General features: G+C 62.5%; 55 protein-coding genes (2 of these 55 only partly in view). 20 read left to right on the top strand and 35 right to left on the bottom strand.

The window, feature by feature from the left end:
* Window positions 1-531, top strand: partial view of a methyl-accepting chemotaxis protein gene (locus C7A17_RS22840; RefSeq protein ID WP_106740897.1) — the 3' end only. The gene continues 939 nt to the left of window position 1, outside the view; 531 of the gene's 1,470 nt are visible here — the last part of the coding sequence; its start codon lies off the left edge, out of view; its stop codon occupies window positions 529-531.
* A 97-nt stretch (window positions 532-628) separates the two neighbouring features.
* On the top strand, window positions 629-799 hold the full coding sequence (locus C7A17_RS22835) for a hypothetical protein (protein WP_234035839.1): 171 nt from the start codon (window positions 629-631) through the stop codon (window positions 797-799).
* 133 nt (window positions 800-932) lie between these two features.
* On the opposite strand, the gene C7A17_RS22830 is transcribed toward C7A17_RS22835, so the two are convergent.
* From C7A17_RS22830 to C7A17_RS22795, 8 genes are all read right to left on the bottom strand, one after another.
* Window positions 933-1,730, bottom strand: coding sequence for an acyl-CoA thioesterase (locus C7A17_RS22830; RefSeq protein ID WP_106740895.1), 798 nt, complete (start codon window positions 1,728-1,730; stop codon window positions 933-935).
* A 106-nt stretch (window positions 1,731-1,836) separates the two neighbouring features.
* A complete protein-coding gene (locus C7A17_RS22825; protein ID WP_106740892.1) occupies window positions 1,837-2,607 on the bottom strand; it encodes a CHAD domain-containing protein in 771 nt (256 codons plus the stop codon).
* 73 nt (window positions 2,608-2,680) lie between these two features.
* A complete protein-coding gene (locus C7A17_RS22820) occupies window positions 2,681-4,666 on the bottom strand; it encodes a transglutaminase TgpA family protein (protein ID WP_106740890.1) in 1,986 nt (661 codons plus the stop codon).
* A complete protein-coding gene (locus tag C7A17_RS22815; RefSeq protein ID WP_106740888.1) occupies window positions 4,663-5,619 on the bottom strand; it encodes a DUF58 domain-containing protein in 957 nt (318 codons plus the stop codon). The genes C7A17_RS22820 and C7A17_RS22815 overlap by 4 nt, the downstream gene beginning before the upstream one ends.
* Window positions 5,619-6,536: an AAA family ATPase gene (locus tag C7A17_RS22810; protein ID WP_106740885.1), complete on the bottom strand. Its 918-nt coding sequence runs from the start codon at window positions 6,534-6,536 to the stop codon at window positions 5,619-5,621. The genes C7A17_RS22815 and C7A17_RS22810 overlap by 1 nt, the downstream gene beginning before the upstream one ends.
* Before the next feature lie 202 nt (window positions 6,537-6,738).
* Window positions 6,739-8,703 (bottom strand): methyl-accepting chemotaxis protein, encoded by a 1,965-nt coding sequence (locus tag C7A17_RS22805; RefSeq protein ID WP_106740883.1) that lies wholly within the window; start codon window positions 8,701-8,703, stop codon window positions 6,739-6,741.
* Between the two features lie 116 nt (window positions 8,704-8,819).
* Complete coding sequence (locus C7A17_RS22800) at window positions 8,820-9,437, bottom strand: flavin reductase family protein (protein WP_106740881.1); 618 nt, start codon at window positions 9,435-9,437, stop codon at window positions 8,820-8,822.
* The gene (locus tag C7A17_RS22795; protein ID WP_106740879.1) at window positions 9,437-9,715 is read right to left on the bottom strand and encodes a hypothetical protein; all 279 of its coding nucleotides are present in this window, start codon (window positions 9,713-9,715) and stop codon (window positions 9,437-9,439) included. The genes C7A17_RS22800 and C7A17_RS22795 overlap by 1 nt, the downstream gene beginning before the upstream one ends.
* Before the next feature lie 308 nt (window positions 9,716-10,023).
* Here C7A17_RS22795 and C7A17_RS22790 point away from each other — a divergent pair, with 308 nt between their 5' ends.
* Entirely contained in the window at window positions 10,024-11,037 is a 1,014-nt protein-coding gene (locus tag C7A17_RS22790) for a patatin-like phospholipase family protein (RefSeq protein WP_106740877.1), read from the top strand.
* On the opposite strand, the gene C7A17_RS22785 is transcribed toward C7A17_RS22790, so the two are convergent.
* The 11 genes from C7A17_RS22785 to C7A17_RS22735 form a co-directional block, all read right to left on the bottom strand.
* Window positions 11,038-12,123: an AI-2E family transporter gene (locus tag C7A17_RS22785; protein WP_106740875.1), complete on the bottom strand. Its 1,086-nt coding sequence runs from the start codon at window positions 12,121-12,123 to the stop codon at window positions 11,038-11,040.
* 76 nt (window positions 12,124-12,199) lie between these two features.
* A complete protein-coding gene (locus C7A17_RS22780) occupies window positions 12,200-13,003 on the bottom strand; it encodes a DUF4892 domain-containing protein (protein ID WP_106740872.1) in 804 nt (267 codons plus the stop codon).
* Window positions 13,004-13,142: 139 nt separating this feature from the next.
* Window positions 13,143-14,006: an alpha/beta hydrolase gene (locus C7A17_RS22775; RefSeq protein ID WP_106740870.1), complete on the bottom strand. Its 864-nt coding sequence runs from the start codon at window positions 14,004-14,006 to the stop codon at window positions 13,143-13,145.
* Window positions 14,003-14,806 (bottom strand): alpha/beta fold hydrolase, encoded by an 804-nt coding sequence (locus tag C7A17_RS22770; protein ID WP_106740867.1) that lies wholly within the window; start codon window positions 14,804-14,806, stop codon window positions 14,003-14,005. Before C7A17_RS22770 ends, C7A17_RS22775 begins: the two co-directional genes overlap by 4 nt.
* A gap of 99 nt (window positions 14,807-14,905) precedes the next feature.
* Window positions 14,906-15,538, bottom strand: a complete 633-nt coding sequence (locus tag C7A17_RS22765; protein WP_106740864.1) for a LysE family translocator — start codon at window positions 15,536-15,538, stop codon at window positions 14,906-14,908.
* A 46-nt stretch (window positions 15,539-15,584) separates the two neighbouring features.
* Window positions 15,585-16,388 (bottom strand): AraC family transcriptional regulator, encoded by an 804-nt coding sequence (locus C7A17_RS22760; RefSeq protein WP_106740862.1) that lies wholly within the window; start codon window positions 16,386-16,388, stop codon window positions 15,585-15,587.
* A gap of 252 nt (window positions 16,389-16,640) precedes the next feature.
* On the bottom strand, window positions 16,641-17,084 hold the full coding sequence (locus C7A17_RS22755; protein WP_106740859.1) for a hotdog fold thioesterase: 444 nt from the start codon (window positions 17,082-17,084) through the stop codon (window positions 16,641-16,643).
* A gap of 55 nt (window positions 17,085-17,139) precedes the next feature.
* Window positions 17,140-18,807, bottom strand: a complete 1,668-nt coding sequence (locus C7A17_RS22750) for an AMP-binding protein (RefSeq protein WP_106740857.1) — start codon at window positions 18,805-18,807, stop codon at window positions 17,140-17,142.
* A 123-nt stretch (window positions 18,808-18,930) separates the two neighbouring features.
* Window positions 18,931-19,389, bottom strand: a complete 459-nt coding sequence (gene sixA / locus C7A17_RS22745) for a phosphohistidine phosphatase SixA (RefSeq protein WP_106740855.1) — start codon at window positions 19,387-19,389, stop codon at window positions 18,931-18,933.
* Entirely contained in the window at window positions 19,386-19,733 is a 348-nt protein-coding gene (locus tag C7A17_RS22740; protein ID WP_106740852.1) for a DUF4389 domain-containing protein, read from the bottom strand. Before C7A17_RS22740 ends, sixA begins: the two co-directional genes overlap by 4 nt.
* 29 nt (window positions 19,734-19,762) lie before the next feature.
* On the bottom strand, window positions 19,763-20,785 hold the full coding sequence (locus tag C7A17_RS22735) for an NAD(P)H-dependent glycerol-3-phosphate dehydrogenase (RefSeq protein ID WP_106740850.1): 1,023 nt from the start codon (window positions 20,783-20,785) through the stop codon (window positions 19,763-19,765).
* 287 nt (window positions 20,786-21,072) lie between these two features.
* Here C7A17_RS22735 and C7A17_RS22730 point away from each other — a divergent pair, with 287 nt between their 5' ends.
* The 3 genes from C7A17_RS22730 (at window position 21,073) to fabB (ending at window position 25,192) form a co-directional block, all read left to right on the top strand.
* A complete protein-coding gene (locus C7A17_RS22730; protein WP_199796361.1) occupies window positions 21,073-22,971 on the top strand; it encodes a response regulator in 1,899 nt (632 codons plus the stop codon).
* 473 nt (window positions 22,972-23,444) lie between these two features.
* Window positions 23,445-23,960: a 3-hydroxyacyl-[acyl-carrier-protein] dehydratase FabA gene (gene fabA / locus C7A17_RS22725; protein WP_106740845.1), complete on the top strand. Its 516-nt coding sequence runs from the start codon at window positions 23,445-23,447 to the stop codon at window positions 23,958-23,960.
* A gap of 11 nt (window positions 23,961-23,971) precedes the next feature.
* Window positions 23,972-25,192 (top strand): beta-ketoacyl-ACP synthase I, encoded by a 1,221-nt coding sequence (gene fabB, locus C7A17_RS22720; protein ID WP_106740842.1) that lies wholly within the window; start codon window positions 23,972-23,974, stop codon window positions 25,190-25,192.
* A gap of 64 nt (window positions 25,193-25,256) precedes the next feature.
* Here fabB and C7A17_RS22715 read toward each other — a convergent pair whose 3' ends face one another.
* The 5 genes from C7A17_RS22715 to C7A17_RS22695 all read right to left on the bottom strand — a co-directional run bounded on the left by C7A17_RS22715 (window position 25,257) and on the right by C7A17_RS22695 (window position 30,743).
* On the bottom strand, window positions 25,257-26,882 hold the full coding sequence (locus C7A17_RS22715) for a methyl-accepting chemotaxis protein (protein ID WP_106740839.1): 1,626 nt from the start codon (window positions 26,880-26,882) through the stop codon (window positions 25,257-25,259).
* Between the two features lie 135 nt (window positions 26,883-27,017).
* Window positions 27,018-27,368 (bottom strand): hypothetical protein, encoded by a 351-nt coding sequence (locus C7A17_RS22710; protein ID WP_106740837.1) that lies wholly within the window; start codon window positions 27,366-27,368, stop codon window positions 27,018-27,020.
* Window positions 27,369-27,372: 4 nt separating this feature from the next.
* Window positions 27,373-28,053, bottom strand: a complete 681-nt coding sequence (locus C7A17_RS22705; RefSeq protein WP_106740834.1) for a phosphatase domain-containing protein — start codon at window positions 28,051-28,053, stop codon at window positions 27,373-27,375.
* Entirely contained in the window at window positions 28,050-28,775 is a 726-nt protein-coding gene (locus C7A17_RS22700; protein ID WP_106740832.1) for a phosphatase PAP2 family protein, read from the bottom strand. The genes C7A17_RS22705 and C7A17_RS22700 overlap by 4 nt, the downstream gene beginning before the upstream one ends.
* Window positions 28,776-28,784: 9 nt before the next feature.
* Complete coding sequence (locus tag C7A17_RS22695) at window positions 28,785-30,743, bottom strand: LTA synthase family protein (protein WP_106740829.1); 1,959 nt, start codon at window positions 30,741-30,743, stop codon at window positions 28,785-28,787.
* 103 nt (window positions 30,744-30,846) lie between these two features.
* On the opposite strand from C7A17_RS22695, the gene C7A17_RS22690 reads away from it, so the two are divergent.
* The 5 genes from C7A17_RS22690 to C7A17_RS22670 all read left to right on the top strand — a co-directional run bounded on the left by C7A17_RS22690 (window position 30,847) and on the right by C7A17_RS22670 (window position 34,648).
* Window positions 30,847-31,530 carry a response regulator transcription factor gene (locus C7A17_RS22690; protein ID WP_106740826.1) on the top strand — a complete coding sequence of 228 codons (684 nt, stop codon included), beginning with the start codon at window positions 30,847-30,849 and terminating at the stop codon, window positions 31,528-31,530.
* Window positions 31,520-32,788: a sensor histidine kinase gene (locus tag C7A17_RS22685; protein ID WP_106740823.1), complete on the top strand. Its 1,269-nt coding sequence runs from the start codon at window positions 31,520-31,522 to the stop codon at window positions 32,786-32,788. The genes C7A17_RS22690 and C7A17_RS22685 overlap by 11 nt, the downstream gene beginning before the upstream one ends.
* A gap of 81 nt (window positions 32,789-32,869) precedes the next feature.
* Window positions 32,870-33,559, top strand: a complete 690-nt coding sequence (locus C7A17_RS22680; protein ID WP_106740821.1) for a class I SAM-dependent methyltransferase — start codon at window positions 32,870-32,872, stop codon at window positions 33,557-33,559.
* Window position 33,560: 1 nt separating this feature from the next.
* Entirely contained in the window at window positions 33,561-34,265 is a 705-nt protein-coding gene (locus C7A17_RS22675; protein ID WP_106740818.1) for a lipopolysaccharide kinase InaA family protein, read from the top strand.
* Window positions 34,262-34,648 carry a diacylglycerol kinase gene (locus C7A17_RS22670; protein ID WP_100547087.1) on the top strand — a complete coding sequence of 129 codons (387 nt, stop codon included), beginning with the start codon at window positions 34,262-34,264 and terminating at the stop codon, window positions 34,646-34,648. The genes C7A17_RS22675 and C7A17_RS22670 overlap by 4 nt, the downstream gene beginning before the upstream one ends.
* Here C7A17_RS22670 and C7A17_RS22665 read toward each other — a convergent pair whose 3' ends face one another.
* Window positions 34,649-35,113, bottom strand: a complete 465-nt coding sequence (locus tag C7A17_RS22665) for a DUF3859 domain-containing protein (RefSeq protein WP_106740816.1) — start codon at window positions 35,111-35,113, stop codon at window positions 34,649-34,651.
* Between the two features lie 66 nt (window positions 35,114-35,179).
* Complete coding sequence (locus C7A17_RS22660; RefSeq protein ID WP_106740813.1) at window positions 35,180-36,190, bottom strand: amidohydrolase family protein; 1,011 nt, start codon at window positions 36,188-36,190, stop codon at window positions 35,180-35,182.
* Between the two features lie 249 nt (window positions 36,191-36,439).
* Between C7A17_RS22660 and C7A17_RS22655 the strand changes: the two genes are divergently transcribed.
* The 7 genes from C7A17_RS22655 (at window position 36,440) to C7A17_RS22625 (ending at window position 42,825) form a co-directional block, all read left to right on the top strand.
* A complete protein-coding gene (locus tag C7A17_RS22655; RefSeq protein WP_106740810.1) occupies window positions 36,440-37,834 on the top strand; it encodes a methyl-accepting chemotaxis protein in 1,395 nt (464 codons plus the stop codon).
* A gap of 57 nt (window positions 37,835-37,891) precedes the next feature.
* Window positions 37,892-38,293 carry an OsmC family protein gene (locus C7A17_RS22650; RefSeq protein WP_106740807.1) on the top strand — a complete coding sequence of 134 codons (402 nt, stop codon included), beginning with the start codon at window positions 37,892-37,894 and terminating at the stop codon, window positions 38,291-38,293.
* Entirely contained in the window at window positions 38,290-39,150 is an 861-nt protein-coding gene (locus C7A17_RS22645) for a pirin family protein (RefSeq protein ID WP_106740805.1), read from the top strand. Before C7A17_RS22650 ends, C7A17_RS22645 begins: the two co-directional genes overlap by 4 nt.
* A gap of 59 nt (window positions 39,151-39,209) precedes the next feature.
* Window positions 39,210-40,466, top strand: a complete 1,257-nt coding sequence (locus C7A17_RS27135) for an XAC2610-related protein (protein ID WP_234035838.1) — start codon at window positions 39,210-39,212, stop codon at window positions 40,464-40,466.
* A 136-nt stretch (window positions 40,467-40,602) separates the two neighbouring features.
* The gene (locus C7A17_RS22635; RefSeq protein ID WP_106740802.1) at window positions 40,603-41,151 is read left to right on the top strand and encodes a sigma-70 family RNA polymerase sigma factor; all 549 of its coding nucleotides are present in this window, start codon (window positions 40,603-40,605) and stop codon (window positions 41,149-41,151) included.
* Window positions 41,148-41,861: an anti-sigma factor gene (locus tag C7A17_RS22630; protein ID WP_106740799.1), complete on the top strand. Its 714-nt coding sequence runs from the start codon at window positions 41,148-41,150 to the stop codon at window positions 41,859-41,861. The genes C7A17_RS22635 and C7A17_RS22630 overlap by 4 nt, the downstream gene beginning before the upstream one ends.
* 184 nt (window positions 41,862-42,045) lie before the next feature.
* On the top strand, window positions 42,046-42,825 hold the full coding sequence (locus C7A17_RS22625; RefSeq protein WP_106740796.1) for a DUF4394 domain-containing protein: 780 nt from the start codon (window positions 42,046-42,048) through the stop codon (window positions 42,823-42,825).
* A 62-nt stretch (window positions 42,826-42,887) separates the two neighbouring features.
* Here C7A17_RS22625 and C7A17_RS22620 read toward each other — a convergent pair whose 3' ends face one another.
* The 7 genes from C7A17_RS22620 to C7A17_RS22590 all read right to left on the bottom strand — a co-directional run bounded on the left by C7A17_RS22620 (window position 42,888) and on the right by C7A17_RS22590 (window position 52,867).
* Window positions 42,888-43,676, bottom strand: coding sequence for a dienelactone hydrolase family protein (locus C7A17_RS22620; RefSeq protein WP_106740794.1), 789 nt, complete (start codon window positions 43,674-43,676; stop codon window positions 42,888-42,890).
* A gap of 95 nt (window positions 43,677-43,771) precedes the next feature.
* Window positions 43,772-44,776 (bottom strand): HD-GYP domain-containing protein, encoded by a 1,005-nt coding sequence (locus C7A17_RS22615; protein ID WP_106740791.1) that lies wholly within the window; start codon window positions 44,774-44,776, stop codon window positions 43,772-43,774.
* Entirely contained in the window at window positions 44,773-48,495 is a 3,723-nt protein-coding gene (locus C7A17_RS22610) for a PAS domain S-box protein (protein WP_234035837.1), read from the bottom strand. Before C7A17_RS22610 ends, C7A17_RS22615 begins: the two co-directional genes overlap by 4 nt.
* A 103-nt stretch (window positions 48,496-48,598) precedes the next feature.
* The gene (gene htpG, locus C7A17_RS22605) at window positions 48,599-50,497 is read right to left on the bottom strand and encodes a molecular chaperone HtpG (protein ID WP_106740786.1); all 1,899 of its coding nucleotides are present in this window, start codon (window positions 50,495-50,497) and stop codon (window positions 48,599-48,601) included.
* A 144-nt stretch (window positions 50,498-50,641) separates the two neighbouring features.
* Window positions 50,642-51,889, bottom strand: a complete 1,248-nt coding sequence (locus C7A17_RS22600; protein WP_106740784.1) for an MFS transporter — start codon at window positions 51,887-51,889, stop codon at window positions 50,642-50,644.
* A 67-nt stretch (window positions 51,890-51,956) separates the two neighbouring features.
* On the bottom strand, window positions 51,957-52,403 hold the full coding sequence (locus C7A17_RS22595) for a PaaI family thioesterase (RefSeq protein ID WP_106740781.1): 447 nt from the start codon (window positions 52,401-52,403) through the stop codon (window positions 51,957-51,959).
* Window positions 52,400-52,867: a PaaI family thioesterase gene (locus C7A17_RS22590; protein ID WP_106740779.1), complete on the bottom strand. Its 468-nt coding sequence runs from the start codon at window positions 52,865-52,867 to the stop codon at window positions 52,400-52,402. The genes C7A17_RS22595 and C7A17_RS22590 overlap by 4 nt, the downstream gene beginning before the upstream one ends.
* A gap of 173 nt (window positions 52,868-53,040) precedes the next feature.
* Here C7A17_RS22590 and C7A17_RS22585 point away from each other — a divergent pair, with 173 nt between their 5' ends.
* Window positions 53,041-53,337: a hypothetical protein gene (locus C7A17_RS22585; RefSeq protein ID WP_106740776.1), complete on the top strand. Its 297-nt coding sequence runs from the start codon at window positions 53,041-53,043 to the stop codon at window positions 53,335-53,337.
* Window positions 53,338-53,478: 141 nt separating this feature from the next.
* Here the strand turns inward: C7A17_RS22585 and C7A17_RS22580 are convergent, their stop codons facing one another.
* Both C7A17_RS22580 and C7A17_RS22575 read right to left on the bottom strand, forming a co-directional pair.
* On the bottom strand, window positions 53,479-55,170 hold the full coding sequence (locus C7A17_RS22580; RefSeq protein WP_106740774.1) for a DEAD/DEAH box helicase: 1,692 nt from the start codon (window positions 55,168-55,170) through the stop codon (window positions 53,479-53,481).
* A 330-nt stretch (window positions 55,171-55,500) separates the two neighbouring features.
* Window positions 55,501-56,280: a spermidine synthase gene (locus C7A17_RS22575; RefSeq protein WP_106740772.1), complete on the bottom strand. Its 780-nt coding sequence runs from the start codon at window positions 56,278-56,280 to the stop codon at window positions 55,501-55,503.
* Between the two features lie 136 nt (window positions 56,281-56,416).
* Between C7A17_RS22575 and C7A17_RS22570 the strand changes: the two genes are divergently transcribed.
* Window positions 56,417-56,900 carry the beginning of a flavin-containing monooxygenase gene (locus C7A17_RS22570; protein WP_106740770.1) on the top strand. The gene runs 845 nt beyond the window's last position, so 484 of the gene's 1,329 nt are visible here — the first part of the coding sequence; its start codon is at window positions 56,417-56,419; the stop codon falls past the right edge of the window.

Below are 56,900 nucleotides of genomic sequence, written 5' to 3'. Positions count from 1 at the left end.
GAGGACAGCCAGCACATCAGCCGTGTGGTCGGTGTGATCCATGGCATCGCCGAACAGACCAACCTGCTCGCCCTCAACGCCGCCATCGAAGCGGCGCGTGCCGGTGAAATGGGCCGTGGCTTCGCCGTGGTCGCCGACGAGGTACGCAACCTGGCCAAGCGCGTGCAGGACTCCACCGACGAAATCACCCAGATGATCGGCAACCTGCAGGGCGGCACCCGTGACGCCGTGGAGTTCATGCGTGAGAGCTCGGAGAACGCCAACCACTGCGTACAACTGGCACAAGAGGCAGGCGAGTCGCTGGCGGCAATCACTGCGGCAGTGGCGCTGATGCGGGACAGCAATACGCAGATCGCCGTGGCAGCCAACCAGCAGAGCCAGGTCGCCGAGGAGATGACCCGCTCGGTGGTCGGAATCCGCGATGTCACCGAGCAAACGGTCGGCCAGACCCTCGAGTCGGCAGCCACCAGCCAGCAGTTGGCCGAACTGGCCGCAGAGCTGAGCAAAGCCATTCGCCAGCTACGCCTGTAAGCAGGCGTCCCAGGCTATCTGGCCCATAGCCAGGAGCAATTCGTCACAGCCGCATGGGCAGTCCTAGACTTCATTTCATCAAGTCGAGGATTGCCCCATGGACACTCATCCCAACCTGCCGCCCCTGCTGGCGGTGCTGCTGTTTCTGCTATCGCTGACCCTGCTGCTGATCGGCGCCTGGCACCTCAGTTTGGTGCCGCTGGCACTCGGCCTCATTGGGCTGTACGCCGCCCTGGCACTACGGCCTCATGGTATCTCTCCGAGGTGACAAGCCATGCAAGCATTTCTGTAATGGACGCAGCACCAGCAAGCCGCCGCTGAGCATCGGCCTGGCCAGCCGCACCATCTGAATCATGAACTGAAATCCTTGGCGCCTAGAGCAAGACGCCAAAGACGCTGAATCAGCCGAACACCGTCACCGTCTGCCGACTCAACGCGATCAACTCGCCGCTAGGGCTCCACATCGCCGCAGCCACGTGGCCATAACCATCACGCGCATGTTCGATCTCCGCCCGGTACAGGCACCAGTCTTCGGTACTCAGCGTCTGCAGCGGCTGGACGAACTCGATGGTCCAGGTCAGCGAGCTGCCTGGGGCTGGGCTCTTCAAGTGAGGCAACACCGCTGGCGGCCAGGCATCGACCAATGCCAGCAGGTACGCCTCGCTCAATGCTTGTGGTTCGGCCTCGCCTCGCAGGCGCACCCAACCACCCATCTGGCGCGATTGATTGTTGGAGAAAGGCATACCGCCTATACCCCAACGCATGGCCAGAAAGCGGGTGAACTCCGGAGTGACGTTACGCACGTACGGCAGCTCCTGGCACTGTTCGACCGCAGCGATCTGCGGTGCAGGCAATGCCTGCACCGCGATGGCAGAGGCACGCGAGGCACCGAAGCTCCCCTGCACCATGGTCACCACCTGGCCGTCTTGTACGGCACGCAGACACAACTGGCTGACCGCCTTGCCTTCACGCAGCACCTCGGCCTGAAAACTCACCGGCACCTCTGCCGCAACCGGGCCAACGAAGGTGATGGCCAGCGAGCGAACCGGACGCCCTTCCGGCACTTTGGCGCGCATCGCCTCGAACGCCAGTGCCGCCACCAGGCCGCCAAAACTGGCGCGCCCCTGCCCCCATTCGGCGGGGATCACCACGGCATCGGGATTGCGACGCACCGCATCGAGCAACTCGGAAAAGATCATACGCACCTCATGCTTCATCAATGGCGATGATCTTAGGGGATGCAGGAGGCCGAACGATAGACCGGCAATACGCCCGTTAGGTCATATTGCCGGCGAGAATGGCACCCTATCCCTGAAAGGGAAAATCACCATAGAGCGCCAGCAAGGCATCATCGGCGCGCTGCTCGGCAAGCTGCAGAGCCTGTTGCCAGATGGCTCGACAAGGCGCCAGGGCCGGAAGTGACTCGCCTTGCGCGAGCCATTGCAGGCGGTCATGCCAGTCGCCAAGTTGGCTCTGCGCACGCTTGAGTCTCAGCTGCACGGCTTTGCTCAAGCCGCTTTGCACCGGGTAGGTTTCCGCGGCATAGCGCACTCGCTTGATCAGCAGGCGCAGGCGATGACGATCATGCGCCGGGTCGCGTAAAGCCTGCGCCAGCTTGTCTTGCTGACGCCGCAAACGACGCCGGATGCGCTTTTCCACCGATATTAGCTGGCCTTGCCTGGCGGCCTCGCGCCAGCTCGCCGGCCAGACATCGAGCAGCAGCATCAGTTCGGCAAGCTCGCGGCTGCTGGCAATCGCGGCATAACCCGCGGCACGCTGCCCGGCATCGACCGCTGCCAATTGCGGAAAACCCAGTCGCTCCAGTTCGGTCACCAACACCTCGCGATCACGCAGCGGGCCACTGAGGCGCCCCAACACTGCGGCGCCCTGCTCCAGCGCATCCACTGCCGGAAGCCCGCGCAATGGGCGCAGCAGGCTGCGTAACTGTCGCAAGGCGATGCGCAGATCGTGCAACGCCTCGGTATCGGTACAACTGGCCAATCGCGCCTGACAGGCATACAGGCGCACCTGCAATGCCAATACACGATTGAGACAATGTTCGATGAAATTGCTCATATTCGTTCCTCCAGAACGACGGTGCACCAAGCTAACAACACCGAGCCTATCGCATACACGTGACCATTGGTCGCTAACGCGAAAAACGCCAGGGTAGCGCCCGGCGCAAATCCCCCAGCGCCTGGAGCAGGGCCGCGCGCGAAGACGGCTGGCCCGCATAGCGTTGCTGTTCGAAACAACGGGCAAACGCCTCGATCTGCGCCGCCTGCGCCGGCAACTCACGAGCGGCACGCAGAGCGAAGGAGCGTGCGCCCTCACCTGCCTGACGTTGTACTCCGTGACGCGCCAGCAAGCGTTCGAACTTGCGGAAAATCTGGCGCTGCGGATCCGCTCGCTGCTGCCAGGGTTTGAGCAGCCAGAGCGCCAGAAGGCCAAGCAGTAGCCCACCCGTGCCGACCAGAGCCAGCGCCAGGCGCTGCCAGTCGAGGCTACCGAACCAGTTCTGCAGCAGCTTCAATTGCTGCTCGCCCTGGTAGCCCAGTACCCAGCGCTGCCAGCCGTAATTGAGGTTCTCCCAGCTCAGACGCAATTGATTGAGCCAGGCCAGCTCGCGGTAGCGCAGCGGCGAGAACGGCTGGTCGTCGAGAAAGCCGTCCTCGTCGGCCAGTGCCTCTTCCAGTCCCTGCTCGATACGCTGCGGCGCGACTTGAAAGGTCGGATCGATACTGCGCCAGCCCTGCCCCGGCTGCCAGTATTCGACCCAGGCATGGGCGTCGAACTGACGAACCTGAATGTAGTTGCCGTTAGGGTTGAGTTCGCCACCCTGGTAGCCCGCCACCACCCGTGCCGGGATACCGGCTGCACGCAGGACGAAAGTCATCGCGCCGGCATAGTGAGCGCAGAAGCCGCGGCGAGTGTTGAACAGGAAGTCGTCGATGCTGTCACGCCCCAGCGGCTGCGGGCGCAAGGTATAGACGTAAGGTTCACGATTGAAGTGCTGCAACAGCGCAGCCACCAACGCGTCGGCCTGTGGATACTGCGCCTTCAATTCGGCAGCCCAGGCGCGGCTGCGCGGGTCACCCTGTGCAGGTAATTGCAGAGCGCGCTGCAAGGCCGGTGAAGCGATATCCGTCTCACGCAGTGCCTGGGGCCAGGAACGCACCTGATAGAGCAAGGGCCGATCCACCGGGCGCCGTCGCTGCCAGCGGAAATCCGTCATCATTCGCGCGTCGTTCTGCGCCATCTCGCCGACATCCAGTGCAAACAACCAGGGTTTGCCGCTGGGCTGCATGATGATGCTGTAATCGAGCGCCTCACCTGCCTTGCTCCACTGCGGCGATGCCGGCAACTCGGCGTAGCTGGACTGCGACCAGCGTCGGCCATCGAAACGCTCCAGCGTCAGGGCGCGCCAGTACAGTTGCTCGCGAGGCGGTACAACGCCTTCGAAACTGGCACGGAACGCCAGCGCCGAGGATCGGCCGAGTTCGGCGATATCGGCCGGTTCCATGCTGTCCGATAAGCCGGTGACACCCTTGTCACTGGGCACCGGCAGCGACCACAGCGGCCCCATGCGCGGGAAGAACACGAACAACAGCAGCATCAAAGGCAAGGCCTGCAACAGCAGGCTGCTGGCCAGTCGCAGGGTCGGCCAGGGGCGCTCGGCGAAACCGCTGTGCTGCAGCCCCACCAGCGCAGCCAGCAGCGCAGTAACCGGCAGCAAGCTGTAGAGCGCAGCAAGAATGCCGTCCTCGAACAGGTAGGCCGTGACCACGCAGAAGAAACCGAGAAAGATCAGCACCAACGCATCGCGTCGGCTGCGCATCTCCAGCAGCTTGAGGATGAAGGTGGCGATCAGCAGCACCACGGCCGCATCCAACCCTACCAGCGTGCCGCGCGACAACAGGATGCCGGCCAGCACCAGCACCATCAGCCCGCCCTTGGCCCAGCCATTGGGGTAACGCGCACGCATGCGAAATATCTGCACACGCCACCCCGCGGCGACCAGCCAAAGGGCGATCGTCCACAGCGGCAAGTGCACCAGATGCGGCAGGATCACCAGTACCTGCGCCACCAGCAACCAGGTCAGGGCGATGCGCGGAATGCCCGGCAGAACGCTCATGCCCGCTCTCCGAACAGGGCCAGAGCGCGTAGGCAGGCATCGCGATGGCCTTCGCCATAATCCGGCGCGATCACCTGTCCCGGCAGTTGCAGGCCGAATGCCTGCTGGCGTTCGGAAAATTGCAGCACCCAATGGCAGAGCAGTGACAAACGCATTTCGCTGTCACCGCTCAGGCTGTCGAAGTCCAACCACAGATCGCGGCCGCTGAGCATGGCGAAGTCCTTCACCAGCAGGCCCTGGCCACGTGAGTAAGCCTTCCAGTCCAGGCGACGCTTGGAATCGCCTGGCTGATAGTCGCGCAAGCCCTGGAAATCATCGGCGCCCTGACCACGGGCACGCATGCCCTCTTCTTCCTCTTCATCACCAAGACCGGCCGACAGCGGCAGGTCGCCCTCCAGTGGACGTGGATAGACCAGTACCGCCTGATCCAGGTCGACCCAGCTCCAGGCCACCAGCAAGCCCAGGGGAAAACGGCTTTCCACCCGCAGGCGCTCAGGCCGCAGCCAGCCACGGCGCAAGGCTGGCAGACCGAGATCCACCTCGGTCTGACCATCACGTGGCACATCGCGCACTAGCAGATCGCTCGGCGGCCACCCCAGCGCCACAGCCTGATGTTCACGTTCGCGGCTTTCCAGACGTACGCGAAAACGCGCCTGCTCGCCGACGAACACGGCCCCGCCGCCGCCAGCCTTGAGCACCAACCCGGCCAGATTTCGATAGGTGTGCAGGATGGCGATGACGAACACCGACATCAGCAGGAAGGTCAGCCCGTAGGCCAGGCTGTTCTGGTAGTTGATCCCCACCAGCAGCATCAGCAGCAACGCCACGGCAAAGGCAGCACCCACCCGGCTGGGCAAGATGAAGATGCGCCGCTGGTTGAGACGAACGCTGGCCGCTGGCGGAATCCGCCTGGCCAACCAGCGGCGCCACAGTGGTTTCAGCGCTGCACGCATCAGAGCGCTGGTACTTCGCGCAACAACCACTGCACCAGGCTGCCACCACCATGGCCGGTGGGGTCGGCGCGTTCACGCAGGCGATGCCCGACGACCGACGGCAGCACCGCTTGTACGTCCTCGGGAATCACATAGTCGCGCTCGGCCAGTAACGCCCAGGCCCGTGCAGCGGCCAGTAGTGCCAGGCTGGCGCGCGGCGACAGGCCCCAGGCGAACTGCGGTTGGCTGCGGGTCGCCTCGACCAGGCGCAGCACGTAATCGACCAGCGCATCACTGGCGCGCACCTTGGGCACCTCGGCCTGCAGGCGCGCCAACTCGGCATGATCGAGAATCGGCTGCAAGCGCGGCAACAGATCGCGCCGCGCATCGCCGAGCAACAGTGCCCGCTCTGCGGCCTGTGCCGGATAGCCAAGTGACAAGCGCATGAGGAAGCGGTCGAGTTGAGATTCAGGCAGCGCGAAGGTGCCGCCACTGCTGACCGGGTTCTGCGTGGCAATGACGAAGAATGGCTCAGGCAGCGGCCGCGTCGCACCCTCGATGGTCACCTGCCCCTCTTCCATGGCCTCGAGCAACGCACTCTGGCTTTTCGGCGTAGCGCGGTTGATCTCATCGGCCAGTACCAGCTCGGCAAAGATCGGCCCCGGGTGAAAGACGAACTGCCCGCTGTCCTTGTCGAACACGGAAGTGCCGAGAATGTCGCCTGGCAACAGATCCGAGGTGAACTGGATACGCTGAAAGCTCAGACCCAGCACGCGTGCCAGGGCATGGCTGAGCGTGGTCTTGCCCATGCCGGGCAGGTCTTCGATCAGCAGGTGACCGCGCGCCAGCAGGCAGGTCAGCGCCAGGCGTACCTGTGCCTCTTTGCCCAGCACCACTTCATTGACCGCATCGAGACAGGCATCCAGTTTGCTTCGCATCGTTCGCTCCTTATGCAGAACGCCGATGCTACTGGGCCGCGGGTGTACGGCAAAGCGCCATGACATTTTTGCTCACGAAACTGTGAGAGCCCGTACAAAGTCTGCTACGCATCGGCCCTGCTGCATTGAAAACCGGCAGAGCAACCATCGATGTTGCATGGCTTTGGCTCACAAGCCGCAGAACAGCCTCCGCGCGGCTCGCTCACAGCCGGAAATGCCCGGCCAGCCCCTGCAGCTCGCGCCCCAACTCGGCCAACTGGATGCTCGAAGCAGCCGTCTCGTCCATCGCTGTGGCCGACTGGTCGGCGATATCCCGGATCGAAGTCACGCTGCGGTTGATTTCCTCGGCCACTGCCGTCTGCTGCTCGGCCGCGGCAGCGATCTGCTGGTTCATCTCGAAAATCAGCGCCACCGCTTCGGCGATGGCGGCCAACGCGCCTTCGGTCTGGTTCGCATCGGTCACCGTCAGGCTTACCAGGCTAGCGCTCTCCTGCATGTCCGCCACCGCTCGGCGACTTCCTTCACGTAGCGCGGCGATCAGCGATTCGATCTCGGCAGTGGATTGCTGGGTGCGTCTGGCCAGCGCCCGCACCTCGTCAGCGACCACCGCAAAACCGCGCCCCTGTTCACCAGCGCGCGCGGCTTCGATGGCTGCATTCAACGCCAACAGATTGGTCTGCTCGGCGACGCTCTTGATCACATCCAGCACTGCATCGATGCGCTGCGTATCCTGACTCAGGCGTTGGATACTCGCCGTGGTGGCGTCCATGGCGCTGGCCAGTTGCTCGATACGCTGCAAGGTCTGGCGCACCACCTGATTGCCATTGCCAACACGCCGGTCGGCCTGCTCGGTCGAGGCAGCCGCGGCTTCGGCATTGCGCGCCACTTCATGCACGGTGGCGGTCATCTCGCTCATGGCAGTGGCGACCTGATCGGTCTCCAGCTTCTGCCCGTTGACACCCTGCCGAGTCTGTTCAGCGGTTGCCGAAAGCGATTGAGCCGAACTGGAAATCTGCGCGACACCACCTTGCAGGCGACCGACCATCTCCCGCAGGTTTGCAGCCATGCTTTGCATGGCTGCGAGCAACTGGCCGATCTCATCACGGCGCTCCCGCTCGATGTGTACGCTGAGGTCGCCGCCAGCGATGGCTTCGGCAAGACCGATCACACGCTTGAGCGGCCGCACGATGGCCAAACTGATGGTGACTGCCGCGCCCAGCCCGAACAGAAGAGCCAGCGCCGCAGCGAGTACGATCAGCCCACTGCTGGACTGCTGGTCGGCCTGCATGACCTGACGCTGCGCCGCCAACGCCTGGTCGACCTTGCCGAGCAACTGCTCGACCTGCGCAACCAGCTGAAGATAGACCTGCTTCTGCTGCTGCAATTGCGTGGCGTATTCCTTGAGGCGCTCGTTGAATGAGTCGACATTGACCACCACCTCACCGAGCACGGCGGCGTATCCCGGATCGTCCAGCGCGTCACGCAACTGCGCAGCCAACGCCTGGGCATCGCCAGCCTGGGCGATCTCGGCCTGCTCGCTCGCATCGCTGCGCCGGCTGGCCTCCAGGCGTTGCCGAGCCTGATCCAGCGCCTGCAGCAGCAGTTGATGGATCTTGCCGACCTGGCCGGCCTGCACAACCGAATCGCCACCCTGCTCGCCCTGGGTGCGCTTGAGCAGGTCAACGCCATCTTCGGCCAACCCTTCCTGCAGCAGATCGAGACTGTTGGCGGCACTGATCACCAACCAATCCGCGGCCTGCAGGGACAGTTGCATGCTGTCGGTCAACTCAACGTAACGGGCAAAGGCGCTGCGGTAATCGCCCAAGGCGGGTTCGACCTGCGCCAGAATCGATGCCGTGTCACTGTCCAGATCACCTTGCAAAGTTGTACTGGCCTGCACAATGGCATCGGCCTGCTCGGCCAGGCGCTGGGCATGCTGGCTGTCTCCAGTCAGTGCGAACGCCTGCTCGCTATGACGCATACGCAGCACCTGCTCGCCCAGAGCGCTCATGCGCTGCTGCAATTCGGCGCCCGCGCTCACCTCGCGCAGCGCCAACAAACCGGTGCCAGCCACCAACGCAGTGAGGCCAAGCACCAGTGCAAAGCCGAGCATCAGTTTGCTGGCCGTACTCAGACTGGCCAGCCGATTCGCCAATGAGCCACCCATGACATCCCCCTGCCTACTGCAGCCAGCCCCGGAATTCTGGAACATAGAAGCGCAGCCTTGCTGGCGACAAGCCAGCAAGTGCCAGGATGGCCGGAACAGTTAACTGGACGTCGTTTTCAGAACGGGTTCAGAGGACGTTGCATCTGAAACAGATCACGCGTGCGGCAATAGGCGCTGCCGCCGAGGCGGCCGACAAGGTCGAGCTTGAGTGGATCGAGACGGCCCTGCTCGTTGAGCACGGCGTCATCGATATGCGCCAGCAGCACCTCGGCGAAGATCAGGTGGCAATTGGGCTGCTGCGCTGGATAGGGCTGGATCTGCGCCACCCTACATTCGAAGGTCACTGGCGCACCAGCGACACGGGGTACGCTCAGTCGCGCGCACGGCAGGCTGGCAATGCCGCAGTGGGCGAACTCGCTGACCTCATGCGGAAGAATCGCGGCACTGGCGTTCATCGCCTCTGCCTGCGCATGGCTGACCAGTTGAATCGCCAGCTCGCCGGTGGCCTGGGCGTTACGTAAGGTGTCCTTGAGGCTGCCGTCATCACGGGTGTTGACGTTGACCAGCAGGGTCGGGGGATTGTCGCTGATCACCTGGAAGAAACTGAACGGCGCCAGATTGGCCACGCCCTCGGGCGAACGACTGGAAACCCAGGCAATAGGCCGTGGGGTGATGCTCGAAGCCAGCCAGCGGTAGGCGTCCAACGGGCTCAGGGTGGCGAAATCGAGTTGCATCAGCGCCCCGCTCGCGATTCACGGATGTAGAAGCGCGCACGCTCGGCCTTGCTGGTACAACCGGCATAGGCTTCGAACTGCTGCTGGGTCTTGGCTGCTGTGAGCAGCGAAAGTGCTTTGGAATAGCTAACGGTACCGGCGAAGCCCTCGGCCTCGGCGATGCTCAGCTCCTTCCAGGCGGCATCCAGCTGATTGGCACAGGTATCACGGTAAACGGTCTTGCCGGCGCAGCCGGTCAGCGCGACCGCCAGCAGCGGTAAACAGATCCAGTGTTTCATTTCGACCACACTCCTCGAACGGATATGACTACGGGTTGGCCCAGTCTATGACGCTCCGGCCGGACGAAAGTGCCCGGCTCCCGGCCGTTTCGCTTGCACGATCATACCCATGCCCACTGCCGGCTGGCGAACCGCCCCGTGCAAGATTGTGCTCAAGGCGAAAAATCTGTTTCCCGAATGGCACCGCAAAGCAGCGACCGTTCGCAGGTGAACGGGCAAAGACAGCCACCGACGAATTCTAGCAAAGGCTCTCTTGGCGCCGCCCCACCTCAAGGGTAAGGTCGGTGCATCTGCGAGGAATATCGTCAATGAGCAAGAAAGTAGCGCTGGTATTAGGCTCCGGGGGCGCACGTGGTTATGCGCACATCGGTGTAATCGAAGAGTTGCAGGAACGGGGTTACGAAATCGGCTGCATCGCCGGCTGCTCCATGGGCGCAGTGGTTGGCGGCATCTTTGCCGCCGGCAAGCTACGCGAATATCGCGAGTGGATAGAAAGCCTGGATTATCTGGACGTGTTGCGTCTGCTCGACGTCAGCTTCCGCCTCGGCGCCATACGCGGTGAGCGGGTGTTCGGTCGCATTCAAGAGATCGTCGGCGACGTGGATATCGAAAACCTGAATATCCCCTTCACCGCTGTTGCCACCGACCTGACCAACCAGCAGGAAATCTGGTTTCAGGAAGGTTGCCTGCACCAGGCGATGCGCGCCTCGGCGGCAATCCCCAGCCTGTTCACGCCTGTCATTCAGGGCAAACGCATGCTGGTCGACGGCGGCCTGCTCAACCCACTGCCGATCGTGCCGGTGGTTTCCAGCCACTGTGACCTGATCATCGCGGTCAACCTCAACGCCACCAACCAGAATCACTACCAGTTGCCGGTGATCGAGCGCCCCGCGGCACTCAAGGGACGCATCGACCAGTTGATGAGCAGCCTTGGTTCGCGCCTGCCGAGCTTTCGCCGCAAAAGCGAGGATGAAGCCTTGCTACTCGCCGAAGAGCAGCGGCTCGCCGATGACGTCAGCCCGGCCGCCGCACCGAGCCGCAAACAGGATGGGGATGAGGCGGCGCCGAAATCCGCCAGCGGCTCACGGATTGCAGAGTTCAGCGGCCCGGCCTCGCTGCTGGAACTGGTGAATCAGAGCTTCGAAGTCATGCAGACCTCGCTGGCGCAGTACAAGATCGCCGGCTATCCGCCGGATATTCTGATCAACGTACCCAAGCGCGCCTGCCGCTTCTTCGAGTTCTACAAGGCGCCAGAGCTGATCATGCTAGGCCGGCAGATCGCGCGTGACACCCTGGATAAATACGAGAGCGAGCGCGGCTGATCAGTCGCGCTGTTCCTCGCCCGGCAACGGTTTGTCCACCACCGCTTCGGCTGGCGGCGTCTTGTCCGCTACCCAGTCGCTGAGCAGGCTGTAAGCCACCGCCAGCAGAGTCGGGCCAAGGAACAGGCCCATGAACCCGAAGGCGAGAATACCGCCGAACACCCCCAGCAGCACCACCACCAGCGGCAGGTTGCCGCCGCGGCTGATCAGATAGGGTTTGAGGATGTTGTCCACGCCACTGATGATGAAGAAGCCCCAGACACCGAGGAAAATCGCCATGCCGATTTCCCCCTGCCAGACCAGCCAGGCCACTGCCGGCCCCCAGATCAGTGGCGGAATCATGATGAAGCTGAAGGCGAAGGTCAGCAGGCCCAGCACCAGTGCACCCGGCACGCCGGCGATGACGAAACCGATATAGGCCAGCACTGCCTGCGCGGCGGCAGTACCGATGACCCCGTTGACCACTCGCTGCACGGTACCCGCGACCAGTTCCAGGTAGTGATCGGCACGCTCGCCGATCAGCCGCTCCAGCAGGCTGTGGACGAAGACGGCCAGACGAGGCCCGTCGCGGTAGAAGAAGAACACCAGCACCAGGCTCAAGGCCAGCTCGACCATACCGCCACCGATCTTCGCACTGCGCGCCAACAACCAGTTGCCTACCTGGCCCAGATACGGACGCACGGTATCGAAGAATGCGGCGCCCTGCTGGTCGATGGTGCGCCACAGCTCAACCAGTCGTTCGCCTACCAGCGGTACACCGGCCAACCAACTGGGCGGCGGTGGTAGGCCTTCTACTTGCAGATCCTTGACCAACGCGTTGGCATCCTTGATGTGATCGGCGAGGTTGAACCCCAGCCAGATCAATGGCACCGCCACCAGAACGACCCACACCCCGGTCAGAATGCCCGCAGCCAGCGACAGCCGCCCGTTGAGCAGTTGCGTCAGCAGACGCATCAGCGGCCAACTGGCGAACGCCAGCACACCTGCCCAGAACAGCGCCGACCAGAACGGAGCCAATACCCAGAGACTGGCGGCCAGCAAACCGAACAACAGGATCTGCACCAGCAGACGATCATTTGTGGCCATGAAGCAAAACTCCCTTCGACGAAACGACAAAGCGCCCATGATGGGCGCTCTGCAACAGGCGATTGCGGGCGATAGCTTAACGCAACAAACGTACGCTCAGTGCGCCATCCTCACCATCGCCCAGCTCCAGGCGAGCTTCGCGCACCCGCTGCTCGATCAGGGCCTCGCGCCAGGGCTCCGCCTGATCACCGGACAGCGCGACGCGCAAGGTACTGTCCAGATTCAGGCTGCGCGCCAACACTTCCACCCAGGCGCTATCGGCCTTGGCGTCATCGGGTAGCTTCAGTTGCCCATCGGTACGCAGCTGACGCAACAGCGTCGCAGGTGTCGGCAAAAGCTCGCCCAGCGGCGCAGCGGCGTCCAGTTGTTCGACGTGCAGATAGGCGCGGCGGTTGCCGCGGGTGATGCTGTAGAGCGTCAGCAAGCTTTCATGATTTGGCTCGGCCAGACGCAACAGTGCGTAGGACTGCTGGTCATCGGAGCCGTACAGCGTGGCATTGCCGAACACCGAGTTGGCCCACAGGCTACTCGCTCCACACTCACGCCCCTGGCACCAGTAGAGCAGCTCGGCGCCCTGCTCCAGCAAGGCCTCGCGAGAAGCGCCGAACACCTGATCGGCGCTGTGGGTGCGTGGCAGTTCGTAGGTCACCGCAGTGTGCTGGCCCTGTACCAGAATCTCCCGCTCGTAACGCAGACGGCCGCTGATACGGCGAATCGAGCCCTGCGGATAGATGCGCTCGACATCCGGGGCGTCCTTGAAAGCGACAATGTGACTTGCAGGGAAGCGAGGAAGCACCTCGAGATCACGGCTGCCTGGAAGATCGGCCGCCAGCACGGCACCGCTGCAGAACGTGGCAAACACCGCGGAAAATAGCTTCATATGTCCCTTCATCGAATGGCAATCCGTTGAAAGAAAGCGGCGGGTAAACGTGCGATGCAGCGAGTGGCGACTTTTTGCGGGTCGATCATGCGATCCTCCATGGCAGACCGCCACACCTTTCCCCACGACCACAGGCAAGTCAAGGCAAGCGCAGGAATGGATTGAAACAATCCGCTACACGTTGTGCGCCCACCTCGTCATCCAGATGCAGATGGTGGCCGCCCGGCAAGCGGTGAATCTCGAACGGCAGATCCTGCAGCAACGCCTGTACTGCGGACTGGGCGCCCATCATGCCCTGCTCCGCCAGCACCAGGCTGACCGGACATTGCAGCGCACGGACGAAGGCCTTGGCGTGGGCCCAGCTCAGACGCAATGGCGACGGCAAGGTCAGACGACTATCGGTGCGCCAGGTGTAGCCACCCGGCACCGGCATCAGCCCGCGCTGGGCCAGCAGTTCTGCAGCCTCGCGGCTGACCGCGCCGACACCCTTCATGCGCGCTTCGACAGCACGCGCCATCTCGGCATACACCGGCTTGCGCTTGTCATTCAGCGCCTGCCTGGCGCGCAACGCTTCACCAAGCTTCTGTGGCGCCTGCTCGGCCTCGCCGGTGTAGGGCACCAGGCCATCGATCAGTGCAAGGCGCGCAATCCGCTCGGGCATGGCTGCCGCCAGCAACACCGAGGTGATCGCGCCCATCGAGTGACCGAGGATGGAAAACCGCTCCCAGCCAAACTGCTCGGCGACCTGCAACACATCGTAGGCGTAGTCCCACAGCGCATAGCCGGCCCCTGCCGAGCGATGCTCGGAGTGGCCATGGCCGGCAAAATCCAGGGCCACGATGCGCAGACCTTCGAGCTTCGGCGCCAAGCGCGCGAAACTGGCGGCGTTATCCAGCCAGCCGTGCAAAGCCAGCACCGGCAAGCCGTCGTCCGGCCCATACAGGTGAGCCGCCAGTTCGATATGCGGCAAGCTCAGGCGAACTTCCTCAAAGCCATTATTCATGCGCGCTCCTCATGCGAGTCATCCCAGCGGTTGAACAATTGACGCAGCAACGCAGCCGTATCCTGCGGGCGCTCCAGGGGAAACATGTGTCCACCTGGCACGTGGTGATATTCGGCCTGCGGCATGCGCCGCAACAGTCGCGCATGGTGCGGCAGGACTACCCGGCTATGACGACCGCGCACCATGGACAACGGCACGGCCAACTGCTGAGGCCGGCCTGGCGAGGTATGCGGCACGTTGCGATAAATGCTGATTTCCGTGGCCGGATCGAACTTCAGGCGCAGGCCCTGCTCCGCCACCTGCAGACCATGGCTGACATAGGCGTCGAGGCACTCGGGATCGAAACGGCGAAACAGGCTCTTGCCGGCAAAATATTCCCGCGCCTCGACAGGGTCGGCGAATGCCTCCCGACGTCCGAGAGTACGCCCAGCCGGCGTAATGCGATCAATGAATCCAAAGCGCTTGGCGGCCCGTATCACCACGCGGTCGACCAGGGTCAGTACCGGCGAGTCGAGCATCACCACGCCGCGATACAACTCGGGCCTGCGCAATGCGGCGTGATAATGCAGAACACCGCCCAGTGAGTGACCGACACCCCATACCGCTTCATCGTTCTGCTGCAGATGATGGATCAGCTCATCAACCAGATTGTCCCAATTCTCGTTGACCGGGAATTTCGGATCATGGCCGTGCTGCTCCAGATAGCGCACCTGATAATCCGGGGCCAGGGCGGCGAACAGCTTGCCGTAAGTAGCGGACGGAAAACCGTTGGCGTGGGCGAAGAAGATCGGCTGCGACATGCATGGAACTCGGGTTGCCAGATACCCCGGGATTCTCCGGCAGCCTCGAGTGCACGGCAATGACCGTAATCGCCATTGATGGTGGCGCAATGGTCAGGGCTATAGGATCAAACGACCGACAATACTCGCGGCCACCAGGAGAAACACCAGGCCGCAGACAAAATCGATGGTCGGCGCGATCTGCAGCAAGCGCTGGCGCATCAGCGGGCGACTCAAGGTCAAGCCCAGCAGACTGAACCAAACCAGGCTCAGGCCGAACAGCAGCGCCGCACAAGCCACCTTGCCTGGCAGCGACATATCCGCCGGCACCAGGCTGCTGAGCAACGCCAGGAAGAATACCAACGCCTTGGGGTTGCCCAGGTTGGTGAGTACGCCACGCAGCCAGGGGCCGAATACCGAAGGCGCCAGCTCGCCATCCAAGCGCCTGCTACCCGCACCGCCACTCCACCAGGCGCGTACGGCGCCAATGCCCAGCCATCCCAGGTAAAGCGCGCCACCGACCTGCACCAGGTCGAACAGCCATTCGGTACGGCTGAGCAACAAAGCCACGCCACTGAGCACCAGGGTGCCATGCAGAAGAATGCCGCAAGCCAAGCCCAAGGCACTGAGCAAACCCGCTCGCCGCCCCTGGTGCAGGGCGGTACGCACCACCAATGCGACGTCCGGACCTGGACTGATAAGAGCCACCGCGAACACGGCAGCCAGCGACAGCAAGACGGACGTCTCCTGCATGGTGATCTCCAAGGAATAGAAGGGGGAAAACGAGAGTGCGGGCGAATCAGCCCTGGCGCAGGCGCGCCGGCGGCAGACCATATGTGCGGCGGAACAAGCGCGAGAAATGCGCCTGATCGTAGAAGCCCAGACGCAGCGCGATCTCACTCAAGGACTCACCCGCCAACACTAGTGGCAGCGCCCGCTGCAAGCGCAGTTGGGTAAGCCACTGATGCGGTGGCAAGCCCGTGTGCTGACGGAATCGGCGTAGCACCTGCCAGGGGCTCATCCCGCAGAAACTCGCGATGTCTTCCAGCGACGGCGGGTCGTCCAGACGACTCTCCAGCCAATCACGTAATTCTTGCCAGGTACGCCTGTCGAAGACGCTCTCCGTTTCGCTGACACGCAATGTCGAGCCCATCTCCAGCAGGCTCGCCAGCGCTTGCCAGAGAGCAGTCTCCTGAGCCAGGGTCGAGCCCCCCAGCATCGCAGCATGAAACTGCTGCAGATGCTGCGACAGCAGTGGGTGGCGCAGACTGGAAGTGGTCAATCGCGGTGCGCCCTGACGTCCATCACTCAGGGTACGACTGGCCTCGTCGAGCCAGTGCGGATCGAACGCCATAACGCGGATACGGTAGCTTTCGCCATCCAGGCAGGCGCCATCATGTATGCCTTCAGGGGCCATCAGCAGGACGTCCCCCGCCCCGACCTGGCGTCGCTCCCCGCGATAGTCATAGCGGTGCCGTCCCTGAACCAGCAGACCGACGTGGTATTCCAGGTGAAAGTGCCGGGGAAAGGCAAAGCGGCGGTACTCGGCGTCGATCAGGCGTACGCCGGGCAAACTGCTTTGAATGTGAGTGATGTGATCCATGGCGCGTACTGTAGCGCCATGGGTCGGGCAAATCTTGGATGAAATTGCAGATATCGGAGTCTTTTCAAAGGCTCGCGAGCTAGAACCAGGCAATACCGATGGCGGCCCCGCGAATCAAGCGAAGAACGCATTGGGCTCGCATTCAAGCTTAAGCTGTAAATGAGCATTTCGACAGGGCGCCCAGCACGGGCTGGCGTTCCAGCTTGATTTCAACGCAGCATGGCCGACACGCAGCAGACTTTGAACAGGCTCTCAGAGCTTCGGCGGCTGCTCACCCAACGGCACGATGGCCATGGTCAGTCGCGAGATGCAGCTGGCCTTGCCGTCATCGCCACTGAGGCGAATATCCCAGACGTGGGTGGTACGCCCCAGATGAACCGGCCGCGCCACCGCATGCACCCGCCCGCTACGCAGGCCGCGCAGATGGTTGGCATTGACCTCGAGCCCGACGCAGTAGAAACGGCTGCTGTCGATGCACAGGTAGCTGGCGGTCGAACCAAGGGTTTCCGCCAGCACCACCGAGGCGCCACCATGCAGCAGGCCGTAAGGCTGATGAGTGCGTGAATCGATCACCATGCTGGCGCTAAGCGATTCGTCGTCAAAGGATTCGAAGCGGATGTCCAGCACCTCGCCGATGCTGTTTTTCAGCGTTGCGTTGAGCGCCTCGATATCAGGAGTTCGTTGCCACAAGCCCATGGAAGCATTCCTTGTGCATTGGAAGAACAGGGCCAGTTGCCCGGCCCATTGATGATCAGTCGTGCCAAAGCACCGTTTCACTGCGCTGCTGCCACTCGGCGAAACGCTCACCATAGGTACCTTCGATCACCGCACGCTTGATCTTCAGGGTCGGGGTCAGGAAACCATTCTCCACCGCCCAGACTTCCTTGACCAAGACCAGGCCTTGCAGACGCTCATGCTGATCGAGGCGACCATTGACTTCCGTGAGCAGCGCCTTGAGGCTGCTTTCAAGCTCACTACGACTATCATTGGCCGCTTCCTGACGGCCGACATCGGACAGCACGCACAAGGCGATGGGCTGTGGCAGGCCGTCACCGACCACGCAGACCTGTTCGATCCGCGAGTGCTCGCCGATGCGGTTCTCGATCGGCGCAGGCGCCACGTACTTGCCCTTGCTGGTCTTGAAGATTTCCTTGATCCGCCCGGTCAGGCGCAGGTTGCCCTCGGCATCCTGCTCCCCCTTGTCACCGGTACGCAGGAAACCATCATCGGTCAGCGCTTCGGCGGTCTTGACCGGATCCTTGTAATACCCCTGCATGGTCGCACCACTGCGCACCTGGACTTCGCCATCTTCGGCGATGCGCACCTCGACACCCGGGTTGTTCTGACCGATCCAGCCCTGCTTGAACTTGCCGGGCAGGCAGACGTGGGAATAACCGCAGTTCTCGGTCATGCCGTAGACCTCCTGGATCTCCATACCCAGGCGGCGATACCAGTTGAGCAGCGCAATCGGCACCGGCGCCGCCCCGGACAGCGCATAGCGGATAGCGTCCAGGCCCAGCCCGGCGAGCACCTTGCGTCCGACGATGCGACCGATGATCGGCAGTTTCAGCATGCGATCGAGTTTCTGCGCCGGCATCTTGCTGTACACACCCATCTGAAACTTGGTCCAGATGCGCGGCACGCCAAACATCACGGTTGGCCGGGCGCGCTTGAGATCCTCGAGGAAGGTATCCAAGCTTTCGGCGAAAAATATTGTCTGCCCCGCATAGATGGACGCCAGTTCGACGAACATACGTTCGGCCACGTGACAAAGCGGCAAGTAGGAGATCAGCCGGTCGTCCTCACCCACCCCGAACAGTTTGATGGCGTTGCCAGCGGCGAAGCCGAAATTGGAGAAGTTGTGCATCACACCCTTGGGCGTGCCGGTCGTACCGGAGGTGTAGATGATGGTCGCCAGCTGGTTGGCGGCAGGCTTGGGATCATCCTGAATCGGCGCACTGCGCTGCAGGTCGTCCCAGCTGTAATCGAAGGCGCCTTGCGGATGCAGCGGCAGGCTGACGGTTGGCATCCCCTGCGGCAAACCTGGCGCCATCGCGGCCCAGTCATCGAGCTTGCCGATGAAGGCCAGCTGCGCCTCGGAATGCTCCAGCACCTGACGCATGGAGTCAGCGGTGAGATTGGGATAGAGCGGAACCGACACATGCCCAGCCATCCAGATCGCCAGATCGGTGATGATCCAGTGCGCGCAGTTCTTGGAAACGATGGCGATGCGGCTGCCCTGCGGCAGCTCGCGACTACGCAACCAGTTGGCGGTGCGACGAGCCTGCTCGCCCACATCGGCCCAGGTCAGTTCCAGCAGTTGCCCACCGCCAAGGGGTTGCACCATGTAGCGTTTGTTCGGGTGCCTTGCTTCACGTTCGTAAAACAGCTCGAGCGGCAAACGGATTGCATCAGCCACAGGGCTTCCTCCTTTGTTGTTTTTGTAGGAATCAACCAAGCACTTGCTTGGTTGACTATTCCACGCAGACAAAGGAGGCGCAAGTTAAGAAATGTTTCCCGCTGTAGCGGAAGGGGAAAACATTCAGCGGGGATGGATCAGCGCCAGCAGTTCCATCAGGCCCGCCGCCGGTATGTCACCTTCCAGCTCGGCCAAACTGGCGGTGCGCATCGGCAAGGGTTCCTGACGATGGCCATGTACCAGCAAGCCACCCAAAGCCCCCACCAGCGGCTGGTGGGTGACCAGAAGCACCTCGGCGCTCTCACGCTCATCGAGATACTTGAGCGCCTCGCGCGGATCGCTGTCCGGCGTCAGCCAAGGCACGGTGGTCAATGGCCCACTGAAACCCAGCTCGCTGCGCACCAGCTCCGCCGTTTGCTGGGCACGCACGTAGGGGCTGACGAGAATGGCGGTCAACGGTCTTCCAGCCAGTTGCTTGGCAGCCTGGCGTACTTCCTGGCGACCATGGGCGGTCAGCTCGCGTGCCGCGTCAGTGGCCGCATGCGGCTCGGCCTGGCCGTGACGCAGCAACCACAACCTCACAGCTTGGGCTCCTCGTCCCGCACCGGATGCGGCGCAGGTGGAATGCTGTGAGCGGTTTCGCCTTCCGGGGCACGTGGTGCCGGCCAGTCGGCGAACGGCCAGGGTTTTTCATCGGTATTGAAGGTGCCGAAGCGACCGATCTGCGCCAGGTATTGACTCAAGCTGTCGCCGAAGCCCATCAGCCCAGCGTTGGGTGCGCCGTAAAACAGGCGATAGCCCAGCTGCAGCAACACCACGGCGCCGAGCACCAGCTCGGCCAGTTGCCAGACGATGAGGAAAATCACCATCCATAGGATGCGCAACAGAATCGACTCGCGCTCCAGCTCCTGCTTTTCATCGCTCATGACTCGTTCTCCTTGATTGCCTGCCAGGCTCAAAAACCGGCAGTTGGGATGAAATCGACATCGGTCTTGGGTTCGCCACGCATCAGCAGTTCGATGACCTGCGCCAGCGTACGCCCCTCGAACAGAATGGCATGCAGACCGGCGACCAGCGGCATGTATACCTCAAGCTCCTCGGCACGAGCCTTGAGCACCTTGAGCGTATTGACGCCTTCGGCGACTTCGCCGAGGCGCTGCACTGCCTCCTCCAGACTGAGCCCTTCGCCCAGGGCGAAGCCGACTTGATAGTTGCGGCTTTTCGGTGACGAACAGGTGACGATCAGATCACCCACGCCGGCCAGGCCGAGGAAGGTCATCGGGTTGGCTCCGAGCTTGACCGCGAACCGGGTCATTTCAGCCAACGCGCGTGTAATCAGCATGCTCTTGGTGTTTTCACCCATCCCCAGTGCCGCGGCCATGCCGGACATGATGGCGTAGACGTTTTTCAAGGCGCCGCCCAATTCGACACCAAAGCGATCGGCACTGGCATAGACGCGGAAGGTCCTGCCATGCAGGGCTTGCTGCACCCGCAGGCACAGTTCTTCGTCTTCGCTGGCGATCACCGTGGCAGTCAGAGCGTGATCGGCGACTTCCTTGGCCAGATTCGGCCCGGAGAGCACGCCGATGCGCGCCTGCGGAGCGATCTCTTCGAGAATCTGGCTCATCAATTTGAATGTCTTGGCTTCGATGCCCTTGGTGGTGCTGATCAGCATCTTGCCCGCCAGCTGCTCCGCCACCGGCTGCAAGGCATCACGCAGGGCGCTGGAGGGTAACGCCACCAACACCAGCTCGGCCTGCTGCAAGGCCATGTGGATATCGCTGGTCGGTTCGATCCCTGCATGCAGTTTGACGCCCTTCAGATAACGCGGATTCTCACCGCTCCGGCGCATCTGCTCGGCCTGCTCGGGGTCACGCATCCACTGCAGGACGCGCTGACCATTCTCTGCCAGCAGATTGGCCAGCGCGGTGCCGAAGCTACCGCCGCCGAGTACGGCAATGGGTTGAAGCTGTGTCATAGGTCTTCCGAATGAGGCCATGCGTGATGGCGGTCTGCGGTCATTATACGGAGCCGAGAGTACCCGGCCAGGGCAAAAGTTCAGTGCTGACCGTCAGTCAAGGAAGCAAACGAGAATTACCGCAGAGTGCACGCGCCTGAAGCTGGCAAAGCGCGACGGGTCGGTTAACATGCCGGATCGACGTTAATTGCCAAGGACGATTCGTGCCCACAGGCAACCCCTTGCCCCCGCCCTGCTCCCCTCGCCAACAGGCAGCAGCGCCGCACCTGACCAGGGACGGTACAGCCATGGCCCAGCGCCGTGGCTGGAACATCCATACTCGCACCCAACTGATCAGCGTGGGCCCGGCCCTGCTGCTGACGCTGCTGCTGACTGGCTTTCTCACCTTCACCCGCCTGCAGGATCTGCGTCAGGAACAGGGGCACACCGGCCAACTGATCGCCAATCAACTGGCCCCAGCTACCGAGTACGGTGTACTCAACGGCAATCTGAGCACTCTGGAAAGCCTGCTGCGTGCGACCTTGAGCACGCCAGACGTACGTTTCGCCGAAGTGCGCGACCGCGACGACAACATCCTGGTCTACGTCGAGCGACCAAAGGAACAAGGCCACAGCTCGCCTCAGGTCGAGGTATTCCAGGCACCGATCCGCCTGCAAGGCCCCCCCTATCCGACCAATACCCTACCGCCACTGAGCAAGGCACTCGGCGACGGCTACCTCGGCCGCGTAGTGATCGGCATCTCCAACGACACCTTCAATACCCGCCAGCAGGAAATTCTGCTCAAGGCCGGCGTCCTTTCACTGTTCGCCCTGCTGTTGACCTTTCTTCTCGCCCGCCGCCTGGCCCGTCGCCTGGCACAGCCACTTAGCGCCATGGGTCAGGCGCTGGAGCGCATCCAGAGCGGCGACTACCGCCCTTCGCTGGTCGAACGTGGCAACGACGAACTCACCGATCTGGCCCGGCATATCAACAACCTGGCCTGCGCCCTCGAGCAAAGTGGCCGCGAGCAGCAACTGGCCATTGCCGAACTGATTCAGGCCCGCGAGGAATCCGAGCAGGCCAACCGCGCCAAATCCGACTTTCTGGCCATGATGAGTCACGAATTGCGCACCCCCATGAATGGCGTACTGGGCATGCTGCAATTGCTGGAAACCACCAGCCTCAATGACGAACAGACCGAATACGCAGCCCTGGCCACTGAATCCACCGAACACCTGCTCAAGGTGATCAATGACATCCTCGACTTCTCGCGGATCGAGCGTGGCGCGCTGGAGCTCGAAGCCATCCCGTTCAACCTGCTTGAGCTGCTGCAAAGCTCGGTGCAGGTTTTCCAGCACAGTGCCCATCAGCGTGGCCTGCAATTGCTCCTGGAAACACAGACGGGCCTGGAACAGCTGGAGGTCAGCGGCGATCCCACGCGCATCCGTCAGATTCTGGTCAACCTGATCGGCAACGCCCTGAAATTCACCGAAGAAGGCCACATTCGCGTAGAAACCCACTGGCAGAAACTAGATGACCAGGTGCTGTGGTTCACCTGTGCCGTACACGACAGCGGCATTGGTATCGGCAGCGAACGCCTGGAGCGTATGTTCGACGCCTTCCAGCAGGCCGACACCTCGATTTCCCGGCGTTATGGCGGCACCGGCCTCGGCCTGCCGATTGCCCGTACCCTGGCAGAACGCATGGGCGGCACCCTGCGTGCGGAAAGCCAATTGGGCGAAGGGTCGGTCTTCACCCTGGAGATTCCCCTACCGTTCCGCGAATACGCAGGGCAGACGCCAAACAGCGAGAATCAGGCGCTGACCAGCGGCGACGGACAGGCGGTGCTGCTGGTCGAGGACAATCCGGTCAATCAGACGGTGATCGAAGCCATGCTGCGAAGTCTGGGTTATCAGGTGAGCCTGGTCGGCGACGGCCAGCAGGCACTGCAGAGCTTCGCCGATCACGACTATGCCGCGATTCTCATGGATTGCCGCCTGCCGCTGATGGATGGCTACGAAGCAACGCGGCAGATCCGCCAACAGTCCAAGGGCCGAAACGTCCCGATCATCGCGCTCACTGCCAACGCACTGCAGGGCGACCGCGAAGCCTGTCTGACTGCCGGTATGAACGATTACCTGGCAAAGCCCTTCAAACGAGCAGACTTGCAACGCATTCTGCAGCGCTGGCTGCCAGCCCGACCATAGGCGAGTAGCGCCTGTAATGCTGCGGGGTTACAAGGAGAAACTGCGAGGGTCTGTTCCCGTTTCATTCGTGGCCGCGCCGGAGCCTGTTTTGTCGCGAGGCAAGGCGCGAGATGCGAAGTTTGGTCGCCCAGATGAGCCATCGAGTCACGCCGCATCGCGACAAAACAGGCCCGGCCCTACGGGCTTCGCGGGAAATGCCCCCGCAGTTGTGCAGGACTTGGCAAGGGGCGGCCATTACCGGCGTTCTGCGCCTAACCGGGGGCCATTTCTCGCAGCAACGCGGCTCGCGAATGAAACGGAAACAGACCCTAATGTGACAATGCACAGGCAGCGGAGTACAACTGTACTCACCGACTGTGACTTTCACCACAACGCAACAGTCTATGACTAGGCTGCCGGCAGACGCCCCAAGCGGGGGCCGGCCAGGACGATTCGCCCAGCCTTAGAAGCATGGGGACAATTGAGGAGCTCGCATGACAAAACAAAACGCCTATTCCCAGGAAGAACTGCTCGCCTGCAGCCGCGGCGAACTCTTCGGCCCGGGGAACGCGCAACTGCCCGCCCCGAACATGCTGATGATCGATCGCATCGTTCATATCAGCGAGACCGGCGGCAAGTACGGCAAGGGCGAAATCGTCGCTGAGCTCGATATCAATCCGGATCTGTGGTTCTTTGCGTGCCACTTCGAAGGCGACCCGGTCATGCCCGGCTGCCTCGGCCTCGATGCCATGTGGCAGCTGGTTGGTTTCTACCTCGGCTGGCAGGGCAACCCTGGCCGTGGCCGTGCTCTGGGTAGCGGCGAAGTGAAATTCTTTGGTCAGGTATTACCGACCGCCAAGAAGGTCACCTACAACATTCACATCAAGCGCACCATCAGCCGCTCGTTGATCCTCGGCATCGCCGATGGCACCGTGGCCGTCGATGGGCGCGAGATCTACAGCGCCGAAGGCCTGCGCGTCGGCCTGTTCACCTCCACCGACAGTTTCTGAAGGACTTGCACATGCGTCGTGTCGTGATCACCGGTCTGGGCATCGTTTCCTGCCTGGGCAATGACAAAGAAGCCGTTGCCGGCAGCCTCCGCGCGGGCAAATCAGGCATCCGTTTCAACCCCTCCTACGCCGAAATGGGTCTGCGTAGTCATGTCTCCGGTTCGGTCAACCTGAACCTGGAAGAACTGATCGACCGCAAACTGTTCCGTTTCATGGGCGACGCTGCGGCCTATGCCTATCTGTCGATGGAACAGGCGATCAAGGACTCCGGCCTCAGCGAAGAGCAGATTTCCAACCCGCGTACCGGCCTGATTGCCGGTTCCGGTGGTGCTTCCACCGTCAACCAGATGGAAGCCATCGATACCCTGCGCGAGAAAGGCGTCAAGCGCATCGGCCCATACCGCGTGACCCGCACCATGGGCAGCACCGTATCGGCGTGCCTGGCCACTCCGTTCAAGATCAAGGGCGTCAACTTCTCCATCTCCTCAGCCTGCGCCACCAGCGCACACTGCATCGGCCAGGCCATGGAGCAGATCCAGCTCGGCAAACAGGATGTGGTCTTCGCCGGTGGCGGCGAGGAAGAGCACTGGAGCCAGAGCTGCCTGTTCGACGCCATGGGTGCCCTCTCCACCCAGTACAACGAAACCCCGGAGAAAGCCTCCCGCGCCTACGACGCCAAGCGTGATGGTTTCGTCATCGCCGGCGGTGGCGGCATGGTCGTGGTCGAGGAACTGGAACACGCCCTGGCCCGCGGCGCCAAGATCTACGCGGAAATCGTCGGTTACGGCGCGACCTCCGACGGCTACGACATGGTCGCCCCGAGCGGCGAAGGCGCGATCCGCTGCATGCAGCAGGCGCTGGCCACCGTCGACACGCCGATCGACTACCTCAACACTCACGGCACCTCCACGCCGGTCGGCGACGTCGCCGAAATTCGTGGCGTACGTGAAGTGTTCGGCGACAAGGCCCCGGCCATCAGCTCGACCAAGAGCCTGTCCGGCCACAGCCTGGGCGCTGCCGGCGTACAGGAAGCGATCTACTGCATGCTGATGATGGAAGGCAACTTCATCGCCGCGTCGGCCAACATCGACGAACTCGACCCGGAAGTAGCCGACATGCCGATCCAGCTCACCACCGTCGAGAACGCCAAGCTCGACACCGTGATGAGCAACAGCTTCGGCTTCGGCGGCACCAACGCCACCCTGGTGCTCAAGCGCTGGGCCGGCAAGTAACTGCTGCGGTAAAGAAAACGGCGCCTTCGGGCGCCGTTTTCGTTTAGGGGTCAGCCACAGCGCGTCAAACCTTGAAGCGCGCCACCAGATTGTTCAAATCGACCGCCAGCCGCGACAGCTCCTGACTCGCCGCACTGGTCTGGTTGGCACCTGCCGAGGTCTGCATCGACAGATCGCGAATGTTGACCAGGTTACGATCCACCTCGCGGGCCACCTGCGCCTGCTCCTCGGACGCACTGGCAATCACCAGGTTGCGCTCGTTGATCGAGGCAATCGCCTGGGTGATCTGCTCCAGCGCCACACCGGCCGCCTGCGCCACTTCCAGGGTTGAGTGGGCGCGGCCATTGCTGTTCTGCATGGCACTGACGGCGCGCTCGGTTCCCCCCTGGATACCGCCGATCATCTGTTCGATTTCCTGGGTCGACTGCTGAGTACGATGCGCCAGAGCCCTCACCTCGTCGGCCACCACGGCAAAGCCGCGACCAGCATCGCCGGCACGGGCAGCCTCGATGGCGGCGTTGAGTGCCAGCAGGTTGGTCTGTTCGGCAATGGCTCGTATCACGTCGAGCACCTTGCTGATCTCACGCACGCGCTCGGCCAGTTGTTCCACCTCCGTCGAGGTGGTGGTGACATCGGCCGCCAGTTGGCCGATGGAATCGACGGTCTGCCGCACCTGCTCACGTCCCTGCTGAGCCGTGACGTTGGACTCGCGCGAAGCCTCGGAGGTGCTGACCGCGTTGCGCGCCACCTCCTCCACCGCCGCGGTCATCTCGTTGACCGCAGTGGCGGCCTGTTCGATCTCGGTGTTCTGCTGATGCAGCCCGCGGGTCGAATCCTCGGTGACGGCATGCAGCTCCTCGGAGGCCGAGGCCAGTTGATTGGAGGAATCGGAAATGCTCTGGATGGTCGCGCGTAGGCTTTGCTGCATATTTTTCAGCGCGCCCAGCAGACGCGCCGGCTCATCGCGGCCTTCGATCTGGATCGCCTGGGTCAAGTCACCAGAGGCCACTCTCTCGGCCACGCGCACGGCTTCCGCCAGCGGTGCCACGATGCTGCGCGTCAACAACATGGCCAGCACCACGGTGGCCAGAGCGGCGAATACGATCATCGAGATCACCCAGACGCGTGCCGAGGCGAATACCTCACCCGCCTCATTCGCCGCATCAGTAGCCCCCTTGCGGTTGAGGTTGGCAAGATCGCGCAAAGCGCGTGTCATCTCGTCGGCATGCTTATTGAGCGTGCCACGGGTCACGGCAATGGCATCATCGAAGTTGCCTTGCCGGACGAACGCGACGATCTTGCCTTGTTCCTGCAGATAGCCGGCTTCGGAACGGCGAAAACCCTCATAGAGCGCACGTTCTTCAGGACTGGAAATGAGTTTTTCGTAGGTCGAGTCAGCCGTACTCAGTTGCGAACGAAGGTCATCGGTCAGCTGCAGGTTGCGTTTCAACTCATCCGGCTCGCGGTTGAGCATCAGACGCAGGGTCACGGCACGCAAACGCAGGATGTCCTGGCTGACATCTCCCAGCGCAACCACGCTAGGCAGCCAGTTATCGTTGACGGCGAGGGACTGCTTACGCATTTCCGTCATTTGGTAAAGTGAAAAGGCTCCGAGCAACAACACCAACAGAGCCACCAGGCCGAACCCCAAAGCAGCCCGTGGTGCGATAGAAAGATTACGCAGCGACATTTTGTGCAACTCCCATTGCGCGCGGAAATCAGATCATCCCTCGCCATACCTGTCGAAGGATCTGATGAGATTAGGCTAATCTCTGGGAGCTTATCGGCGTAATTCCCTCACTCTTGACAAGGAAAAAGAAAAACCCTAGCGACGCAGTGCCTTGGCCATCGCCTGGTCGACATGGTGTCGCCATTCGTCGTCGCGCCATTGCTCCTCACGGCGCGCCTGCCAGTCATCGATGCGCTGCACGTCTTCGCATTGGCGGAAGCCATCCTCCCAGCCGCGGGCATACAACGGCTCGGCCATGTAACGTGGTACGTCCTTGTCGAACTGACCGAGCGGGCCAGCAGCCGAACGCCCACTGCTGCAACCATCCTCGAAGCCATCGACGAAGGTCGGCGGATAATGGGCCGCCAGCATCTGCTCGCGCAGGCTCTGACACCCCAGCAAGCTTAGCAGCGACAGGCCACAGATCAGTAAGTGCGGGATCTTCATGGCTTCATACCCCATCGATCGCGCCGAGCAGCCGATCCTTGAGCGCGCACAGTGCCCACGCACTGGTGCTGCATGCCCCCGTGGCCAATGCTGCACGCAACGCCGGAATGTCGGCCTCGCGCAGGTAACGCTCGGCGTCGCCCATGCGCTCCTCGCCGCCAAAACCGCCACCGCGCATTTCTGCCAGCGCCTGTTCCTTGCTCCAGTTCTGGTAGATCACCCGGTACATCGCGGCAATCAGCCCGGTACGGTTCTGCCCATGCTTGCAATGAATCAGCACCGTGCCACGACTCTGCGCCTGGCGGATGCTGCGCAGCACCTCGATGACATCGGTGTCATCGATACGATCGGTGCGTAGCGGCAGGTGTACCTGATGAACGCGCGGATCACCCAACCATTGCTCGTCGCCGCGCTGATAGAAGTTGATCACCGTGGCGATGCCGAGCGACTGCAGCTGCGGCCAGTCCCGCGCCGCCGGCAATGCGCTGCGATACAGATCAGGCGTCATGCGATACAGGTTGATGCGGGTGTCCAGTGGCTGTGCCCAGTTGGCTGGGCGCACGCCTTGCAGGGGCGCCGCCGACGTCGTCGCGCCCCACGCCATGCTCAGGGGCAGCGCCAACAGCGCACTGAAGAAAACCACGGCGGCCAACGCCAGGCGCAAGCCCTGTTGGAGTCTGTTCATCGGCAGGTTTCTCCCCAGACCACCTGATTCCCTGCGCTTTGTGCGACAGGCGCTCGGTAAAGCAGCCAGCGATAGGTCAGCACGCAGATCACCCAGTCGATCAGCAGCGTCCACAGGTTGTGCGAGAGAAAGTGCGCGCCCTGCAACATCCGCCCCAGGGAAAACAGCGAACCCACCCCCAACGCCACCACCAGCGCGATTCGCGCGGCACGCGGGCGGCGGTCGCGCAAGACGAAGAACAGTGCCAGCAGCGAGAATCCTGCCGAGGCATGCCCACCCGGCCAGCATCGGCCGGGGTTGGCGGTGGGTGCACGTTCGCTCAGTAGCGGGGTGAACTGCTCCTGGCCACCAAACTCACTCAGGCTCCAGGGGCAATGCATACCGGTCAGCGTCTTCAGCGGCGTGACTACCGAGGTCGACAGGCCCAGCGCCAGCACCAGGTAACCGAGCTGACGGCGCCAGGCGCACAAGCGAGTCGGCAGCAGGCTGAGCACAAAACCGGTGATGGCCAGCACACCCAGCACGATCACCGCCTGCTTGGCGCGGTCATGCAGGATGTCTTCGAGCCAGAAGCTACTGCGCCCGATGAACCCCAGGCCGGGTTCGTAGAAGAGCCGGGCCAGGGCGAAGTCCATGGGGCTGGGATCGATTAACAACAATAGCGCCATCAGCAGTAGCGGAATGCCCAGTGCAAGGCGAAAGTCGAAATAACGAGACGACATCTTTACTCCTTAACGCTGACTGAGCTGCTGGCCCGGTTGGGCTTCTGGTTGCCAGGCGATCAGCCGCTTGCCGAAAGCATGACTGGCGCCCTGGTAGTAGGCGATGTCGCGACGCAACAGCGGATCAGCGCCATCCACCTGCCACTCATGACTCAGCCCCAGAGCATCGTCGTGACGACGCATTCCTTGGCGCGGACTGAGAATTGCCAGGTTTTGCCCGTCGAACAGGCCCAGGTGCTGGTAGTTGCCGAGCAGCGCCCGCCCGGGGGCATGGTCGGCGCGCAGCAAGTTGCGACCAAAGAAGGTGGAGACATAGTCCAGGTTGAGCAGCCCGAGCAGCGTCGGCGCCACGTCGATCTGGCTGGCCACGTCGGTGTACTCCGCCGGTTTGACGTACCTGGGCGAGTAGATGAACAGCGGGATCTGGTAGTTGGCCACCGGCAGATCCTCGCGCCCGGCACTGCCTGCAGTGTGGTCCGCGACGAAGACGAACAGCGTGTTATCGAACCAGGGCTTGCTGCGCGCCTGCTTAAGGAACTGGCCGATGGCGTAGTCGGTGTATTTCACCGCGCCCTCACGCCCCTCGCCGGAGGCGATGTCGATGCGCCCGTCCGGGTAGGTGTAGGGCCGATGGTTGGAGGTGGTCATCAGTTGCAGGAAGAACGGCTTGCCGGCCGCATGGTCGCTATCAGCCACCTTCAGCGCCTGATGGTAGAGATCCTCGTCGGCCATGCCCCAGGCATTCTGGAAGCTCATCTCGGCCTCATCGACACTGCTCTGATCGACGATGCGATAGCCATTGCCACCGAAGAAGGCGTTCATGTTGTCGAAGTAGCCGCGCCCGCCATAGACGAAGACGCTGTCGTACCCCTGAGCGCCCAATTGCTGTCCCAGACTGGCGTAACCAGATTCGCGGCCGATACGCTTGACGATGGAGCGTCCCGGTGTCGGCGGTACAGACAGGGTCAGTGCCTCCAGACCACGATCGGTTCGCGTTCCTGTGGCGTAGAAATTGGTGAACGTCAGGCTGTGCTTGCGCAGCTCATCGAGATTCGGGGTCAAGCCACGGTTATCACCGAAACTGCCCAGGTACTTGGCACTGAGGCTTTCGATGGTGACCAACACCACGTTGAGCTGGCGCGGCGGACCGGGGTTGTCGATTACCCGGCGGATGTCCTGCGGGTCGCTACCGATGAACCGGGCATTGGGCTCGGTCACCTCGGCACGCAACTGTTCGGCCACCGCGGCGTCAGGCAGGGTGGCGTAGAACTGCTGGTAGTCCAGCTCGTTGTTACGAAACGCAGCGAAAAACTGGTACGGGCCATTGCTCGCCAGCTCACGCTGGTAGGTGTTGCCACCGAGACTACGCGGCGCGTCCTGACCGACCAAACCACTGCACAGCCCGACCAGCAATACCAGCATGAGCAATGCATAGGCCGCGCGCAGTCGAGGCAAACGCGGCGCCTGCAACGCAGCGCTCAGCGGCCGGCGCAGCGCTACGGTCAAACCGATGGCCAAGGCCGCTAGCAGCGCCAGCAGTGGATAGATCGGGTAGGACTCGAGAATGTTGTCGACGACCTCTTTGGAGTAGACGAGGTAGTCCACGGCAATGAAGTTGAAGCGCACGCCGAACTCGTCCCAGAACAGCCATTCGGCCACCGCAGTGAAGAACATCGCGAACAGGCTGACGGCCGCCAGGACGATCAGCAGGCGCTGATGCCAGCGGCGCTGCCACAACCAGGCCGGACATAGCAGCAAGTAAAGCGCCAGCGGCGCGGCGGCGTAGACCAGAAAGCTCAGGTCATAGATCAGGCCGACGCCATACAGCCCAAACAGGTTCGGCAGGGTGACACCGGCATCGCCGAGATGCGCGATCAACAACACGCTGCGAGTGAGGAAGAAAACCGCCAGCCAGGCCAGCAGAATGATCGACAGATAACGAAGTTGCGCGTAATGGAGCCGTGGCATCGTATGATCCTTGTAGGATGAACGAGCCGCAGTCTGCGAGGCGAGCTGTGAGCCTCTCGTCAAAGCCGTGTGAAAAAATCGTCAAACCCAGGAATAACCTGCGATGCGCATTCTGGTCATCGAAGACAACCGAGACATCCTCGCCAACGTACTCGACTATTTGCAGCTCAAGGGCTTCTCCGTCGACTGCGCGCAGGACGGCCTGAGCGGCCTGCACCTGGCCAGCAGCGGCCACTACGACCTGATCGTGCTGGACATCATGCTGCCCGGCATCGACGGCTACCAGGTGTGCAAGCGCCTGCGCGAGGATGGTCGCAGCGAGGTGCCGATCCTCATGCTCACCGCACGCGACGCGCTGGATGACCGCCTGCAGGGCCTCAACGCCGGCGCCGACGACTACCTGATCAAGCCCTTCGCCCTGTCCGAACTGGTGGCACGCATCGAGGCGATCCTGCGCCGCAGCCGCGGCAGCCGTAAACGTCAGCTGCAGGTCTCCGACCTCAGCTACGACCTCGACACCCTGCATGTCAGCCGCGCCGGCCAGTTGCTCAAGCTCAACCCGCTGGGCCTCAAGCTGCTGGCCATCCTCATGCAACGCAGCCCGGCCGTGGTACGCCGCGAAGCCCTGGAAGAAGCCCTATGGGGCGACGACTGTCCGGACAGCGACAGCCTGCGCAGCCACATTCATCAGTTGCGCCAGGTGCTCGACAAGCCCTTCCCGACGCCACTGCTGCACACCATCCACGGCGTCGGCTATCGCCTGGCGGAGACCGCCGATGCTGTCTAAGCAGCCCTTCCAGCGCCGGATTCTGATCGCCTTCGTACTGATGACGGTGATGGTCAGCGGGCTGTTCTCGCTGAGCATCGTCGGCGTGGTGCATTTCATCGAGGAGCATCTGGTTTCCCAGGAGATGAGCCGCGAGCTGGGCGAGACCCTGAACGAGGATATTCGCCAAGGTCGCCCGCCACGCCTGGACAGCAGCACGCAGTTCTTCTCCTCCTACCACGATCAATACCTGATTCCCGAGCAGTACAGCGGCCTGCAGGAGGGGTTCAACGAAGTGGTCAGCGGCAACGAGGCGTTCTACGTCTACGTGCAGAAGATCAACGGCGAGACCTACATGCTGGTGCAGGAACAGCAGGAATTCGAAGCTCGCGAGAATGCGCTGTTCAACGTGGTGCTGGCGGGCTTTCTGCTGACGGTGATCGCCGCTTGGGGCCTGGGCTTGGTGATGGCGCGCAAGGTCATGACGCCGATCAGCCGCCTGGCCCAGCAGGTACGTCATCGCGACCAGTTGCACCCGCTGGCCCCTCCATTGGCACCGGATTACCCCGACGACGAGATCGGCCAACTGGCTGCTGCATTCGATAGCACGCTGGGCCAGGTGCGTCATTCACTGGAACGCGAGCGCCTGTTCACCAGCGATGTCAGTCACGAACTGCGTACACCGCTGATGGTCATCGCCACCTCCTGCGAACTGCTTGCCGAGGCCCCACTGGGATCGCGCGAGAAAGAACAACTGGCACGCATCGCCCGCGCCAGCGAGGAAATGCGCGAGCTGGTACAGACTTTTCTGCAACTGGCGCGTGACAAGAGCAACGAAGCCGTGTTCGTCGGCGACCGAACCCTGGCCGCCGTCGCCCATGAGCAAGCCAGCCGCTGGGGCACGCTGATGAAAGAGAAAGGCCTGGATTTCCAGTTGATCGAGGAAGGCCAGGACGGTGGCCGCTACAACGCCACCTTCCTCGGCACGGTGATGGCCAACCTGCTGCGCAACGCTCTGCACTACACCGAAAACGGCAGTGTGCGCCTGATCCTTGAGTCGGGAGCGTTTCGTATCGAGGACAGCGGCGCCGGCATCCCTGCCGAGCAGCACGAGCGGATCTTCCAGCCTTTCGTGCGCGGCTCGCAAGCACGTGGCGAGGGGCTCGGACTGGGGCTGTCGCTGGTCAAACGGATTTGCGCCAAGCAAGGCTGGAGCGTCAGCTTGCAGAGCGAACCAGGCCATACCCGCTTCCGGGTCACCCTGAGCAGTGGCGCTTGACGAAATTTTCACGCCCCTTTGACGCGGCCTTGATGCCCAGCTCTTTAGGGTGACGAGCGTATCCATCAAGGGACGTTCGTCATGCCCAAGCCTAGCCCCATCGAACTGGACTTTTCTCGCAAGTACGATTTCGAGCACGCCCAGCAATACCTGCACAAGCATCAGGATGGCCTGGCCCGGCGCCTGTCGCACTGGCGCGACGTGCAGGTGGCGCGCCGTGCGCTGCAGATGGCCGATGAGCCGAACCTGGTGCTCGACCTGCCCTGCGGTGCCGGACGCTTCTGGCCGATGCTCTGCGAACAGCCGAACCGAGTGATCTTCGCCGCCGACAACTCGGCCGACATGATCGCCACCGCCCGCGCCGCACAAACGCCTGAGGTGGTGGCACGGATCAACAGCTTCCGTACCTCGGCCTTCGATATCGAACTGGGCACCAATGCGGTGGACTGCATCTTCTGTATCCGCCTGCTGCACCACATCGAGTCGGCTGAACACCGCCTGGCCATCCTCCGCGAGTTTCATCGCGTCAGTCGCGATACGGTGATCGTCTCGCTATGGGTCGACGGCAACTACAAAGCCTGGAAACGCCGTCGCCTTGAAGCTCGCAGAACGGCTCAAGGCCGTGCCGCGGAAAACCAGAATCGCTTCGTCGTCGCGCGCTCGACCGTGGAGGAAGAATTCCGCCAGGCCGGCTTCGTGATTCTCGGCCATCTGGACTTCCTGCCCGGTTATGCCATGTGGCGCACCTACGTCCTGCGCAAGGTGAACTGATATGGGAATGCTCAGCGAACAAGCACTGACCGCCCTGCCCTCGACCGAATTCGACCGCTGGTGGCATAGCCTGGGAGAGCCGGTCGAACCGGCCAATCAGCGCCGTGGTGGTGAAAGCGGCGTCAGCCGCCTGCAGCACTGGGACAGCAATCGCCCCCTGCTCTACTGCAAACGCCAGAGCGGACATCTCTACCGCTCGCTGCGTCACCCGTTGGGACGACCGACCATCCTGCGAGAGCTGCAGGCCTACCGCGCCCTGGCCCGTCTCGGCATTCGCACACCGAACATCGTCTACTGCGCGGCACGCAAGCAGAGCGGGCAGTGGCAGGCGCTGCTGGTAACCGAAGCCCTGCCAGGTTTCGTCAGCCTGGAGCAGTGGTATGAAGACGCGCATGCGCCAAGGCTTAACCAGACCATGCTGCAACGCCTGGCGGTAACCCTGGCGCGCCTGCACCTGGGTGGATGGCAGCATGGCTGCTGCTACGCCAAGCATCTGTTCGTCAAAGCTCGCAGCGACGGTGATGTGGACGTCGCCCTGTTGGATCTTGAGAAAAGCCGCCGGCATTGGCGGATTGCCAGTGCTTCGCGGCGTGATCTTGGCCAGCTGCAACGCCACGGCGGCAGCATGCCTGAAGCGGACATGCTCTACCTGCGCCAGGCTTATCAGCATGCGCTGAACGATCCATGGGGTAGGCTGCAATCATGAACGACAGCCCCGATCTGGACGCCCTGTCATTCAAGGGCCGCCGAGGCCTGGCGCGCATCTTCGACGCCACAGGCTACTCGCTAGCCGGGCTGCGCGCGGCCTACCAGGGCGAAGCCGCGTTCCGCCAACTGGTATGGTTGAACCTGGTGCTGCTGCCACTGGCTTGCCTGGTCGATGTCGGCCGCGCCGAACGCGCGCTGCTGATGCTGGTGCCGCTATTGGCGCTGGTGGTGGAGCTGCTCAATTCCGCCATCGAGGCGGTGGTCGACCGCATCTCGCTGAACCTGCACCCACTGTCCAAGCAGGCCAAGGACATGGGCAGTGCGGCGCAAATGGTCGCGCTGCTGATGATCGCCCTGACCTGGGCGATCATCCTGCTCTGATCAGCGCACCATGAAACGCTGTTCGGCCAGCTTGCGGTCACCCTGATAAACGATGAAATGCCATTCACCGGGCACCACTTCGTGATGCTCGGTGAATTCGAAGGCCATCACGTCCTGCGGCGCACCGACTACCAGCCTCTGCTGCACCTCGAACTTGTCGTGGCGCTGACCATCCGGGGTGACAACGCCTGGCGTGAGGTACAGCAACGTCAACGGGATATCACCCTCACGCTTGCCGGCCAGGCTGTATCGCATGCCGAACTTGGTGCCGAGCTTGGCGGGAATCTGCTCGGTGCGCTCGATGTCCTGATTGCTGCGGGTCAGCACCCGCTCGCCAGGCTGAGAATCCTGATACTGGCTGCTGAAGATGCCGTATTCCACCGGCCCTTCGACACGGACGTCAGCCTGGCTCAGACCTGCCCAGGCGAATAGACCGGCCATCATGGCCACTCGGGTGTAATGCATGGTGCGCTCCTCGTTGAGATGAGCGCGAGCCTATGACGCCCGAGTGACAGCCTGATGACAGTCGCGCTATCGATCCAGCTCGGCCTGCACCTTGCGCGGCAGCACGGAGAGGAAGTTGTCGCGTGCCACCTTGTGTGCCACATCCTCGGGTAACGCATCGAGGAAAGGGTCGAAACCCCTCATGTAATCACCCAGGCTACCGAAGCGCCCGACCACATCCGAGCCCAGCATGAAACGCTCTGGATAACTGCTGACCAGATGCACCCACTTCGGATCAGGCTTGCCGCTCTCGTCCAGCAAGTAAGGCCGCAGCATGGTCCAGGACAGGTCGATATACAGGTTCGGGTATTGGCCGAGCATGCGTTCCAGGGTCTCCAGGAGGAAGTCGAGCTTCTCCTGGTGACGATGAATCTCGGCACTGGTGCCGGCATGCGCCCAGATAAAACGCACATGCGGGTGATTGCGCAGCGGCGCCTCGATCTCCTCCAGATAGAGCGGATTGCGCTCACGCTTGGAGGTGATGTTCGAATGCAGCATCACCGGCAGGTCATACTCGGCGGCCAGGTGGAACACCCGCGCCAACGCCTCGTTGTTGGCCCGCGGCGCACTGCCGTGAATCAGCGCGGTGAGATCGTCATGCCGAGTGAAGACCTCGCCGATGCCCTGCCACAGGCCGGGGTCGAGTTCCAGCATGCGGCGGATATGCGCGTCAGCATTCTTGTCGTTGGGGTTGAAGCCGGACAGAAACGGGTGGAACCGTTTGCGCTGCTCGGCAGGCAGGCGCTTGTAGGCATCTGCGATAAACACGTCGGTGGCGCTGTACCAGTAGGCATTGGCGTCATCACCAGCGTAATAACGCGGACGCTTGGGCTCGTCCTCGTCCCACTTCTTGGCCACCGGAATACCGGAGAACATCACATGATCGACGTTGTTTTCCGCCATTTTCTCCAGCAACTCATCCATGCCGGCGCTTTCCTGGAAAAAGTCGACATAATGCAGATGGGCATCGCTGTAACGGTATTCGCGGGCCTGGGCGCTGCACGCAATCGCGGCGCTGAGCGCAAGTATCCATGGCATCGTTCGAGATGTGAGCAAGGCGAGTCCTCCTGACGGTACGAGCAGCATAGACCGCCGACCCGCTGCGCAAGTTCGACGAGTGCTCATCCACTCCAGCCAGCCCAAGCCCTCATATGGAGCGCACAAGCCATATGCGCACCAAACCAGCACATCGATAGCTGACTAACAGCCCAGGATCACCCTGGAAACGCCAGCCAATGATGGCACCTCGCTTGCAGTGTCCGAGGTAGACCAGATAGGGGAATCACCATGTTGCAGTTGCTGCGCAAGCCCGCTCGCAAGGCCCAGGACGAGGCCGCATTGGATGCTTTGTTCCAACAGCACGACCTCACGACTCGCCTCCCGGAAGACTATCAGTGGATGGTGCGCCTGAATGACTTCAGCGCCAGCCTCCAGCAACGTATCCGCGTCAGCCTCGGTGCCGCCGTTGGCATCGCCGCGCATGCGCCGCAGTTGGCCCGCATCGCCGCAGCCAACCAGCAGAGCGGACAGACGCTGGCGCAATCCTCGGAGCTGATCGCCAGCGCCAGCGAGCAGGTCACCACCACCCTGGACGCCGAGCTGGTGCCCGGCGCCGGCGAAGTCGCGCGCCTGTCCGCCGAAGTCTCCGCCACCCTGCACCACTGCCAACAGAGCGGCCAGGCCGTGCTCCGCCAGGTCGAAGTGATCGATGCCAGCGAAGCGCAGCTGGCTCAGGTGATCCAGCAACTGGCTGGGCAGCTCGATGAAGTGAGCAAGGTCATCGGTGTGATCGCCAGCATCTCCCAACAGACCAATCTGCTGGCGTTGAACGCCGCCATCGAAGCCGCCCGCGCTGGCGAACACGGTCGCGGCTTTGCCGTGGTCGCCGAGGAAGTACGGCGCCTGGCCGGCCATACCACGGAGGCCACCGGCCAGGTCAGCGACATCATCGAGCGCTTTCGCGAGGGCATGCAGCAGCTTGGCGATGCCGGCCAGCACATGAACCTGGCCGTGGCCGATGGCCGCGTCGGCATTGTCGCCGTCAGTGAGGGGCTGGACAGCACGCGCCAGGCCATGGATCGCCTGGATGGCCAGGTCGGCCAGATCGCCGCTGGCACCGAGCAGATCGGCCAGGCCGTGCGCTCGATCAACGGCGACGTGCAGAACATCGCCCAGGTCGCCGCTGAGCTACTCGGCAAAGCAGGCCAGGTACTGCATCACAGCCAGGCGGTGCGCGAGGATGGTGATCGCCTGCTCGCCGGACTCGGCGACTTCCGCCTGGAAATCCACGCAGCCGTGCGCGCCAGCGTCGAGCAACTGGCCACGCGTCCCGAGTTGGCCAGCGACGTGGCAACGGCCGAACGACTGCTTGCCGATACGCTGGCGCGCGACAGTCGTTTCGAGCTGTTCTACCTGGTCGACAACCGCGGCGTGCAGATTTCCGAGAACATCTTCGCCGCTGATGTCAGGCACAGTGAAGAGGCCAGTTGTCGTGGCCGCGACTGGAGCCAGCGCCCCTGGTTTCGCGCCGTGGCCGAACGGATGGACAGCCATATCACCCAGGTCTACCGCTCCTCGGCAACCGATGACTTCTGCTTCACCGTGTCGGTGCCTATCGTCGACGGCCAGGGGCGTCTGCTGCGCGTGCTGGGCGCCGATGTGCGCCTGTCTGCACTGGTGTGAGCAGACCTGCCTGAGATAGGCTGACGGGCATTGCCGTCACGCCTACCAGGAAGCGCCATGATCCGTATTCATAACAACAAGGGTCTGCAGCAGCAGATCGAAATTGGCTCGCACCAGCTCGTTGGCGACGTCTCGCCCGAGCTGGGTGGAGAAGGAGCCGGCCCCGATCCGCATGACCTGTTCGACGCCTCGCTCGGCACCTGCAAGGCCATGACCCTGTTGCTCTATGCGCGCCAGCGCGGCCTGCCACTGGAAGGCATCGATGTCAGCGTTGAGCGTGACGACAGCGAAGAGCGCGACGGCAACTACCACCTGATCGTCGAGCTGTCGTTCAAAGGCCCGCTGGACGACGCCCAGCGCCAGCAATTGCTGCGCGTCGCCGACAAATGCCCGATCCACAAGCTGATGACCACCACCGACATTCAGGTCGAGACCCGCCTGGCTGGAGCCTCGGCATGAGCCAGCTGCAACTGATTCGTCCACGTGCCGAGGACATCGCTGGCCAACCCATCCTGCGCCCCCTGCCCTCGGCACGCTTTCGCAGCATCGGGCCCTTCGTGTTCTTCGATCACATGCTGGAGAAGGCCTACCCGGCCGGCAGCGGCATGAACATCGCCCAGCATCCGCATATCGGCCTGTCCACCCTCACCTACCTGTTCGAAGGCCAGTTGCAGCACAAGGACAGCCTGGGCTCGGATCAACTGGTGGGTCCGGGCGACGTCAGCTGGATGACTGCTGGGCGCGCGGTCGCCCATGTCGAACGTACTCCGGCCGAGCAGGTCGGGCAGAACAAGCGAGCCCATGGCCTGCAGGTCTGGCTGGCGCTACCGGAGGCTGACGAGCAGTGCGATCCGGCCTACAGCCACCACCCGGCTGCGTCGCTGCCACGCAGCGACGCCATGGGCGTGCAGATCACCCTGATCGCCGGCAGCGGCTTCTGCCTCGAATCGCCGGTTCCGGTGCGTTCACCGACCCTGTATGCCGAACTGCGCCTGGCGGCTGGTGCCAATCTGTTGATCCCGACCGAACACAGCGAGCGCGCCCTGTACCTGATCGATGGCGAAGCGGAGCTCGATGGTGAGCCCCTGCCCAAACACACCATGGCCGTCATTCCAGAAGGTGAAACGCCCGTGCTCAGCGCCTGCGGTGAATGCCACCTGGCCCTGATCGGCGGCGAGCCCATCGGCCCGCGGCGGATCAACTGGAACTTCGTCGCCACCACCGCGGAGCTGATCGACCAGGCGCGCCAGCGCTGGGCCGCTGGCGACTGGCCGCAAGTACCTGGCGAAACCACGCGCATCGAACTGCCACGCTGAAGCGCTCATGAAATCCAGGCGCCAGGCGGCGCCTGTCAACTTCGCAAAGGACTGTCATCTTGCTCCTGCCTCGCTCTCTCGCCGCCCTGCTCTGCTTACCCGCCTGCGCCCTCGCTGACCTGCCCAGTCTCGAACCGGAACCAGGACTGCACGCTCAGGTGGAACGGCAGGGTGAGCTCTACTTCCTGCGGCAACCCGACGGTAGTCGGATCGAGCTGAGCATTCCCGAGGGCAACGATGCAGAGGCGCCCAGCTTCGATGTCGATGACTACAATTTCGACGGCCATCCCGATCTGGCCATCCGCGTACCGGTTGGGATGGTCAACTCCGTCTACCACCTCTATCTCTATCACCCGGCTCTGCAACGCTTCGAGCACCTGCACATGCCAGTCGAGTTGCTGGAGAACGCCAACTGCTCGGAGTTATCGGAGCTGCACCCCAACAAGGACGAGCGCGCCCTGTACAGCCATTGCCGTAGTGGGCCGCGCTGGTTCTACGACGCCTACCGTTTCGATGAGTCCGGTGCTCCCTGGCGCTATAAAGCGCTGCAGTTACGCCATGACTACAGCCCGGACTATCCCTACGTGTTTTTTCCGATTTTCGAAAGGACGTTCGACCAGCAGGGCAAGGTCGTCGCCAGCCGCGCGCTGGACGACGACGATCAGTCGCAGACCTGGACGGTGCCCAGCTCGCGCCTGTATCTGCATGAACGACCGAACGAAGCCAGCCGAACCAAGGCCTACCTGATTCAGGGCGACGTCTGCGAGGTACTGGATCAACAGGGCCGCTGGCTGCAGATTCGCTATGCATCACGTAAAGGCCCGCTGGAGCGCTGGGTTTCGCTCGATGCTGCCTACGACCTGCATCAAGGCTACAACGCAGCACCGCACCCGGATGGATTGACCCTGAGCATGGGCGACTTCTCCGACCCGCAAGACGCCAACTTCACACTGAATCTCGGCCCCAGTATCCCCACGCTGGATCAGGCCGAAGTCCACCTGCTGTTCACCGCAGACGATGGCACGCACTACAGCCATCGCCTCTACAGCGTCAACTACAGCATCGAGGCGCGTGAGGGCGAAGGTGAGTTGCTCGACGACAACTACATCGAGAGCCGTAATGGCCAGTTCCTCATTTATCACCCGGACAGGCAGGGCAATGACGGCTATGTACCCTTCTTTCCCGAACTACCTCCCGCGCGCTATCGCATACGCGCCGTACTGACCGACCCGTCGCTCAGTACTCCGGTGTACTCCGAGCAAGAGGTGGAGATGGACTATCCACCGGCCATTGCCGAGATGCAGGACGACTCCTGAGGTTGGCTTGCCGCGTCGGTAAACGCCGTACCTTCGCATCAGCCGATCGCACAATTTTTTGTTACGCCTGCGTGATCCAGAGGCTCGCTTGCCGGGTATAAGCTGCATGCGGATTTTTCAGGCCAACGGATGACCCATGGCAGATCGCGAGTTCGACTACGAAAGTACCCTGGAAGCCTGCGCACGCGGTGACGAACGAGCCTTCCAGGCGCTCTATCGGCAAGAAGCCGGGCAATTGCTCGGCCTGGCCATCAGCATGCTGGGCCGGCGCGATATTGCCGAAGACTGCCTGCACGACGCCTTCGTGCGCATCTGGCAACACGCCGCGCGCTTTCGACGCGAGCTGGGCAGCGGCCGCGCCTGGATCCACAGCATTCTGCGCTACCGCGTCCTCAATGCCCTGCGCAGTGGCGGCCGGCATGCCGAGGTAGACGATGAGTTCTTCGAGCGCGTGCTGGACGATAGCCCACAGGCCGAAGCGCAGGCGCTGGAGCAAGCCGAGCAGCGCCTGCTGCGCAACTGCCTGCAGCGCCTGGAAAGGCCGCGCCGTCACCCGATTCTGCTGGCCTTCTACCGTGGCCTGACCCACGAGCAGATCGCCAGTCGCCTGAGCACACCGCTGGGCACCATCAAAGGCCGTATCCGCGCCGGCCTGCGCGCGCTGCAGGAGTGTCTGCAAGCATGATTCCGCACGATCCCGAAGAACGCCGCGCCCTGATTGGCGAATATCTGCTCGGCCTGCTCGACGAGCACGAAGCCGCCGAAGTGCGCCAGTTGCTCGAAAACGATGAGCAGGCCGCCCGCATGGCCCTGGAGTGGGAGCGGCACTTTCTCGACCTCAGCGACCAGCTGCCGGCACAAGCCCCCTCCCCGGCACTCTGGCCCCGCATTCGGCAGAGTCTTGGCCTGCACGATGCGCCACGCGACAGCCCCCTGGCCTACTGGTGGAACAGCCTGCTGACCTGGCGCCTGACCGCTGCCGCGCTGGCCATGGCGCTGCTGGTCGCCGTGTTGATGCCGCTGTTGCGCGCCCCGGATATATCCGGCGAGCGCTACACCGTGGTGTTGCAACAGCCGGGCGAAGCCGCCAAACCGGGCTGGGTCATCCAGGTCAGCAGCGATGGCACGCTCTCGCTCGACCCTCTGGTCGCCGATCAGGTACCTGAAGGCCGCGCCTTGCAGTTCTGGACGCTGATTGATCCAGCCGACGGCCCACGCTCGCTGGGCCTGGTCGAAGCTGGCCAACCGCTGCGTCTGCCAGCTGAGCAGATCGGCGCGGTGCAAGCCGGCCAACTGTTCGAGTTGACGCTCGAGCCAGCCGGTGGTTCACCCTACAACCGTCCCAGCGGACCGGTGCTATATATCGGCCGTGCCGTGCTGGCCAGCACCAACTGAGCAGATTGCCGGCCACCCGGCCGGCAACCTTGCAAACAGCCTGACCCCTGCCGAAAAAATATTTTCATCCGCCGACATCCAACCCCGTTCCTCGCGGGTATAGCTCACAGGTGTTTCGTCGAGGCACCTGCGAAGCCGGCCAGCTGGCTTCGTCTCGATGCTGAAACCTTTATGAGGAACAACCATGAAACGCATCACTACCCTCTGCACCGCCGGCCTGCTGACCCTGAGCGCAGGTGCCGCCAGCGCCACCGAACTGCTCGCGCTCGGCACCGATGGCAAACTGTTCAAGGTCGATGTCGCCAGCCTCAAGGTCACCGCCAGCATGGCCGTCAGTGGCGCCAGCGACCTGCGCGGCCTGGATGTACGCCCGTCCAGCGGCCAGCTCTATGCCCTGAGCGGCACCGATCAGCTCTACACCCTGGACGCAGCCAGCGGTAAGGCCACGGCAGGCAGCAAGCTGCAGACCGCGCTGTCCGGCAGTGGCCAGGCCGTGGTCGATTTCAACCCGGTGGCCGACCGCCTGCGTCTGCTCGGCCCGGACGGCACCAGCCTGCGGGTGAATGTCGACACCGGTGAAGTGGCCGTAGACGGCAAGCTCGCCTACGCCGCCGATGGCCCCTATGCCGGCAAGCAACCCAAGGTGGTCGCCGGCGCCTACACCAACGCCTATGCCGGCACCCAGAGCACCGCGCTCTACAACATCGACCTGGCCAGCGGCAGCCTGATGCTGCAGAACCCGCCAAACGACGGCGTGCAGCAGGTGGTCGGCAAGGTCGCCGATGGCCTCAAGGCGGCTGCCATGGATATCGCCAGCGATGGCAAAGGTGGCAACACGGCCTACGTGCTGACCGGCAAGACCCTGCACCAGTTGGATCTGGCCAGTGGCAAGCCGACTACCCTGGGCGACATCGCCGACCTGCCGGACGGCATCATCGATATCGCCGTCCTGCCCGCGAAGTAAGATGAAAAAAGGCTGCGCCCAATGGGCGCAGCCTTTCGTTCAGTGCGTGATAAAGCCTGGTTTCACTGCTCGGCGAATACCTCATCGAACAGATCATTCATCGCCTTGAAAGCCCGTGCGGCCACCACCGGGTGGTACTCGTTGCGCCCCGGTACGTTGGCCTTGGGATTGGTGAACGAGTGCACCGCACCGCCGTAGCTCACCAGTTGCCAGTCGGTCTTGGCCGCTTTCATTTCAGCGATGAAACCGTCGACCTGCTCCTGCGGCACGGCTGGATCGTCCGCGCCATGCAGCACCAGTACCGGCGCCTTGATGTTCCTGGCATCGGCTGGGTTGGGCGTGTCCAGGTTGCCATGGAAGGAGACGAAGCCTTTCAGCGGCGCCCCCGAGCGGGCCAGTTCCAGCACCGTGCCACCGCCGAAGCAGAAGCCAATAGCGCCCAGCTTGCTGACATCCAGCGCCACTTCGCTGCTCTGTGCCTTGAGCACCTCGACCGCAGCCTGGGCACGTTTGCGCATCAGCGCGCGGTCAGCTCGCACCGCACCTGCCGCGGCACCGGCCTCTTCGGCATTGCTGGGACGAATGGATTTGCCGTACATATCGGCGACGAATACCACGTACTTGTCGCCCGCCGCACGCGCGGCCTTAGCGACGGTGTCCTGATTGACACCCATCCAGCTGGGTACGGCAAGGAGACCGGGACGCGCCGTGGTCACCGAGTCGTCGTAAACCAGTACGCCTTCGAACGCTTCGCCATCGATTTCGTACGCAACCGTCTTGGTCACGACGGCCGCATCGGCAAGACCGGCGAATGCCGCGCACAACAGGGGAACCAGTGTCTTCTTCTGCATGGTGAGGCCTGCCCTTGGCAATGGTAGGCCCCTAACAATAGCCGCGTCGGCGGTAATGACCAAATCCGCGATGCAGCGGATTTGCACAGGACATTTCAAGCAGCGGGCTGCTCGGCCCAGCGCTCCTTGATCTGCAGAATTTCGGGCAGGCAGGCGATGAACAGCTCGACCAGACCCGGATCGAAGTGACGCCCACTCTGCTCACGCAGGAAGTCGACCGCCGCTTCCACGGTCCAGGCCTGCTTGTAAGGGCGCACGCTGGTCAGCGCGTCGAACACATCGGCGATAGCGACGATACGGCCCTCAAGGGGAATCTCCTCGCCCTTCAAGCCATTGGGGTAACCACTGCCATCCCATTTCTCATGGTGCGACAGAGCGATCAGTTGCGCCGTGCGCAACAGCCCCGAACTGTGCTCGCCAATGATCCGCGCACCAATCTCCACATGCTGACGCATCACCTGCCACTCTGCATCATCGAGCTTGCCCGGCTTGCGCAGCACGGCGTCGGGGATACCGATCTTGCCGACATCGTGCATCGGTGCGGCGTTGAGCAATTCCTCGGCGGCACTTGCGCTAAAACCGGCGGCCAGCGCCAATACCTTGGAGAAATGACTCATGCGGATGACGTGCAGGCCGGTCTCGTTGTCCTTGTACTCGGCCGCCATGCCGAGGCGCTGGACGATCTGCAGACGGGTCTGTCTGAGTTCCTCGACCCCAACCAGGGACAGATGGGTACGCACCCGGGCACGCACGATGGGTGGACTGACCGGCTTGGTGATGTAGTCCACGGCACCGACTTCAAAGCCACGTGTCTCGTCGTCGACATCACCGAGGGCGGTAACGAAGATCACCGGAATCGCCTGCAACAGCGGGTTAGCCTTGAGCTGCTCGCACACTTCATAGCCCGTCATGCCCGGCATCATCACATCGAGCAGGATCAGATCCGGCAACTCGCGCTCGGCCATTTCAAGGGCACGCGGCCCCTCCTTGGCGAACAACAGGCGATAGTCCTCCTGCAGGATATGCCGCAGCACCTGCAGGTTGATGGGTTCGTCATCGACCAGCAGTAACAGCGGACGAGTGTCGGCAGCGGTGATCATGATGGGGTCGTTTCCTCGTCTTGCAATTGCCGCAACAGTTGATCCAGCATCGTCAACGCCAGATCGAAATCGAAGTCATCCAGTGCCTGACGGATATCGTTCAGGGCTGCATTGTAGGCAGTACCACGCACCGCCTGCTCCATGGCTGCCAGGGTCTCATCGTCCAGGCTACCGCGCTCCAGCGCATGCCGCAGTTGGCCCACCAGCTCACGCAACATGCCCAGATCGGCCGTCGCGGAATCTATCGCAGACGACTGAGGCACCTGCGGCACTACGTCCCTGACAGCCCGCAAGGCCTGCTCCAGCTCCATGAGCAAGGCACGCAGCACATTCTCGTCCTGCGCCTCGAACGCCTGCTCGAGCGCCTGCGCCAGCGTGGTCAGGTGGGTCAGAGCCAGGTTTCCGGCGGCGCCATATAGACGGTGCGCCTGGGCCCTGCCCTCACTCCAGTCGTGCTCCTCCAACAGTTGGCTCAGGCGCGCCACCAAGGTCTGCTGTTCATCAACGAAGGCTGCGATCGCCTGCGCCATGCGCAACGGCCCGCCCCACAGGTTGCTGCCACGCACCCAGTCGAACAAACCATCCTCGGTAACGCGGGTGGCACTGACCACCGCACTGGGTACATCGGTCAAGCCGAGCAGGCGCGCGATTTCCCAAAGCAGCGCATTGAGATCCAGCGGTTTCGAGGCGAAGGCGTTCATCCCCGAATCCAGCGCAGCCTGGCGATCCTGATCGAGCACGCTGGCGGTCAAGGCAATGATCGGTATCGGCTCCCAGGCCTCGGCGGCCTCCAACTGACGAATACGCCTCGAGGCTTCCAGACCGTCGACACCCGGCATCTGCACATCCATCAGGATCAGGTCGAAGCGCTCCTCGGTGAAAGCCTGTAACGCACTTTCACCATCGGCGACGCAGCGCACGCGATGGCCAAAATGCTCCAGGCTCAACTGCAGCAGCTCGAGATTCTGCGGCACATCATCAGCGGCCAGGATGTTCAACGGCCCCAGCTCCGGCAGCACCGCGCGCTGTTGCGAGGCCAGGCGCTTGCCGGCACGCAGCGGTAGCTCGACGCTGAAACAGCTGCCTTGCCCCTCGGTGCTTTCCACCCGCAAACGACCGCCCATCAACTCGACCAGTTGCCGAGAGATGGTGGTGCCGAGGCCGGTACCGCCAAAGCGTCGACTCATCGAGGCATCGGCCTGAGCGAAGGGCTCGAAGATCTTTTCCAGTCGATCGGCGGCAATGCCGATACCGGTGTCCTTCACCGACAGACGCATAGCTCCCGGCTCGCCCGTCACCCTCAGACACACCTCACCGCGCAGGGTGAACTTGACCGCATTACCAAGCAGGTTGGTCAGCACCTGCTGCAAGCGCAGCGGGTCGCCACAGAAGAAGTCGGTGACGGTTGCCGGGTAATCCAGGTGCAATTGCAGGCCTTTGCTTTCGGCGGCCAGGCGCTGGCTGGCGATGACCTGCTCGCACAGTTCACGCAGGGAGAAATCCAGCTGCTCCAGCTCGATGGCGCCGCGGTCGAGCTTGGCGGTGTCGAGGATGTCGTTGAGCAGCCCCAGCAGCGAGCGCGAAGAGTGCTGCACGGTACTTAGATGACGCCGCTGCTCGCTGGAGAGCGGCGTTTCCAGCAGCAAGTCGGTGAAACCGATGATCGCGTTCATCGGCGTACGGATTTCATGACTCATATTGGCCAGAAAGCTGCTGCGTGCTGCGGCGGCGGCCTCGGCACGGTCACGGGCGGCGCGCAGCTCCTGCTCCATCAGGCGTCGCGGGGTCAGGTCGGTGGCCAGCTTGACCACCTTGAATGGCTTGCCGTCGGTGTTGAGAATCGGGTTGTAGCTGGCCTGGATCCAGACCTCACGTCCATCCTTGCCTTTACGGCGATATTCGCCCGTGCGGAATTGGCCAGCTCGCAGGTCGGCCCACCCCTGGCGGTAGGTATCGCTGGCGACCTGATCCGGGTAGCAGAACATGGCGTGATGATGACCAATCACCTCGTCGCGCTCATAACCGAACAACGCCAGGGCATTGTCGTTGATGTCCAGAATGTTTCCATCGAGGTCGAACTCGATCAGCGCCATGGCCTTGCTGATCGCCGTGACCTTGCCTTCGTACTCGGCATTACGTCGTTTGGTTTCGGTCTGATCGAGCAAAACCCCGTCGATCCAGCGCGGCAAGCCCTGCTCGTCGCAGACAGCGCTGCCGCTTTCCCAGATCCAGTGCTCGTTGCCCTCGCGATCGAACAAACGGTACTCGACCGTGTAGTTGCGCCCCTGCTCGATGGCAGCGATCACTTGATCGGCAGTGGTCTGGTAGTCATCCGGGTGATACAGATCGGCTATCGAGCAGCGCTGGCTGATGAAATCGTCGGCACTCCAACCGGTCAGATTCTGCACTGCGTCACTGATGAACAGCATGGTCCAATCACGATCCAGCAGGCAGCGGAAAGACACTCCGGGAATATTGCTGATCAGCGAGCGATATTGCTGCTCACTGCTGCGCAGGGCCTTCTCCATGCGCTGCCTTTCGCTGATGTCAGCGACGAACACCACGAACAGTGGGCGGCTACCTGCGTGGGTAATGCCCACACTGATACGCACCGGTTTTTCCGCGCCCTCACGGGTCAGACAGATCAGCTCCTGCTCCCCCGCCGGTAGCGTCAGTCGACCGGTTCTGAGGTAGTCGGCCAGCAGTTTCTCCACCTCACCGACATAGCGAGCAGGCATCAGTGAGCGCATATGCTTGCCCACCAACGCTTGTGGCTCCCAGCCGAACAACTGCGAGACTGCACGGTTGGCCGAACGTACGGTGCCGGTATGGTCGACGGTGACGATGGCATCCAACGCGGTATCGAAAATCGAACGCAGGTGCTGCTCACTGGCCTTGAGCTGGTGGCTCATTCGGCGGTATCGCAGCAGCGTGTTGACCGACACCACGAATATCGTAAGAGCAACGGTCAGCAGCGTGATGGCGACGGCTATGTAGCCACTGTCGACCACCGCCATAGGTGCCTCCGACTCCGGCGTACCGACGAAGCGTGCCGCTGCCATGCCGGTGTAGTGCATACCGCTGATTGCCAGGCCCATGACCAGCGCACTGATCAGCAACGACCAGCGCGTCGGCAGGCGCCCCTCCAGACCGAAGCGCACCCACAGCGCGACGATGGCCAGAGCGACGGCCACGACGATCGACAAGGCGAACATCCAGGGGTCATAACGCAGCAGCGGCGCCATCTGCATCGCCGCCATGCCGCTGTAGTGCATGGCACCAATACCAGCACCAACCAGCACACCGCCCACGCACAATTGCAGGAGGCTCAGATCACGCCGCGCCAACAGGCTCAGGGCGACCCAGGAGGCTGCCAGGCTCGGCAGCATGGACAGCAGCGTGATACCCAGGTCGAAACGCACCGCCGCACACAGCTCGAAAGCGAGCATACCGAGAAAGTGCATGGCCCAGATGCCACCGCCGAGCGCGAGCGAACCGGTAAAGATGGTGACTTGCCGGGCGACGGGGTGGGAACTGTTGCGGGCCTCGCCAGCCAGTTGCAGCGCCATACCGGCGGCGAATACGGCGATGGCCAGCGACAACAGCACCAGTTCGGGATCATAGCGACTGAGCACGAGGACACTAGGATCCGCGCCCATGATGAAGAACAACTCGAGAATCGACATACAACCCCAGAACACCGGCAGAAAGCCAGCCAATTGCCAGCATCTGAAACGACGGGGTCGCGCTTGTCAATTAAAGCCGATCAATCACACCCATAGAAAAGCCCGCCGAAGCGGGCTTGCTCTAATAGCTGACCTCTCAGGCAGAAAGCTCCACCAGCAACTTGTTCAAACGCTGCACGTAAGCGGCAGGATCTTTCAGGCTGTCGCCAGCGGCCAGGGCGGCCTGGTCAAAGAGAATGTGCGACAGATCGGTGAAACGATCCTCGTCCGGCTCGGCATCCAGGCGTTCGATCAGCGGGTGCGCGGGATTGAACTCGAAGATCGGCTTGGCATCCGGCACTTTCTGCCCGCTGGCTTCAAGGATCTGGCGCATCTGCAGGCCGAGATCCTGCTCGCCGATGGCAAGAATCGCCGGCGAGTCGGTCAGGCGATGAGACACACGAACCTCGGCGACCTGCTCGCCCAGCGCCCCTTTGAGGCGCTCGATCAACCCTTCCTTGGCCTTGGCCACCTCCTCCTGAGCCTTCTTGTCCTCTTCCGAGTCCAACTCACCCAGGTTCAGGTCACCACGGGCCACGTCGACGAACTGCTTGCCGTCGAACTCGGTCAGGTAGCTCATCAGCCACTCGTCGATGCGATCGGTAAGCAGCAGCACTTCGATGCCTTTCTTGCGGAAGACTTCCAGATGCGGGCTGTTCTTGATCTGTGCGTAGCTTTCGCCAGTGAGGAAGTAGATCTTGTCCTGTCCTTCCTTGACGCGGCCCAGGTAGTCGGCCAGCGAAACCGATTGCTCGTCGCCGTCGCCATTGGTGGAGGCGAAACGCAGCAGGCCGGCGATCTTCTCCTTGTTGGCGAAGTCTTCCGCCGGGCCTTCCTTGAGCACCTGACCGAAGGCCTTCCAGAAGGTCTTGTAGTCATCCGGCTTGTCCTTGGCCAGCTTCTCCAGCATGTCCAGCACGCGCTTGGTCAGCGCCGACTTCATCGAGTCGATGACCGGGCCGGACTGCAGGATTTCGCGGGAGACGTTCAGCGACAGGTCGTTGGAGTCGATCACACCCTTGATGAAGCGCAGGTAAAGCGGCAGGAACTGATCGGCCTGATCCATGATGAACACGCGCTGCACGTAGAGCTTGAGGCCCTTCGGCGCTTCGCGGTGGTACAGGTCGAATGGCGCACGGCCCGGCACGTAGAGCAGCGAGGTGTATTCCAGCTTGCCTTCTACCTTGTTGTGGCTCCAGCTCAGCGGGTTCTCGAAGTCATGGCCGACGTGCTTGTAGAACTCCTGGTACTCCTCGTCCTTGATCTCGGTGCGCGGACGCGTCCACAGGGCGCTGGCACGGTTGACGGTTTCCCACTCGACTTCCGCCGGTGCGTCTTCGCCGTGATGTTCCTTGGGCAGTTCGATGGGCAGCGCGATGTGATCCGAGTACTTCTTGACGATGTTGCGCAGGCGCCAGCCGTCGGCGAACTCTTCTTCGCCACTCTTCAGGTGCAGGACGATGCGGGTGCCACGCTCGGCCTTGTCGATGGTGGCGACCTCGAACTCACCCTCGCCTTTCGACGCCCAGTACACGCCTTCGCTGGCCGGGCTGCCGGCACGGCGGCTGAACACCTCGACCTGATCGGCGACGATGAACGCCGAATAGAAACCGACACCGAACTGACCGATCAGGTGCGAGTCCTTCTTCTGGTCGCCGGAGAGATTCTTCAGGAAGTCGGAAGTGCCGGATTTGGCGATGGTGCCCAGGTGTGCGATGACCTCCTCGCGGCTCATGCCGATGCCGTTGTCTTCGAGGGTGACGGTCTTGGCCTCCTTGTCGAAGGACAGGCGGATCTTCAGCGGATCGCCACCTTCGAGCAGTTCGGGCTTGGCCAGCGCCTCGAAACGCAGCTTGTCAGCAGCATCGGAGGCATTGGAGATCAACTCGCGCAGGAAGATTTCCTTGTTCGAGTAGAGGGAATGGATCATCAGGTGAAGCAGTTGCTTCACCTCGGTCTGGAAGCCCAGGGTTTCTTTTTGAGTTTCCACACTCATGGTCTTCTAACTCCATCTGTAGGACAGGAACCGCTACGGCGGCGATGACCTACAAATGGGGCCAGCAAGATGGATTTCAAGGGCTTGGGATCACGCATGTCATCCTGCAGTCGCCACCAAGCCACCGGGCGAGCCGCACCTGCACTATGGCTCCAACAGCTCCAGCCGTCCGATTTCCTCCGGTTTGAAACTGAAACTGGCCTGACCACCGCCACTACCCATTTGCTGAGAGAGGCGAATGCTGCCGTCGGCGTCGAGACCGGCAAAACGCCCCTCCACCGTACCGCCGCTGGCGCGACTCAGGCGCATGCTGAGGTTGCGATACTGCTCCGGGTTACGTTGCAAGCGGGCCAGGCTGAAACGCTGGCGCCGGTCGACCGGGCGGCTCAGGCGCTCTTCCGTGGGCGCAGTCTCACTCGATTGCGTCGACTGTGCTGCCGTCACGGCAGGGAGTGCCGGGAAGCGATCACCCTCCACAGCCCAGCCCTGCCCAGCGCGCTTGTGCAGGCGAATGGGCAGGCGCTCGCTGCGCCGATCGATCTGCGCCTCGACCTGCACCTCCAGCGTGTCGCCTTCGAAAGTGAACGGCGGCAGCTTCAGCTCGCTCACGTTGCGCGTGGCGAAACGCCGTTGCAGATAATCCTGCAGCACGTGGGCGATGGTGTCGCGGGAATCGAAGCGCACGTCGATCTGGCCATCGGTATAACGCAGCCGATCACTATAGAGCTCTACCCGGCCACTCAGGCTGGTCTTGAAGCGCGGCGGCAATACCAGGTGAAAGTCGCCGACCAATCGATTCGGCGCCTGCGGTTGCAAGTCCAGATGCAGGGTGTAACCACGGCTCAGGCGCCGCGCCTCGGGCAGATCCTGCTCCGGCAACAACCAGCTCAGCTCCACCTCCGGCAGGTTGCCGCTGTCCTGTGGCAAGACATCCACGCGCACACGGCCCTCGAGCGGCTGCGGCAGACGAATGCTCAGCTCACGCAGGGCGAAGAAATCCAGACCTTCGCGCAGGGTCAGCACGCCGTCGATCAACTCCCCCTGCTGCGGCCGGAAAGGCTGACCATTGAGCTCACCGGCAAGCTCGATGGCCAGCTCGGCCGGCTCCTGTATGTCTGGCTTGAGCCAGTCGAGACGAATGATCGCCGCCAGGCGCTCGGCGTCCTTGCTGGCCAGCAGGGTCAAACCAACCACCAAGGGAATCACCCCCAGACCAATCAGCATCACGGCACTGCGCGCACGTACCCAGTGGCGAATGACGTAGATCAGCGTGATCGGCGGCAGCAGGCTGCCCCAGCCCCACAACAGACTGGTGGCAAAGGCGCGCATGACCAGCCAGACCAGGCCGGCCAGCATCAATAACAGGCCACCGATTATCAGCAACGCATCCATCTACAGAATCCTTGTCATGATTTCACTGCGCTACCGATCCGCTCCACTGCCAGACGAGCGTCATGACTCAGGGTTCATCGACCTTGAAGTGGGCACGTGCGGTGGCAATCGGCTCGGTCTGGGTGGTTTGCCAGGCGGTGATCGCCACGTTGGCCACCCGACGCCCCTGGCGCCAGACCTGGCACTGCGCGTAGGTGTCACGATAATGGCCGGCGCGCAGGTAATCTATCGAGAAGTCGATGATTTTGGGCAAATGTGGAATGCCCATGAACATCAACAGATGCAGCATGGCGGCATGCTCCATGAAACCGGCGATCACCCCGCCATGCAGCGCCGGCAATACAGGGTTGCCGATGCAGTCGCGATTGGCCGGCAGACGAAAGACCATGTCATCGCCCAGGCGCAGGCACTCGATGCCGAGCAGCTTGGCGTAGGGAATCAGGTTGATCAGCGGATCGTAGTCGTTCTGCTGGTGCGCACGCGCCACCAGTTGCTCCAGGTTCAGATCGCTCATGCCGCACCGCCTTGCGTCAGCTCACCCTTGCCCTTGACGGCCTTGCCCATGCGCATGAAGGCGCCAACCACGTGGGCGATGGGTTGCTCGGGGTCGTCCTGATAGGCGTAGCCGCGGGTGAAGATGACATTGGGCGTCACCCGGTAGCACTCGGCGAAACCGAATACATCCTTGCCGGGTTCGGCTGGGTGCATGTAGTCGATACGCAAGTCGAGAGTCGGGCAGATCTCGAACTCCGGCAACACGCAGACTGTGGAAATCCCGCAGGTGGTATCCATCAACGTGGTGATGGCGCCGCCATGGATGACGCCGGTATCCGGGTTGCCGACGATATGCGCTGCATAAGGCAAGCGCAGCGTCAGGCCCTTGCCGTCAGCCGCCTCCACGCTCATGCCCAACACCTGACAATGACGCAGGGCGGCAAGAAACCGCTGCGCCCGTTCATGAATCGACTGATCGCCCATCGCTCGCCTGCACCACCTGAAAAAGGTGCGCATCATAACGCCTTGCGCCAGCGCTCACACGCGCCGGGCTACTGTCGACAGGGCACTCAGGGAACTAAAACACGTGAGCCGTGTTCGAAGGGTTGTGCGCACGGGGTCTGCCCTGGCACCTAAAAACTCTCACACATGGAGTGATGATCGTGAACAAACCTCTGACTTACGCCCTGCTGCTTGCCACTGCCCTGGGTCTCGCCGCTTGCGAGAAAACCCCGGAAGACAAGATGGAGTCGGCCAAGGAGTCAGTCTCCGAAGCCATGGACAACCTGGGCGATGCAGCCAAAGAAACCGGCGATGCCATCGAACAGAAAACCGACGAAGTGATGGGCACCGAGCCTACCACCGGCGAAAAGATCGAAGATGCTGCCAGTGACGCCGCTGACGCCATCGAAAACGCAGGCGAAGAAGCCAAAGACAAGGTTGACGGCCAGTAAGCAAGCCGGCAGTGCCAGCCACTGCATAGGCCAGTAAACAAAAAACCCTCGTAGAGCGATCTCCGAGGGTTTTCTTTTGGACGACAGATAAGTCAAGTCAGCGCGCCGCCTGATGCTCGATCAGGCAGCGCTCTTGGCCTATCAATCCTCGCGGTAGCGACGCAGCTTCAGGGCTTTGCCGGCAACGCGGGTGTCCTTGAGCTTGCCCAGCAGGCGATCCAGGCCGTCTTCCGGCAGTTCGACCAGGCTGAAGGTCTCACGGATCTGGATGCGGCCAATGGCCTCGCGAGCCAGACCACCCTCATTGAGGATGGCACCCAGCAGGTTCTTCGCGGCGATGCCGTCGCGAGTCCCCAGCGCGGTGCGGCAACGCACGCGGCCTTCGGCCAGCGGTACCGGCGCACGACGCTCGCGGTATTCGCCGCGCTCGCCACCACGATCGCCACGGTCGCTGTCACGCTCACGACGCTCACGCGGAGCACCGCCAACGCCCGGTACCAGCGGCTGCTCGCGCTCGACGGTAGCCAGATCCAGCGCTTGGCCATTGGTGGCCTTCTTCAGCAGCGCAGCGGCCAGGGCACGCGGGCTGCAGCCGATATCGGCAGTCAGGCGGTCGAGCAGATCACCATGGCTGGCTTCGGCATCGGCCACCAGCGGCGCCAGGCTGCTGGTCAGCTTCTTGATACGGGCATCGAGCACTTGCTGGGCGTTCGGCAGTTTGACCTCACCGACCTTCTGCCCGGTGACACGCTCGATCACCTGCAGCATGCGGCGCTCACGCGGCGTCACCAGCAGCAGCGCACGGCCATCGCGACCGGCACGGCCGGTACGGCCGATACGGTGCACGTAGGACTCAGGGTCGTACGGCATGTCGACGTTGAATACGTGAGTGATGCGCGGCACGTCGATACCACGAGCAGCGACATCGGTCGCGACAACGATGTCCAGGCGGCCATCCTTGAGAGACTCGATCACACGCTCACGCTGGTTCTGGGCGATGTCACCGTTCAGCGCAGCAGCTTTGTAGCCCTTGGCTTCCAGCGCGCTGGCCAGATCCAGAGTGGCCTGCTTGGTACGCACGAAAGCGATCAGCGCGTCGAAATCTTCAACTTCCAGCAGGCGCAGCACGGCGTTGGTCTTCTGATCGGCATGGATCATCAGGTGCGCCTGCTCGATACGCGAGACGGTCTGGGTCTTGGCAGCGATCTTGATGTGCTGCGGCTCACGCAGGTGCTTCTCGGCGATGGCACGGATCGAGTGCGGCAGCGTGGCGGAGAACAGCACGCTCTGGCGGCTTTCCGGCATGGCCTCGAAGATCACTTCGAGGTCATCCATGAAGCCCAGCTTGAGCATTTCGTCGGCTTCGTCGAGCACCAGGTGCTGAATGGTGGACAGCACTTTCTCGTCACGGCGCAGATGGTCGACCAGACGACCAGGCGTGGCGACGATGACCTGAGCGCCCTGGCGGATGGCCTTGAGCTGCGGGCCCATGGGCGCGCCGCCGTATACGGCAACGACATTCAGGCCAGGCATCTGCTTGGAATAGGTTTCGAAAGCGGTAGCCACCTGCAGGGCCAGTTCGCGAGTCGGTGCAAGAATCAGCACCTGAGGCTCACGCTTGGCCGGGTCGATTTTCGACAGCAGCGGCAGTGCGAAGGCGGCGGTTTTACCGGTACCGGTCTGCGCCTGGCCGATCATGTCATGACCGGCAAGGATCACCGGAATGGCCTGCGACTGGATCGGGGACGGCTCTTCGTAACCAACGGCGGTCAGAGCGGCGAGAATATTGGGGTGAAGTCCGAGCGCGGCGAAGCCGCCGATTTCCTGGGTCATGGGTCTGCCTCAAGTGCATCCGCAAAGACCCATGTTCCAAAGCTGCGCATGCCGTGTAAGACCTTTTGGGTCACCCTGGCAGCCTGGTCGGCGGGGATTTGCGAAAACGTGATGAAAGTGAATCGTCAAGGATAGTCCGCTGGGGACTGGCTGCCGGGAGTTAATTTCCCGGGCGAGTTGCACTACCTGAACGTGGCCAGAGAATTGGCCGGCGCGTATCATACCGGAAATTCCTGACCAAGGTGCTGTTTTTTATGCTGCGCACATCCCTGCACTGCACTCGATGGCGCTTCCAGACGGCTTTTCGCAGTTTTTACGCCGAGCGACGCATCAGGTCGCCGGGCGCAAGGCGGCAATCAGCGATTGCAGTGAGTAGCCCAACCGGGGCGCAAGCTCGCCCGCACGGGCCTGCAGCCGCCCAAGATCGAGGCCTTGATCAAGCTCCGCCGGAATCAACAGCACCACGTTGCCCTCCTTCACCGGGCATTCCCAATAGTGGCGATGGTAGAGCCCGCGCAGTAACGCCGCGCCAAGCGGCTTGCCGTCATTGCCGGCCCACTGGTTGATGATCAGCCAACCGCCGGGGTTGAGTTTTTCCCGGCAGCGTTCGAGAAAGCGCCAGGCCAGGTGACCGACACCGGGGCCTTGATCGGTGTAGAGGTCGAGGAAGATCAGGTCGGCAGTTTCCGCACTTTCCAGCAACTCGACGGCATCACCGATACGAATGGTCAGCCGCGGGTCGTCATCCAGGCCGAGAAACTCCATGGCCAGGCGCGGGACGTCCGGACGCAGTTCGATGGCCTCGACATCCTCGAGTGGCAGGAACTTCAGGCAGGCCTGGGTCAGGTTGCCAGCGCCGAGGCCGAGAAACAGCGCAGTTTCCGGCGCATCGTGACACAGCGCACCAAGCAGCATGGCCCGGGTGTAGTCGTACTCGAGCCAGCTCGGATCCCCCTGAAACACGCAGCTCTGTTCGATGGCATCACCGAACTCGAGGAAACGGTAGGCGCCGATCTGCACCACGCGGATCACGCCGAAGGCATCGCGCACCTCGGCCAGCAGCACCTCATCCAGCTTCTGCATCTCGTCGTCTGGCGGCAACCCTGGCATCGATCCCTCCTCAACAGTGACATCCCGTACCAGAAGTGGCGGGCTAAAGGCGCCGATTGTCATTGAAGCAGCCGCCCCGGGTCACGCAATAATTCCGACACTTGCGCTGCTACTCATAACAATAACGAGGTTCGTCATGTACGCCATCATAGGTGCCGGCCCCATGGGCCTGTGCACAGCCCGGCAATTGAAGAAACAGGGGATCGGCTTCGTCGGTTTCGAGCTGCACAGCGATGTCGGCGGCTTGTGGGACATCGATAACCCGCACAGCACCATGTACCAGTCGGCGCACCTGATCTCCTCCAAGCTCACCACCGAGTTCAGCGAGTTTCCCATGCGCGCCGAAGTGGCGCCCTACCCGCATCACAGCGAAATGCGCCGCTACTTTCGCGACTACGCCAGGCAGTTTCGCCTTTACGACCACTATCAGTTCGATACCCGCGTGGTGCAGCTGCAGCGCCTGGATCAGGGCTGGAAGCTGATCAGCGAACGCAATGGCGAGCAGCGCGAATGGCGTTTCGACGGTGTGCTGATCGCCAATGGCACGCTGCATACACCCAACCTGCCCCAGTTGCCCGGCGACTTCGCCGGCGAGTTGCTGCACGCCAGTGCCTACAAGA

The organism is Pseudomonas mendocina (assembly GCF_003008615.1).
GTDB lineage: Bacteria > Pseudomonadota > Gammaproteobacteria > Pseudomonadales > Pseudomonadaceae > Aquipseudomonas > Aquipseudomonas mendocina_C.
This window is presented reverse-complemented; position numbering and strand designations above follow the sequence as displayed.

Bases quoted from the DNA above. Each gene is read 5' to 3' on its own strand.
- C7A17_RS22835 (WP_234035839.1), top strand. From the start codon at position 629: ATGGACACTCATCCCAACCTGCCGCCCCTGCTGGCGGTGCTGCTGTTT.
- C7A17_RS22830 (WP_106740895.1), bottom strand. From the start codon at position 1,730: ATGATCTTTTCCGAGTTGCTCGATGCGGTGCGTCGCAATCCCGATGCC.
- C7A17_RS22825 (WP_106740892.1), bottom strand. From the start codon at position 2,607: ATGAGCAATTTCATCGAACATTGTCTCAATCGTGTATTGGCATTGCAG.
- C7A17_RS22820 (WP_106740890.1), bottom strand. From the start codon at position 4,666: ATGAGCGTTCTGCCGGGCATTCCGCGCATCGCCCTGACCTGGTTGCTG.
- C7A17_RS22815 (WP_106740888.1), bottom strand. From the start codon at position 5,619: ATGCGTGCAGCGCTGAAACCACTGTGGCGCCGCTGGTTGGCCAGGCGG.
- C7A17_RS22810 (WP_106740885.1), bottom strand. From the start codon at position 6,536: ATGCGAAGCAAACTGGATGCCTGTCTCGATGCGGTCAATGAAGTGGTG.
- C7A17_RS22805 (WP_106740883.1), bottom strand. From the start codon at position 8,703: ATGGGTGGCTCATTGGCGAATCGGCTGGCCAGTCTGAGTACGGCCAGC.
- C7A17_RS22800 (WP_106740881.1), bottom strand. From the start codon at position 9,437: ATGCAACTCGATTTCGCCACCCTGAGCCCGTTGGACGCCTACCGCTGG.
- C7A17_RS22795 (WP_106740879.1), bottom strand. From the start codon at position 9,715: ATGAAACACTGGATCTGTTTACCGCTGCTGGCGGTCGCGCTGACCGGC.
- C7A17_RS22790 (WP_106740877.1), top strand. From the start codon at position 10,024: ATGAGCAAGAAAGTAGCGCTGGTATTAGGCTCCGGGGGCGCACGTGGT.
- C7A17_RS22785 (WP_106740875.1), bottom strand. From the start codon at position 12,123: ATGGCCACAAATGATCGTCTGCTGGTGCAGATCCTGTTGTTCGGTTTG.
- C7A17_RS22780 (WP_106740872.1), bottom strand. From the start codon at position 13,003: ATGAAGCTATTTTCCGCGGTGTTTGCCACGTTCTGCAGCGGTGCCGTG.
- C7A17_RS22775 (WP_106740870.1), bottom strand. From the start codon at position 14,006: ATGAATAATGGCTTTGAGGAAGTTCGCCTGAGCTTGCCGCATATCGAA.
- C7A17_RS22770 (WP_106740867.1), bottom strand. From the start codon at position 14,806: ATGTCGCAGCCGATCTTCTTCGCCCACGCCAACGGTTTTCCGTCCGCT.
- C7A17_RS22765 (WP_106740864.1), bottom strand. From the start codon at position 15,538: ATGCAGGAGACGTCCGTCTTGCTGTCGCTGGCTGCCGTGTTCGCGGTG.
- C7A17_RS22760 (WP_106740862.1), bottom strand. From the start codon at position 16,388: ATGGATCACATCACTCACATTCAAAGCAGTTTGCCCGGCGTACGCCTG.
- C7A17_RS22755 (WP_106740859.1), bottom strand. From the start codon at position 17,084: ATGGGCTTGTGGCAACGAACTCCTGATATCGAGGCGCTCAACGCAACG.
- C7A17_RS22740 (WP_106740852.1), bottom strand. From the start codon at position 19,733: ATGAGCGATGAAAAGCAGGAGCTGGAGCGCGAGTCGATTCTGTTGCGC.
- C7A17_RS22735 (WP_106740850.1), bottom strand. From the start codon at position 20,785: ATGACACAGCTTCAACCCATTGCCGTACTCGGCGGCGGTAGCTTCGGC.
- C7A17_RS22730 (WP_199796361.1), top strand. From the start codon at position 21,073: ATGGCCCAGCGCCGTGGCTGGAACATCCATACTCGCACCCAACTGATC.
- fabA (WP_106740845.1), top strand. From the start codon at position 23,445: ATGACAAAACAAAACGCCTATTCCCAGGAAGAACTGCTCGCCTGCAGC.
- fabB (WP_106740842.1), top strand. From the start codon at position 23,972: ATGCGTCGTGTCGTGATCACCGGTCTGGGCATCGTTTCCTGCCTGGGC.
- C7A17_RS22715 (WP_106740839.1), bottom strand. From the start codon at position 26,882: ATGTCGCTGCGTAATCTTTCTATCGCACCACGGGCTGCTTTGGGGTTC.
- C7A17_RS22710 (WP_106740837.1), bottom strand. From the start codon at position 27,368: ATGAAGATCCCGCACTTACTGATCTGTGGCCTGTCGCTGCTAAGCTTG.
- C7A17_RS22705 (WP_106740834.1), bottom strand. From the start codon at position 28,053: ATGAACAGACTCCAACAGGGCTTGCGCCTGGCGTTGGCCGCCGTGGTT.
- C7A17_RS22700 (WP_106740832.1), bottom strand. From the start codon at position 28,775: ATGTCGTCTCGTTATTTCGACTTTCGCCTTGCACTGGGCATTCCGCTA.
- C7A17_RS22695 (WP_106740829.1), bottom strand. From the start codon at position 30,743: ATGCCACGGCTCCATTACGCGCAACTTCGTTATCTGTCGATCATTCTG.
- C7A17_RS22690 (WP_106740826.1), top strand. From the start codon at position 30,847: ATGCGCATTCTGGTCATCGAAGACAACCGAGACATCCTCGCCAACGTA.
- C7A17_RS22685 (WP_106740823.1), top strand. From the start codon at position 31,520: ATGCTGTCTAAGCAGCCCTTCCAGCGCCGGATTCTGATCGCCTTCGTA.
- C7A17_RS22680 (WP_106740821.1), top strand. From the start codon at position 32,870: ATGCCCAAGCCTAGCCCCATCGAACTGGACTTTTCTCGCAAGTACGAT.
- C7A17_RS22675 (WP_106740818.1), top strand. From the start codon at position 33,561: ATGGGAATGCTCAGCGAACAAGCACTGACCGCCCTGCCCTCGACCGAA.
- C7A17_RS22670 (WP_100547087.1), top strand. From the start codon at position 34,262: ATGAACGACAGCCCCGATCTGGACGCCCTGTCATTCAAGGGCCGCCGA.
- C7A17_RS22665 (WP_106740816.1), bottom strand. From the start codon at position 35,113: ATGCATTACACCCGAGTGGCCATGATGGCCGGTCTATTCGCCTGGGCA.
- C7A17_RS22660 (WP_106740813.1), bottom strand. From the start codon at position 36,190: ATGCCATGGATACTTGCGCTCAGCGCCGCGATTGCGTGCAGCGCCCAG.
- C7A17_RS22655 (WP_106740810.1), top strand. From the start codon at position 36,440: ATGTTGCAGTTGCTGCGCAAGCCCGCTCGCAAGGCCCAGGACGAGGCC.
- C7A17_RS22650 (WP_106740807.1), top strand. From the start codon at position 37,892: ATGATCCGTATTCATAACAACAAGGGTCTGCAGCAGCAGATCGAAATT.
- C7A17_RS22645 (WP_106740805.1), top strand. From the start codon at position 38,290: ATGAGCCAGCTGCAACTGATTCGTCCACGTGCCGAGGACATCGCTGGC.
- C7A17_RS22635 (WP_106740802.1), top strand. From the start codon at position 40,603: ATGGCAGATCGCGAGTTCGACTACGAAAGTACCCTGGAAGCCTGCGCA.
- C7A17_RS22630 (WP_106740799.1), top strand. From the start codon at position 41,148: ATGATTCCGCACGATCCCGAAGAACGCCGCGCCCTGATTGGCGAATAT.
- C7A17_RS22625 (WP_106740796.1), top strand. From the start codon at position 42,046: ATGAAACGCATCACTACCCTCTGCACCGCCGGCCTGCTGACCCTGAGC.
- C7A17_RS22620 (WP_106740794.1), bottom strand. From the start codon at position 43,676: ATGCAGAAGAAGACACTGGTTCCCCTGTTGTGCGCGGCATTCGCCGGT.
- C7A17_RS22615 (WP_106740791.1), bottom strand. From the start codon at position 44,776: ATGATCACCGCTGCCGACACTCGTCCGCTGTTACTGCTGGTCGATGAC.
- htpG (WP_106740786.1), bottom strand. From the start codon at position 50,497: ATGAGTGTGGAAACTCAAAAAGAAACCCTGGGCTTCCAGACCGAGGTG.
- C7A17_RS22600 (WP_106740784.1), bottom strand. From the start codon at position 51,889: ATGGATGCGTTGCTGATAATCGGTGGCCTGTTATTGATGCTGGCCGGC.
- C7A17_RS22595 (WP_106740781.1), bottom strand. From the start codon at position 52,403: ATGAGCGATCTGAACCTGGAGCAACTGGTGGCGCGTGCGCACCAGCAG.
- C7A17_RS22590 (WP_106740779.1), bottom strand. From the start codon at position 52,867: ATGGGCGATCAGTCGATTCATGAACGGGCGCAGCGGTTTCTTGCCGCC.
- C7A17_RS22585 (WP_106740776.1), top strand. From the start codon at position 53,041: ATGATCGTGAACAAACCTCTGACTTACGCCCTGCTGCTTGCCACTGCC.
- C7A17_RS22580 (WP_106740774.1), bottom strand. From the start codon at position 55,170: ATGACCCAGGAAATCGGCGGCTTCGCCGCGCTCGGACTTCACCCCAAT.
- C7A17_RS22575 (WP_106740772.1), bottom strand. From the start codon at position 56,280: ATGCCAGGGTTGCCGCCAGACGACGAGATGCAGAAGCTGGATGAGGTG.